We start from the raw sequence: 57,047 nt of genomic DNA on the forward strand, positions 1-57,047 counted from the left end.
CGCCCCCCGCGATGTGTTCCGCCCACGTCCGGGTAGGCGGATCACGCCCGGCGCTGCCAGGATTGGTCCGTGGTCATCCGACGGGTACTGGCACCCCGCATCGACTTCGGCGCGCTCCGGCGCGAACTGGGGCTGCCCGAGGAGTTTCCGTCCGCCGCGCAACGGGAGGCCGACGAGGCCGCCGCCGCGCCGCTGCCCACCGGGATCGACGACCGGACCGACGTACCGTTCGTCACCCTCGACCCGGTCGGGTCCCGCGACCTCGACCAGGCGATGCACCTCAGCCGCCGGCCCGGCGGCGGCTACCGGGTGCGGTACGCGATCGCCGACGTGGCCGCCCACGTCCGGCCCGGCGGCGCGCTGGAGGAGGAGACCTGGCGGCGGGGGCAGACCGTGTACCTGCCGGACGGGAACGTACCGCTGCACCCGCACACCCTCAGCGAGGGCGCGGCGAGCCTGCTGCCCGACGTCGACCGGGCCGCCGTGGTGTGGACAATCGACCTCGACGCCGACGGCGGCACCGTCGCGGTCGAGCTGGCCCGCGCCCGGGTCCGCAGCCGCGCCCAACTCGACTACCCCGGGGTGCAGGCCGCCGCCGACGCCGGTCGGCTGCCCGAGCCGATCGCCCTCCTACCGGAGCTGGGCACCCTGCTGACCGCCCGTGGCCTGCGCCGGGGCGCGATCAACCTGCCCCTGCCCGAGCAGGACGTCGAGCCCGACGGGGACGGCTGGCGGCTGGTCCTGCGGGCACCGGTGCCGATGGAGGAGCACAACGCGCAGATCTCCCTGCTCACCGGGATGGCCGCCGCCGAGGTGATGCTCGCCGGCCGGATCGGGCTGGTGCGGACGATGCCCCCGCCCAGGCCCGAGGCGGTGCAGCGGCTCCGCGCCGCCGCCGCCCCGCTGGGCGTGGCCTGGCCGGAGGGCACGGCGGTGGGGGAGGTGCTGGCCGGGCTGGACCCCGCCCAGCCCCGGGCCGCCGCCTTCATCGACCAGGCGGCCGAGCTGATGCGCGGCGCCGCGTACACCGCCTTCGACGGGGAACGGCCGGAGCAGCCCGAACACGGCGGGGTGGCCGCCGCGTACGCCCACGTCACCGCGCCGCTGCGGCGGCTGGCCGACCGGTACGCCACCGAGGTCTGCCTGGCCCTGCACGCCGGCCGCCCGGTGCCCGACCACGTCCGGGCGGCCCTGCCCCGGCTGCCCGAGGTGATGGCGTCGACCGACCGCGCCGCCGGCGCCGCCAGCCGGGGCGCGATCGAGCTGGCCGAGGCGGTCCTGCTCGAACACCGGGTGGGGGAAACCTTCGACGCGGCGGTCCTGGACGTCACCGCCCCGTCGAACGGGCGACCCGGTCGCCGCCCCGGCGGCACCGTGGCGCTGGACGACCCGCCGGTCCGCGCCCGCTGCACCGGTGAGCTGCCGCTCGGCGACCGCATCCGGGTACGCCTGGTCACCGCCGACCCCACCACCCGCACCACCCTCTTCACCCACCCCTGACCCGCCCCACTGCCCCGCCCGCCCCCGGTACCCCGCGCCCCGGTGCCCCGGTGCCCCGGTGCCCCGGTGCCCCCGCGATCTTGCAGTTGCCGCCCAGGCAAAGGGGGCATAACGGAATTGTCGTGGATCCAAAGTGCAAGATCGCGAGGGCGAGGGCGAGGGCGGGGGACGCGGGAAGCGGGGGCAGGGATCGCGCGGGGGCGGGCGGGGTGGGTGCCGGGGTGGGGTGGGTTTTGCGAGGATGTCCGGATGGCATATGACGCGAGCACGCTGCCCGACGTGTCCGGGCTGACCGTCGGCATCATCGGCGGGACCGGCGACCAGGGGCGGGGGCTGGCCTACCGGTTCGCCCGCGCGGGGCAGACCGTCCTGATCGGGTCCCGGTCCGCCGAGCGGGCCGTCGAGGCGGCGCGGGAGATCGCCGCCCTGCCCGGGGTGCCGGCCGGTGCCGGGGTCGACGGCGGCGACAACGTCGAGGTGGCCCGGCGCAGCGACGTCGTGATCGTCGCGGTGCCGTGGGACGGGCACGCCGCCACCGTGGCCGCCCTGGCCGAGCCGCTCGCCGGCAAGATCGTCGTCGACTGCGTGAACCCGCTCGGCTTCGACAAGCAGGGCCCGTACGCGCTCACCGTCGCCGAGGGCAGCGCCGTGCAGCAGGCCGCCGCGCTGCTGCCCGACTCCCGGGTCTGCGCCGCGTTCAACCACGTCAGCGCGCCGCTGCTGGCCGACCCGACGATCGACCGGATCGAGCTGGACGTGCTCATCTGCACCGAGGAACGGGACCTGGTCGGGGTGGTCGGGGCGCTCGCCGCCCGGATTCCCGGCATGCGCGGGGTGTACGCGGGCCGGCTGCGCAACGCCCACCAGATCGAGGCGTTCACCGCCAACCTGATCGCCATCAACAAGCGGTACAAGACCCACGCCGGGATCCGGGTCACCGACCTCTGAGTCACCCGCGCCGGCGGGTGGTCCGGCCCGGCTGAGTCACCCGCGTCGGCGGGTGGTCCGGCCCGGCCGGGGCCGGGTGTGCACGTTGCGGCCCCGCCGGCATGCCGACGGGGCCGCGTCCGGTGGAACCGGTCGTCAGAGGCTGACGGTGACGCCGTGCTTCTTACAGGCGGCGTCGAGGTCCTTGCCGGCCTTCTCCGCGGCCGGGTCGTCGGCGACCGCCGCCGGGTCCGCCGCCTTGGCGGTCTTGCCGAGGTCGGCGGCGACCACCTTCAGGGCCGGGGCGACCTCGCTGTCCGCGCCGCCCGTGGGGACCAGGGCGGAGAGCTTCTGCTCCAGCTCGGTCATGATCTCCTTGGTCGCCGTCGTCAGCGCGCTCTCGTCGGTCGCGGCCTTGGTCACCGCCGCCGTCAGCTTGTCCCGCATCTCGGCGCTGGTCCGCTGCACGGCCTCGCAGAGCTCCTTGTCGCTCACGGTCTGCGCGGCCGGGGTCGCGGCGGCCGGGGCGGCCGAGGAGGAGGTGGCGGCCGGGGCGGCCGAGTCCGAGGTGTCCTCGCCGCCGCAGGCGGTGAGGGTCAGAAGGGTGGCGCAGGCAAGGGCGACGGGAAAAGCACGGAATCGAATCACGGGCGGGAACGATATCGGATTCCATGAAGGACGGTCGAAGGGCCCCTGAACGGGCGGCAAACCCGTCCCGCCCACGGTGCGGCCCCGCCGTCCGTCCTGTCCGGGGCCGCACCTGATGGGCCGGCCGTCAGAAGTTGACGGTGACGCCGACCTTCTTGCACGCGGCCGTGAAGTCCTTGCCCGCCTTCTCGTTGGTCGGGGTGTCCATGGCCGACAGGGGATCGCTGGCGGCCGCCGCCTTGTCGATCTGCGTGGTGACGGCCGTGAGGGCGGTGACCACCGCGCTGTCGGGCTTGCCACCGGCCATCGCCTCGGACAGCTTCTCCGACATGCCGGTCAGCAACTCCTTGACCTTCTCCGGGGCTGGCTCCGTACCGGCCATCGCGGTCTTGACGAGGGCCTCGGTGCTCTCGGTGGCGGCCTTCTGCGCCGCCTCGCAGACCTCCTTGTCGCTCTTCGAGTCGGCCGCCGGGGCCGAGGATGGAGCGGCGGCGGAAGTGGCCGGGGCGGCGGAGGTGGCCGGGGTGGTGGTGCCGGCTGCGGCCGGGGTCGCGTCCTCCTCGCCACCGCAGGCGGTGAGGGCCAGCAGGGAGACACAGGAAAACACCAGAACAAAACTGCGCATTCGTTTCACGGGTGCGGACCCTATCCGATGCGGCGCGGTCCGGTTGCCCCGTCCGCACGGCTGGCCGGCCGGCGGCCCCGGACGGCCGGGGCCGCCGGCCGGGCGGCTCAGAAGGTGTGTTCGGCCGCCGGGAACCCGCCGCCGCGTACCTCGTCGGCGAAGGTGCGCGCCGCCTGGGACAGGGCGCCCGCCAGGTCGGCGTAGCGCTTCACGAAGCGCGGGGCCTTCCCGGTACGCAGACCGGCCATGTCCTGCCAGACCAGCACCTGCGCGTCGGTGTCGGGGCCGGCGCCGATGCCGACGGTCGGGATCTCCAGCTCGGCGGTGACCCGCTTCGCCACCTCGCCCGGCACCATCTCCAGCACCACCGCGAACGCGCCCGCCTCGGCGACCGCCCGCGCGTCGGCGAGCACCTCCTCGGCGGCGTCGCCGCGCCCCTGCACCCGGTAGCCGCCGATGGTGTGCTCCCGTTGCGGGGTGAACCCGACGTGCGCCATCACCGGGATGCCGGCTCCGGTGATCGCGGCGACCTGCTCCACGTACCGGCGACCGCCCTCCAGCTTGACGGCGTGGCAGCCGCCCTCCTTCATGAACCGGACGGCGGTGCGCAGCGCCTGCGTCGGGCCCTCCTCGTACGAGCCGAACGGCAGGTCACCGACGACCAGCGCGTGCCGGGTGGCCCGGACCACCGCCCGGACCAGCGGCAACAGCTCGTCGGCGGTGACCGGCACCGTCGTGTCGTAGCCGAAGACGTTGTTCGCCGCCGAGTCGCCCACCAGCAGCACCGGCACCCCGGCCGAGTCGAAGATCGACGCCGTGTACTGGTCGTACGAGGTGAGCATGGGCCAGCGCTCGCCGCGCTCCTTGGCGGCGAGCAGGTCGCGGGTACGGACCCGGCGGGTGACCGGCCCCCCGTAGAGGGCGGTCACCTCCGCCGGGGCGGTCGACGCGGAACCGTCCGGCGTCAGGCCGGTCGGCGTGGACTCCACCATGACTGTCTCCTTCCTCGAGGCCGCTGGCGCGGTCCCCGGGCTCCGCCGTCATCGTCACACCGTCGGCGCGACGGTGACAGGCGGCAGTGGAGGATGTCACTCAGCCGCGTTCGCGCCACCGGTTGGTGATCGGCAGCCGCCGGTCCCGGCCGAAGGCCTTCATCGAGATCTTCGTGCCGGGGGCGGACTGGCGGCGCTTGTACTCGGCGGTGTCCACCATCCGCAGGACCTTGTCCACCACCGCCGGGTCGTGGCCGGACTCGACCAGCCCGTCCCGGCCCAGGTCGCCGTCGACGTACCCGATCAGGATCGGGTCGAGCACGTCGTAGTCGGGCAGGGTGTCGCTGTCGAGCTGCCCGGGGCTCAGCTCGGCGCTGGGCGGCTTGCCGATCGAGTTCTCCGGGATCGGCGGGGTGTCCCCGCGCCGGGTGGCCTCGGCGTTGCGCCACTTCGCCAGTCGCCAGACCAGCGTCTTCCACACGTCCTTGATCGGGTTGAACCCGCCGACGGAGTCGCCGTACAGGGTGGAGTAGCCCACCGCCAGCTCGCTCTTGTTGCCGGTGGTGAGGACCAGCGGGCTCTCCTGGTTCGACAGCGCCATCAGGATCACGCCCCGGACCCGGGCCTGGAGGTTCTCCACCGCCACCCCGGACAGCGACATGTTGGCCAGGAAGGTGTCCACCATCGGCTGGATCGGCTCCACCCGGAAGTCCAGCCCGGTGCGCTTGGCCAGCTCGGCCGCGTCCTCCCGGGAGTGCTCCGAGGAGTGCTGGCTGGGCATCGACACCCCGACCACCCGCTGCGGGCCGAGCGCGTCCACCGCCAGGGCGGCGACCACCGCCGAGTCGATGCCGCCGGAGAGGCCGAGCACCACCGAGGGGAAGCGGTTCTTGTCGACGTAGTCGCGCAGGCCCAGCACCAGGGCCTGCCACACCTCCGCCTCGTCGGCCACCGGCTCGATGATCTCGCCCCGGGCGGCCGGGCCGGTCGGGGCGGGCAGCTCCTCGCTGACCGTGACCCGGGTCACCCGCATCCCGTCGGGCAGCTCGCCGTCGGTGGTCGCCGGCCCGCTCGCCGCCGGCAGCTCCACGTCCTGCACGACCAGGTGCTCGACGAACTGCGGGGCCCGGGTGAGCAGGGTCCCGTCCGGCGTGACGATCATCGAGTCGCCCTCGAAGACCAGCTCGTCCTGGCCGCCGATCATGTTCACGTACGCGATGGTCGCCCCGGCCTCGGCGGCCCGGCGGCGCACCAGCGGCAGCCGGACGTCGTCCTTGTTCAGCTCGTACGGCGAGCCGTTGATGTTGACCACCAGCCCGACCCCGGCGGCGCGGGCCACCGCGAACGGGCCGCCGGCCTGCCACAGGTCCTCGCAGATGGTCAGGGCCACGTCCACCCCGCCGACCCGGGCCACGCTGAGGGTGTCCCCGGAGACGAAGTAGCGGTCCTCGTCGAAGACGCCGTAGTTGGGCAGGTGGTGCTTGAAGTAGGTGGTCGCCACCGTGCCGCCGTGCAGCAGCGCGGCGGCGTTGCGCGCCCCCCGCCCCGGCTCGGCGTCCCCGCTGACCTGCGGCGGGCCGTCGGCGTCCAGGTACCCGACGACGACCGCGACCTCGCCCAGGCCGTCCGCGGCGAGGTCGGTGGCGAGGCGGCGCAGGGCGGCCTGCGACGCCGCCACGAACGACCGGCGGAAGACCAGGTCCTCCACCGGGTACCCGGTCAGCACCATCTCCGGGAACGCGACGAGGTGCGCGCCGGCGTCGGCGGCGCGGCGGGTCCAGGAACGGATCAGGTCGGCGTTACCGGCAAGATCGCCAACGGCCGGGTTGACCTGGCAGAGTGCGAGACGCAGGGTGGGCATGACCTCATCTTGCCCCAGTAGGGTGGCCCCGACACGTCGGCCGGGCGGTACCGGTGGGCGTGGGACACCCCGGGACGCCGCGCCGAAGGGTCGCGTAACGTCTGCGTAACGGGGTCAATGGAGACTGGGCGGTCAGGTCGCCTCGACCAGGCCGGTGGCGGACAACAGTGTCGCGAGGAGTGGAAGTGGACCGTCAGCAGGAGTTCGTCCTCCGCACGCTGGAAGAGCGCGACATCCGGTTCGTCCGGCTGTGGTTCACGGACGTGCTGGGCACGCTCAAGAGCGTCTCGGTGGCTCCCGCCGAGCTGGAGGCGGCCTTCGACGAGGGGATCGGCTTCGACGGCTCGGCGATCGAGGGCTTCGCCCGGGTCTTCGAGTCGGACATGGTCGCCATGCCCGACCCGACCACCTTCCAGGTCTTCCCCTTCGAGGGCGGGGTCAGCGGCGAGAGCGCCCGGATGTTCTGCGACATCCTGCTCCCCGACGGCGGCCCGTCCTGGGCCGACCCCCGGCACGTGCTGCGCCGGATGCTCTCCAAGGCCGCCGACAAGGGGTTCACCTTCTACACCCACCCCGAGATCGAGTTCTTCCTGCTGGAGAACGGCCCGCTGGACGGCGCGGTGCCGGTCCCGGTGGACACCGGCGGCTACTTCGAGCACACCACCCACGCGGTGGCCCGCGACTTCCGCCGGCAGGCGGTGCTGGCGCTGGAGCGGATCGGCATCTCGGTGGAGTTCAGCCACCACGAGGTCGCCCCCGGCCAGCAGGAGATCGACCTGCGCTACGCCGACGCGCTGACCACCGCCGACAACATCATGACCTTCCGGCACGTGGTCAAGGAGGTAGCGCTCTCCACCGGCGTGCAGGCCACCTTCATGCCGAAGCCCTTCACCGACCAGCCCGGCAGCGGCATGCACACCCACCTGTCGCTGTTCGAGGGGGAACGCAACGCGTTCCACGACGCCGGTGACCCGATGAAGCTGTCGAAGGTGGCGAAGTCGTTCATCGCCGGGCTGCTCATGCACGCCCGGGAGTACACCGCCGTCACCAACCAGTGGGTCAACTCGTACAAGCGGCTCTTCCCGCAGGCGCTGCCGGACCGGATCACCGAGAGCCCGGCGTACGTCTGCTGGGGTCACCTCAACCGGTCCGCGCTGGTTCGGGTGCCGGCGTACGGCAAGCCGAACTCGGCCCGGGTGGAGGTCCGCTCGCTGGACTCGGCGACCAACCCGTACCTGGCCTTTGCGGTGCTGCTCGGGGCCGGCCTCAAGGGCATCGAGGAGGGCTACGAGCTGCCCCCGGGGGCCGAGGACGACGTCTGGTCGCTGACCGCCGCCGAGCGCAAGGCGATGGGGTACGAGGCGCTGCCGGAGAACCTCGCCGAGGCGATCGACGTGATGGCCGGCTCCGAACTGATCGCCGAGGTGCTCGGCGAGCACGTCTTCGACTTCTTCCTGCGCAACAAGCGCGCCGAGTGGGAGCAGTACCGCCGCGAGGTCACCCCGTACGAGCGGCAGCGGTACCTGTCCCTGTGACCCTCGGGGCTGCCGGGGCTGGCACGGTGGGGCTATCGTCTCGGTCACCCGTGCCGGCACCCCCGCCGGCCGTCGGTGGTCGGGAGGCAGTCGGTGCTGGAGGACCTGCTCAGCGGAGCCTGGCAGAGCGTGGTGTTCGGGGTCGTCGGGGTGGCGCTGATGGCCGCCGGTTTCGGCCTGGTCGACCTGCTCACCCCCGGCCGGCTGCGGGAGCTGATCTGGGTACGCCGTAACGGGAACGCGGCCCTGCTGCTCGCCGCCAACCAGCTCGGCATCGCCGGGATCGTCTTCACCGCGATCCTCACCAGCTACCACGACTTCGCCAAGGGGCTCGCCTCGACGGTCATCTTCGGGCTGATCGGGCTGGGCATCATGGCGCTGGCCTTCGTCGTGCTGGACCTGCTCACCCCGGGTCGGCTGGGGCAGATCATCGCCGCCGACGAGACCCACCCGGCGGCGAAGGTCAGCGCCGCCACCCACTTCGGGGCCGCCCTGATCGTCTGCGCCTGCATCGCCTAGACCTTCGGTGTCGCAGCCGTGGCGTAGCGTCCCCGGGGTGAACCGGACGGACCGTCTCTACGCCCTGGTGGAGGAGTTGCGGGCGGTGTCGCCCCGGCCGCGCAGCGCCCGGTGGCTCGCCGGGCGCTTCGAGGTCAGCTCCCGCACCATCGAGCGCGACATCGGCGCGTTGCAGCAGGCCGGGGTGCCGATCTGGGCCGAGCCGGGGCGCACCGGCGGGTACGTCGTCGACCGCGCGCACACCCTGCCGCCGGTCAACCTCACCGCCGCCGAGGCGGTGGCGATGGCCGTCGCGCTGCACCGGCTCGGCGGCGGCCCGTTCGCCGCCGCCGGGGCCACCGCGCTGCGCAAGCTGCTGGCGGTCATGCCGGCCACCGACGCGGCCGGGGCCCACCGGCTGGCCGCCCGGGTGCACCTGATCGGCGGCGGGCCGGCCGGGCCCGTCCCGGCCGTCGTCGCCGACGCGGTCACCGCCGGCCGGGTGCTGCGGATCGGGTACGCCGACCAGCACGGGACGGTCTCGGTCCGCGACGTCGAGCCCGTCGGCTACCTCGGCAACCCGATCCACTGGTACCTGGTCACCTGGTGCCGGCTGCGCTCCGCCCCGCGCTGTTTCCGCACCGACCGGATCCGCGAGGTGACGACGCTGGACGAGCCGGTGACCCGGGAGCTGCGCGGGGCGGACCTGGGCATCCCGCCGGGGCACCTGCGCTCGCTCAGCCTGGTCTGACCAGTCGGCGGGCCCGCTGCCGAATCGGGTGGCGTCGACGTGAGCCATCGGTGATCATGATGGGTCCACCGTTCTCCGGGGGAGGAATCCGGTGTCCGACACGCTCAGCTACGCCGACGCGGTCCGGTTGCTCGGCGGCGGGAGGAGCAGGTTCGTCGACTGGGCCGACCGGGTGACCGGCTGGACCCTGCTGGGCGCCTCGGCGGCCGGGGTCGGGGACGCGCTGGGCATCTTCGACGCCAAGGCCGAGCTGGTCCGGCTCGGTCACGACCTGGTACGCGGGGTCGCCGAGCAGCGCTCCGGGCTGTCCCGGTACGGGCGCACCCAGCGGTTGGCGGCGGCCCACGCGGTCCTCGTGGTGACCGCCTTCTTCGAGGCGCTGGACGGCATCGAGCTGCCCGTGGATGCGGCCCGCGCCCGGATCACCGCGGCGGAGAAGCTCTCCCTGGCCGGGGCGGGGCCGGTCGACCCGGCGGCGTTCACCGGGGCGCTGTTCGCCACGGCGGCCCCCACGCCCGGCCCGCACCTGCCGTACCCGCGGTTCCGGGCGGCGGTGACCGCCTTCCACACCGACCTGGCCGACCGGCTCGGCCGGTTCCTGCACGGCCTGAGCGTCTGGGACGAGGCCACCGACGGCGAGCGCCGCCGCACCGGGCAGGCGCTGGGCCAGCTTCCCGAACTGGCCGCCGAGCGGCACCGGGAGCTGCTGGCCCGGCTCGCCGTGGACTTCCCCGAGGTGGGCTTCTGGATCGGGCTGCACGAGCACGAGGCCACCCGGGCGCAGGTCCAGGCGCTGGGCACCGGGCTGGACGAGATGCGCCGGCTCCTGCGGGAGATCTCCACCGGGGCGCCGGCGGAGCACCTGCGCGCCGCGCTCGCCGCCGCGTACGGCGCGGAGCTGGGGCGGCCGATCATCGCCGCCGGGGACGACGTCCCGGCCGGGCTGCGGGTGCCGCCGCTCGGCGCGGCGTACGTACCGCCGCTGTGCCGCATCGTCGAGCTGACCCCGGGCGCGCGCCCCAGTGACGAGTCCTGGTGGGACGGGCAGCCGCTGCGCGACGACCTGTGGCAGTCGCTCGTCGTGCACCTCACCGCGCCCGGCGCGGTCCGGGCCCCGCTGCTGGTGCTCGGCCAGCCCGGCTCGGGCAAGTCGGTGCTGACCCGGGTGCTCGCCGCCCAGTTGCCGGCCGCCGACTTCCTGGTGGTGCGGGTGGTGCTGCGTGACGTGCCCGCCGAGGGTGAGGTGCAGGACCAGATCGAGCAGGCGGTCCGCCAGGACACCGGGGAGCGGGTCGACTGGCCGGCGCTGGTCCGGTCGGCCGGGGACGCGATGCCGGTCGTGCTGCTGGACGGCTTCGACGAGCTGCTCCAGGCGACCGGCGTGAGCCAGACCGACTACCTGCTGCGGGTGGCCGCCTTCCAGCGGCGCGAGGCCGCCCAGGGGCGGCCGGTCGCGGTGCTGGTCACCAGCCGGACCAGCGTCGCCGACCGGGCCCAGTCGCCACCGGGCACGGTGGCGGCCCGGATCGAGCCCTTCGACGAGGGACGGGTGCACGCCTGGGTGCACACCTGGAACCGGACCAACCGCGAGGCGTTCCAGCAGGTCGGGGTGGCGCCGCTGGAGCCGGCGGCGGTGCTGGCCCACCCGGAGCTGGCCGGGCAGCCGCTGCTGCTGCTGATGCTGGCCCTGTACGACGCCGAGGGCAACGCGCTGCGCACCGCCGGCCGGTTGCGCCGGGGCGAGTTGTACGAGCGGCTGCTGCGCCGGTTCGTCACCCGCGAGGTGACCAAGCGGCGGGTCGGGCTGCCGCAGCGGGAGCGGGACGACGCGGTCGAGGCGGAGCTGCGGCGGCTGGCGGTGGTGGCGTTCGCCATGTTCAACCGGCGGGCCCAACAGGTCACCGGGGCGGAGCTGGAGGCCGACCTGGCGGCGTTGCCAATCGGCGGCGGGCCCCCGGCCGACCGGGCCGGGCTGCGGCCCCCGCTGCGCGCGGCCGAGCTGCTGCTGGGCCGGTTCTTCTTCGTCCACCGGGCACGGGCCTCCGTCGGGGGCGACCAGCGGGAGACGTACGAGTTCCTGCACGCCACCTTCGGCGAGTACCTGGTCGCCCGGTTCACCGCCACGGTGGTCGACGACGTGGTGGCCCGGGAGACCGCCAGCAGTCTCGGCGGCTCCGAGGCCCCCGCCGACGACCTGGCGTACGCGCTGCTGTCGTACGCGGTGCTGACCACCCGCGCGCCGGTGCTCGGCTTCCTGGCCGAGTCGCTGGCCACCGGCGGCGACGCGCGGCGGGCCGCCTGGGCGCGGGTGCTCCTGCGCCTGTACCGGCAGGTCCCGGCGCTGACCGGCGGCCGGCGGTACGACGGGTACCGGCCCCGGGTCCTGCCGGTCACCGCCCGGCAGGCCGCGTACCGCGCCAACCTGCTGCTGCTCACCATCTGCGCGGCCGGCGAGGTCTCCGCCCGGAGCCTGTACCCGGACACCACGGAGGTGGTCGAGTCGTGGCGGGTGCAGGTGCGGTTCTGGCGCTCGCAGCTCGGCACGGAGGGCTGGCAGAGCCTCGTCGACTGGCTCGCCCTGGAGCGCTGCCGCGACGAGCGGGGGCGCTACGTGGTGGTCTCCCGCGACGACGGCTCCTTCACCGTCCCGCCGGTCGACCTGGCCTGGACGTACGACCGCCGCCCGCCCGCCGGGCCGGACCCGGGCCGGGAACCGCACCCGGTGGCCGTGGCCACCGTCCGCGACCTCGCTGCGCGGCTGGCCCGGGGCGTGCACCTGGAGTGCGGGGTGGCCGACGACACCGCCCGGCACGCGCTCGCCCCGCTGACCACCCACCTGCCGTCGGCGCTGGGGGACCTCGTCGACCCCGGCTCGGGCGGGCTGACCTCGGCCGCGCACACCCTGCTCGACCTCTGGCTCCTGCCGGTGCGCCACACCACCGCCGAGGACCGCGCGACGGTGTACCTGCGGTGCGCTGCGATCGCCGCGACGCTGCGGGCCACCGGGCGGGAGCACGTCGCGGCGCAGCACGTGACGTTGCTGCTCGACCGGCTGGCGGAGGACCAGGACGCCGATCCCGGGCTGGTGGTCGAGGTGCTGCACACCACCCGGTTCAGCCTGCTCACCCCGCAGGCCCGCCGGGGCGGGCTCCGGTGTCTCCTCACCGCCCTCGGCCGGGACAGCGTGTCCGACGTGGTCCTGGCCGACCTGGTCCACGAGGGGTACCTCCGGGAGGGTGGCGGGCCGGACTGGTTCGACGAGCTCGCCGCCGAGGTGGTGGTCCGGCTGCACGAGCAGGGGCTGCCGAGGGAGCGGGTCTCGCCCGCCGAGGCGGCGCGCTTCCGGGAGCGGTACGGGGACCGGCGGCCCGACCTCGTCGCGCGGCTGCGGTCGGTGGCGGACCGTTCGTCGTCCGCCGTCACGTCCTGAGGAAACACCGACAGGACGGTGTCGGGGCGGGGGTCGAGGCTGGGTGTCGACCACGCCGGCCACTGGGGCCGGTCGCGGAGGCGCGGGAGGCGGCACATGTCCACGGCACCGGTGACCTGGTTCGAGGTCGGCACCGACCGGCCGGACGAGGCGGAAGGCTTCTACGGCGGGCTGTTCGGCTGGTCCTTCGAGGAGCAGGGCACGGTCGACGGCGGCTCGTACCGGGTGACCGGTGCCGGCGGGCCGGCCGGGGTCGGCGGAGCGATCCGGGCCACCGACGACGGCGTCCCCGGCTACGCGGTCTTCTACGTCCAGGTCCCAAACGTGGCTGACGCCTGCCGACGGGCCGAGTCGGCCGGGGGCCGGGTGGTCCGGCCCCCGGTCACCGCGCCGAGCGGCCTGGTCCACGCCCGGCTGGCGGATCCGACCGGCAACGAGTTCGGCGTCTTCGCGTCCCCCGCCTGAGCGCCCACGGCGGGATGGCCGGGGGCCGGCCGGCGGCCCGACGAGAACGGGGGTGGGTCGCTGGTCGGCTGCCCCGGACGTCCGCTGACGAGCGTCAACTCTGCAAGACATTTCCGTGGCTGCCGGCCATTTCCGTGGGCTTCCGCAAGGTGCTCCCCTTCCTGATCGGATGAACCCCTGGTTTCGGCGTATCCAAGCTGGTAACTTCCTGGCACCGCGTCTGCAACTTCTTGCAGCGCCTTCAGTGTCTTGCGCCCGCTGCTGCGGGCGCGGCTGTCAGGAGAGCCACCATGAGACGGACCACCACCACCCTCCGTCGCCGGTGGGGAGCGCTCGCGCTCGTCACCGGCCTGGCCGCCGGCCTGCTGCCCCTCACCGCAGCGGTCGCGGCCAACACCGTCACCGTCTACTACCAACCCCCGGCGGCCTGGGGGAGTTCGGTCAACATCCACTACGGCGTCGACGGCGCGGCCTGGACGGCCGTGCCCGGCGTCGCCATGGAGAGCGCCTGCGCCGGCTGGCGGCGCCGGACCGTCGACCTCGGCACGGCCGGCGGGCTCCAGGTCGTCTTCACCAACGGCGCCGGCGTCTGGGACAACAACAACGGGGCCAACTACCGGCTCGGCACCGGCACGGTCACCGTCGCCGCCGGGCGGACCGGCACCGGGAACCCGTGCGCCACCGGCACGCCGTCCCCGACGCCCACCACCAGCCCGTCACCGCAGGGAGCCCGCGCGGAGGTGTACTACCGGCTCACCACCACCCGGGGCTGGTCCGCCGCGAACATCCACTACCGGCCGACCGGCGGCGCCTGGACCCCCGTCCCCGGGGTGGCCATGGAGGCAGCCTGCGCCGGCTGGGTCCGCCGGACCGTCGACCTGGGCAGCGCGACCGGCCTCACCGCCGCGTTCAACAACGCCGGGGCCTGGGACAACAACAACGGGGCCGACTACACCCTCGGTACCGGGCGCAGCACGGTCTCCGGCGGCACGGTCACCGCCAACGCCGCCGACCCGTGCGCGACGCAGGCACCGGACACCACCGCGCCCTCGGTGCCGGCCGGGCTCACCGCCACCGCCGCCGGGTTGTCGGTGACGCTGTCCTGGACCGCGTCGACCGACGACCGGGCGGTCACCGGGTACGAGGTGACCCGGACCGGCGGCAGCGGCGGCTCGGTCACCGTCACCAGCACCGCCACCCGGTACGTGGCGTACGACCTCGCCCCGGACACGGCGTACACCTGGCGGGTGCGGGCCCGCGACGCGGCCGGCAACTGGTCGGCGGCGAGCGCCCCCGCCACCGCGACCACCGGGACCCGGCCGGCGGTGGGCGGCTCCCCGCTCGGCGGCGACCCGCGCGAGGACAGCATCTACTTCGTGATGACCGCGCGCTTCGCCGACGGGGACGCGGGCAACAACCGGGGCGGCAGCCAGCACGTGAAATCCGGCAACGCGGCCAACGACGACCCGATGTTCCGGGGCGACTTCAAGGGCCTGATCGACAAGCTCGACTACGTCAAGGCGCTGGGCTTCTCCGCGCTCTGGATCACGCCGGTGGTGCTCAACCGCTCCGACTACGACTTCCACGGGTACCACGGCTGGGACTTCCACCGGGTCGACCCGCGCCTGGAGAGCCCCGGCGCCAGCTACCAGGACCTGATCAACGCCGCGCACGCCAAGGGCATCAAGATCTTCCAGGACGTGGTCTACAACCACAGCTCCCGCTGGGGGGCCAAGGGCCTGTTCACCCCCACCGTGTACGGCACCCGCGACGACCAGTGGAAGTGGTACTACGACCAGCCGCAGGCCGGCCGGGAGTACAACCCGTTGGAGGAGCACCAGGGCACCGACCCGAACCTCACCCCGGCGCAGAACGCCCAGGCCAAGGGGCGGCCGTACAACGGTGACCTGTGGTCGTCCACCCCGCCGGCCGGCAACCAGTGCCTGAACTGGGGCACCCCCACCGGCGGGCGCAGCCAGGAGGGCTACACCCTGTACCACTGCCAGTGGCCGGTCCCGACCAGCAAGCTCTTCCCCGCCGACCTGTACCACCAGTGCTGGATCGGCAACTGGGAGGGCGAGGACTCGCGCAGTTGCTGGCTGCACGAGGACCTGGCCGACTTCAACACCGAGAACGAGCGGGTGCAGCAGTACCTGATCGACGTGTACAACAAGTTCATCGACATGGGGGTGGACGGCTTCCGGGTCGACACCGCCGTGCACATCCCCCGGGTCACCTGGAACCGGCGCTTCCTGCCCGCCATCCAGCAGCACGCGGTGGCCCGGCACGGCGAGAAGGGCAAGGACTTCTACGTCTTCGGCGAGGTGGCCGCCTTCGTCAACGACAAGTGGAACCGGGGCTCGGTCAACCACTCCGCGCAGTTCTTCACCTGGAAGGAGCGCAAGGAGTACAGCGCCGACGACGTGCGCGCCGCCATCGAGCAGTACGACTACGAGCAACTGCTCGGCCCCAGCGGGCAGCCCACCAGCGACAACGCCTTCCTGCGTGGCAACAGCTACCACGCTCCCGACCACTCGAAGTTCTCCGGCATGAACGTCATCGACATGCGGATGCACATGAACTTCTCCGACGCCGGCAACGCCTACGGCAACGGCAGGGACTCCGACGACAGCTACAACGACGCCACGTACAACGTGGTGTACGTCGACAGCCACGACTACGGGCCGAACAAGTCCGGGACCCGGTACACCGGAGGCACCGACGCCTGGGCGGAGAACATGAGCCTGATGTGGACGTTCCGGGGCGTCCCGACGCTCTACTACGGCTCCGAGATCGAGTTCCAGAAGGGGGCGCGGATCGACTGCGGGCCGAGCTGCCCGCTGGCCACCACCGGCCGGGCGTACTACGGCGACCACCTCGCCGGCACCGTCACCGCCACCGACTTCGGGGTGGTCGGCCAGGCCACCGGGGAGGTGGCCCGCACCCTGGACAAGCCGCTGGTCAAGCACGTGCAGCGGCTCAACCGGATCCGCCGGGCGATCCCCGCCCTGCAGAAGGGGCAGTACTCCACCGAGGGGATCACCGGCGGCATGGCGTACAAGCGCCGGTACACCGCCGGCGGGGTGGACAGCTTCGCCCTGGTCACCGTCTCCGGTGGCGCGACGTTCAACGGCATCCCGAACGGCACGTACCGCGACGCGGTGACCGGTGACGTGCGGACCGTCACCAACGGCACCCTCACCGCCTCGGTCAGCGGCAAGGGCAACCTGCGGGTGTACGTCCTGGACCTGCCCGGCAACCCCGCGCCCGGCAAGATCGGCACGGACGGCCCGTACCTGAGGTGACCGCCGGCCCGGGTGCGGCCTGCTCGTCGGCTCGCACCCGGGGTGGCCGCCGATCCCTGGCCGGGGGTGAACCCCGCCACCGGCCGGCGTGACCGACGCGCCGTCCGTCCCGGATCTCACCGGGACGGACGGCACCGGTCGGTCGGGCCCCGCCGAGGGGACCGTCCGGTCGTCGCGCGCGGCGGCCGGACGGTACGGCGGGGCCCGGCCGGGTCACTTGCCGGTCGAACCCTCGCCGGCGCCGTGCGGGCCGCCGCGACCCGGGCCCCAGCCACCGCCCGGGAAGACCCCGGACTCGACGGCCTTGACGATCGCGTCCGCCTGCTCCTGGGTCAGCTTGCCGTCCTCGACCGCCTGGTCGAGCCGCTCGGTCAGCTTCGCCTGCCGGTCGGCGGCGTCCCCGCCCCGCCAGTCACCACGCTCGCCCCGCTCCGGGCGCTCGGGGCGGTCGGCCGCGCGCTGCTCGCGCAGCTTCTCCAGCGCCGAGGTCACCTTCTCGGTGTCCACCCCCAGCTCCGTGGCGAGGGACTCGGCGAACTCCGCCTGCCGCTCGGCGTGCCGCTGCTCACGATCGGTACCGGCGCTGGCGCTGGCGCTCGGGGACGGGGTGCCGGTGTCGTCCCCGGCGGCGGCCACCGCCGGGGCCGCGAGACCCACTCCGAGCACGCCGGCCGCGGCCAGGCCGGCGAGGAACTGCTTCTTCGACATGGTGCGGGACATGCGGTCCTCCAACTCATGGTGATGTTCGGACCGACCCACCGTGACCGGCCAGGCTGGGCGGGACCCGTGCCGACCCTGTCACCCAGCTGAAAGTTCCACCGGGGCCGAACCGGTGGGGCGGGTGCGCCGAGAGTGCCGTCAGCGAACGGCGGAGGCGACGGTGAGGGTGGCGGTGGTGGTGTCGAGGGTGGCGGGGGTGCCGAGGGGGACGGTGAGCTGCTTGGTGCCGTGGCCGACGGGCAGGCCGCCCAGGACCGGTACGCCCAGGTCGCCGAGGCGTTCGGTGAGCACGTCGGCGACCGTGGTGGCCCAGCCGTCGGCGCAGTGGGTGAACTGGCCGACGGCCACCCCGGCCAGGCCGGTCAGCGCGCCCGCGCGACGCAGGTGGGTGAGCATCCGGTCGACCTTGTACGGCGGCTCCTGCACGTCCTCGACCACCAGCACCGCCCCGGTCAGGTCCGGCATGTCCGGGGTGCCGACGGTGGCGGCGAGCAGGCAGAGGTTGCCGCCGAGCAGGGGGCCGGTGGCCCGACCGGGTACCCGTACCGTTCCGGTCTCGGCGTCGGGATCGGCGGTGAGGGTCACCGGTGCGGTGGTGGTCAGCGCGGCGTGCAGCGACTCCGCCGAGCGCAGCGGGGTCCGCTCGTCCAGCCAGGCCGCCCCGGGCCCGTGCACCGTCGCCAGCCGGGCGCCCCGCCACAGCGCCAGTTGCAGCGCGGTGATGTCGGAGAAACCGGCCACCACCTTCGGGTCCCGCCGGACGGCGGCCATGTCGATCGCGTCGACGATCCGCTGGGCGCCGTACCCGCCCCGGGTGCAGATCACCCCACGGATCCCGGGGTCGGCGAAGGCGGCGTTCAGGTCGGCGGCCCGCAGGTCGTCCGTACCGGCCAGGTATCCGTGCCGGGCGTAGACGTGCGGGGCGAGGACCGGGCGCAGCCCCCAACCGGTGAGCAGTTCGATGCCCCGGGCGACCCGTTCGGGGCGGGTGGGCCCGGAGGGGGAGACCAGCATCACCGCATCGCCGGGACGCAGCGCGGGCGGCCGTACCGCGACGTCGACGGGCCCGCCACCGGCGCCGGCCGGATGGTCGGCGGGGTCGGCGGCACCGTCGACGGGGTGGCCGGCGGCGACCGGGTCGTTCGCGGTCGTGGGGGCGTGGTCCGGGCTCACAGCGGCCGAGCCTAGTCCCGCCGATCAGCCGGGCCGACCGGATCCCGCCGCCCCAGCCGGGCGGGTGCGCCCAGCCCGGCGGGGTGAGAGGGGAACCCTTCTCTACCCCAGGCGTTAACAGGGGGCCCTTCCTTACCACCCAACGCGGGCCGAGGGGGTGGGGCGGGACCCGATAGCCTCGACGTCGTGGGAACCGCGCTGGTGATCGAGAACGATGCGTCCGACGACCTCCGTCGGCTGGGGGAGTGGCTGACCGAGGCCGGGCTCGAACTGCGGGTGCTGCGCCCGCACGCCGGGGACGACCTGCCGGCCGACCTGTCCGGGTACGTGGCCTTGGTGGTGCTCGGCGGGGACCAGCACGCGTACCCGGCCGCCGACGGCACCCCGGGGGCACCCTGGTTCCCGGCCGTCGAGGGGCTGCTGCGCAAGGCGGTGCGGCACCGGGTGCCGACCCTCGGCATCTGTCTGGGCGCGCAACTGCTGGCGACCGCCCACGCCGGGCTGGTCGAGCGCAGTCCCGCCGGCCCGGAGGTCGGCCCCGGGGTGGTCGGCAAGCGGGACGCGGCCGACGGTGACCCGCTGTTCCGGTACGTGCCGTTGATCCCCGACGTCTTCCAGTGGCACGTCGACGAGATCACCGAGCTGCCCCGGGCGGCGACCCTGCTGGCCGCCTCCACCCGCTACCCGCACCAGGCCTTCCGCCTCGGTGACCGGGCCTGGGGGCTCCAGTTCCACGTCGAGTGCGACCCGGCGATGATCGCGCAGTGGTGCGCCGCCGACGCCGCCCTGCTGGCCGACCTCGGGTACGACCCCGAGCTGGTGGTGGCCGCCTGCGAGGCGGTGATGGTCGACGTCGAGGAGGTGTGGCAGCCGTTCGCCGCCCGGTTCGCCGCGCTGGCCCTCGGCGAGCTGACCGACGCCACCGTCCGGCCCACCCTGCCGCTGCTCGGGCACTGAGCCGGCGATGAGCAGACCGACCAGCACCCGACTCGCCCGGTACGGCTTCGGCACCGCCGAGGGCGAGGACGTCACCCGCGCCGCCGACCTGCTCGGCCCGGACGGGCTGGGCCTCTGGCGGCCCGAGGGCCAGGAACCGGTCGACGAGGCGGCGGCGACCCTGCTGTCCGCCCTGTCCCGGGCCGCCGATCCCGACCTCGCCCTGCGCCAGCTCCACCGGATCGTCGAGTCCGAGCGCCGGACCGCTCCCGAGGCGCCGTCGGCGCTCCTCGCCGCGCTGCGCGAGGACGCCGGCTTGCGTCGCCGGGTCGTCGCGGTGCTCGGTGCCTCGTCGGCGCTCGGCGACCACCTGGTCGCCAACCCCGACCAGTGGCACACCCTGGCCACCGCCGCCGACGGGCTCGCCCCGCTGGCCGACGGCCGCCTCCACCTCCCTCCGGCCGGCGGGCCGGCGCTGGCCCCGAACCCGGCCGGCGGGCCGGCGACCGGCAACGGCGCAGGGGCGGGCGTCGGGCAGGAACGGCCCCGGGTGCGGGGGCACCGGCGGGGCGGCCCGACCGGCAGCGGCCCACGGATCGCCGCGCTGCGCACCGCGTACCGGCTGGCGCTGCTGCGGATCGCGGCGGCCGACCTGACCGGTGGGCGCGGACTGGAGCAGACCATGGCGGCGCTCTCCGCGCTCGCCGACGCGACCCTCGCCGCCGCCTACGAGATCGCGGTGGACGAGCTGCCCGAGGGGACGCCCCGGCCCCGGCTGGCCGTGGTGGCGATGGGCAAGTGCGGCGGGGACGAGCTGAACTACGTCTCCGACGTGGACGTCATCTTCGTCGCCGCCGACGACGCCGACCTGACCGCCGGCACCACCGTCGCCACCCGCCTGATCCACATCTGCGGGCTGGTGGCCTGGCCGGTCGACGCCGCGCTGCGCCCCGAGGGCAACCGGGGGCCGCTGGTCCGGACCCTCGCCAGCCACTTGGCGTACTACCAGCGCTGGGCGCGGACCTGGGAGTTCCAGGCCCTGCTCAAGGCCCGCCCGGCCGCCGGTGACCTGGCGCTGGCCCGGGAGTGGCTGGACGCGCTCGCCCCGCTGGTCTGGCGGGCCGCCGAACGGCCCGAGGCGGTCGAGGACGTCCGCTCGATGCGCAAGAAGATCATCGAGAACATCCCGCCCGGGGAGCAGGAACGCGAGATCAAGCGCGGGCCGGGCGGGCTGCGCGACATCGAGTTCGCCGTCCAACTGCTGCAACTGGTGCACGGCCGGGGCGACGAGAAGCTGCGGGTGACCGGGACCGTCCCGGCGCTGCGCGCGCTGGTCGGCGGCGGCTACGTCGGTCGCGCCGACGGCGAGGGGCTGCTGCGCGGGTACCGCTTCCTGCGCACGGTGGAGCACCGGCTCCAGTTGCAGGGGCTGCGCCGGACGCACACCGTGCCGACCGACCCGGCGGGGCTGCGCTGGCTGGCCGCCGCGCTCGACTACACCGCCACCGGCGGGCGCAGCGCCGTCGAGGCGTTCCGCGCCGACTGGGTCGCGCACGCCACCGAGGTACGCCGGCTGCACGCCAAACTGCTGTACCGGCCGCTGCTGGAGGCGGTGGCCCGGGTACCCGCCGACGGGCTGCGGCTGACCCCGGAGGCGGCCCGTACCCGGTTGGAGGTCCTCGGGTTCGCCGACCCGGCCGGCGCGCTGCGCCACCTGGAGCGGCTGACCGGCGGGGTGAGCCGGACCGCCGCCATCCAACGGACCCTGCTGCCGGTGCTGCTCGGCGAGTTCGCCGACGCCCCCGAGCCGGACCGGGGCCTGCTCAACTACCGGCAGGTCTCCGACAAGCTCGGCAGCACCCCCTGGTACCTGCGCCTGCTGCGCGACTCCGGGCCGGTGGCCCGGCGGCTGGCCCGGGTGCTGTCGCTGTCCCGGTACGCCACCGACCTGCTCTCCCGCGAGCCGGAGGCGCTGCGGCTGCTCGCCGAGGAGAGCGAACTGGCCCCGCGTACCCGGGAGGCGCTCTGCGACGGCTTCGTCGCCGCCGCCGCCCGGCACACCGACCCGGTCCAGGCCACCCACGCGGTCCGCGCCCTGCGCCGGCGGGAACTGGTCCGGCTGGCCTGCGCCGACGTGCTCAGCCGGGCCGACGGGATCGCCCCCCGGCCGCCGCGCAGCGAGGGGGCCGCGCGCCGACCGGCCGCGCTCGCCGACATCGTCACCGCCGGCAGCGCCCTCGCCGCGGTCACCGACGCCACCCTCACGGCCGCGCTGCGGATCGCCCGCGCCGCCCAGCCGGGCCCGCCCGGCCTGCGTTTCGCGGTGATCGGCATGGGCCGGCTCGGCGGGTACGAGTCGAACTACCTCTCCGACGCCGACGTGCTCTTCGTCTACGACCCGCCGGAGGGGGTGGCGGAGAGCACGGCCAGCGCCGCCGCCCACGCCATCGCCGAGGAACTGCGCCGGCTGCTCAGCATGCCCGCCCCCGATCCGGCGCTCGGCGTCGACGCCGACCTGCGCCCCGAGGGCCGGCAGGGCCCGCTGGTACGCAGCCTCGCCGCGTACTCGTCCTACTACTCCCGCTGGTCGAAGACGTGGGAGGCGCAGGCGCTGCTGCGCGCCCGGTTCGTCTGCGGCGACGCCGACCTGGGCACCGAGTTCGAGCAGATGGTCGACCCGGTGCGCTACCCGGACCGGGGGCTGACCCGCGAGCAGGTGACCGAGATCCGGCGGATCAAGGCGCGGGTGGAGCACGAGCGGCTGCCCCGGGGCGCCGACCCGGCCACCCACACCAAGCTGGGCCGGGGCGGGCTCGCCGACGTCGAGTGGGCGGTGCAGTTGCTCCAACTGCGGCACGCCGGGGCGGACCCGGCGCTGCGCGGCACCCGTACCCTCGACGCGCTCGGCGCGGCCCGGGACGCCGGCCTGGTCGACGAGGCCGACGCCGAGGCGATGGCCGCCGGCTGGACCATGGCCGCCCAGGTCCGCAACGCGCTGATGCTGGTCCGGGGCCGGGCCGGTGACCAGCTTCCCCGGCACGGCGTGGAGTTGGCCGGGGTGACCCGTGTCCTCGGCCGCGACGACCCCGGCGAGTTCCTCGACGAGTACCTGCGCACCGCCCGCCGCTGCCGCACCGCCATGCAGCGCGTCATGGAGGCCTGACGTGCAAGGAAGGGCCCCTTCTTATCGCTTTCCGGATAGCAGGGGCCCCTTCCTCACCCCGGGGGCGCTCACCGTGGGCGCGGCGGTCGCGGCGGCGGTGCTGCTCGGGGTGGCGTTCCTGCTCGCCCCGCCGATGGGCACCGACCTGGCCGCCCAGGAGGCGCGGGCCGGGTTCGTCGAGCGGTACGGCCTCACCCCGGTCGACCTGGGCTGGTACGGCGGGGTGCACCAGCACGGCTACAGCCTCTTCACCGCCTGGCTGGGCGCCCGGGTCGGCGTACCCCTGCTCGGGGTGCTCGCCGCGATCGGCGGCGCGGCGGCGTTCGGCTGGCTGCTGGTGCGGCACCGGGCCCGCCGGTCGCTGCTCGGCGGGGTCCTGGGCGCGGTGGTCCTGGTCGGCAACCTGGTCAGCGGCCGGGTGACCTTCGCCGTCGGGCTGACCCTCGGTCTGCTGGCGCTCTGCGCGGTCTCGCTGGACCGTCCGGGTCGGGAGTTCCGGCTGGCCCTGGCGGCGCTGCTGGCCGCCGCCGCCACCTGGGCCAGCCCGGTCGCCGGGCTGTTCACCGGGCTCGCCGGGGGCGCGCTGCTGCTGGCGGGGCTGCGCCGGGAGCAGGGCGGGCCGGGCCGGCGGCTGCCGGGCGGCTGGTGGGTCGACCGGCCGGTGGGCGAGAGCCTGGTGCTCTGCCTGGCGCCCGCCCTCGCGCTGGTCCCGATGGCGCTGCTGTTCGGCAACGGCGGCACCCAGCCGTACTCGCCGGAGTCCATGAAGATCAACGTGGCGCTGGCGGCGGTGACCTTCCTCGTGCTGCCCCGCCGCCGTCGGGCGCTGCGCGTCGGTGCCGTGCTCACCGCGCTGCTGCTGGTCGGCGCGTACTACCTGCCCAGCCCGATCGGCTCCAACGCGCTGCGGCTGTCGATGCTCTTCGCCGTCCCGCTGGTCGCCGCGTTCGCCGCGCTGCCCCGCGCCGCCCTGGCCGGACTGCTGGCCGCCCTGGTCTGGTGGCAGCCCCCGGTGATGCTCGACGACCTGGGCCGGGCCGGCTCGGCGGCGTCCACCGCCGCCTTCTACCGGCCGCTGGTCGAGGAACTGGCCCGCCGGCAGCCGGTCGGCCGGGTCGAGGTGGTGCCGCTGCGCGACCACTGGGAGTCGGCGTACGTGCCGCCGGAGGTCCCGCTCGCCCGGGGCTGGGAGCGGCAGGTCGACACCGCCCGCAACGCGCTGTTCTACGAGGGCACGCTCACCGCCGACCGGTACGCCGACTGGCTGCGCCGGGAGGCGGTCAGCCACGTGGCGCTCGCCCCGGACAGCCCGCCGGACCGGTGGGGCCGGGCCGAGGCGGCGCTCATCGAGGCCGGGCTGCCGTACCTGCGTGAGGTGTGGCGGGACGACACCTGGCGGCTGTACGTCGTCACGGACCCCACACCGCTGGTCGCCGCGCCCGCCCGGCTGGTCGCCGCCGACCAGGCGGCGGTGCGGTTCAGCGTCCCCGCTCCCGGCGAGGTGACCGTCCGGGTGCGCTGGTCCCGGTGGCTCACCCTGACCGGCCCGCAGGGCTGCGTGACGGCCGGCGACGAGGGGACGGTCACCGTCCGGGTCACCGCCGCCGGGGAGTACCGGCTGGGCAGTTCGCTGCGCCCCGCCGGGCACTGCTGACCGCTCCGCCGGGTACCACTGACCGGCCTGCCGGGCGCTGCTGACCGACCCGCCGGCCCGGGGCGTGGCGGTGACGCCGCCGCTGCGTCGCCCGGACCGGGCTGGCAGCATGGCGGACGTGCCTCACCACCTCGTCCGCTGGGCCGGCTTCGCCGGGTCCGTCCTGCTCGCCGTCTCGGCGTACCTCGGCGGCGCCCTGCCGTCGTCACCGCTGCGCAGCTCACCGGTGGCCATCTGGCAGAGCCGGCACGGGCCGGTGGTGCTCGCCGCCTGGCTGGTCGGTACAAGCCTGCTGGCCTGGGCCTGGTGGTCCCTGCGCAACCGGGACCCGCACCCGCGCTGGGTGCTGGTCACCGCCGGGCTGTGGCTGCTGCCGATGCTGGTGGCCCCACCCTTCGGCAGCCGCGACGTGTACGCGTACGCCTGCCAGGGGGCGAGCTTCATCAACGGGATCAGCCCGTACGAGCAGGGCGTCTCGACGCTGCCCTGCCCCTGGCTGGACACCGTCTCCCCGATCTGGCGGGACACCCCGGCACCGTACGGGCCGCTGTTCGTGCTGATGGCCGGGGCGGTGGTCGGGATCACCGACTCGCTGACGGCCAGCATCGTGGCGTTCCGGGTGATCTGCCTGCTCGGCGTGGTGGCCACCGCGTACGCCGTGCCGCCGCTGGCCCGGCGCTGCGGCGTACCCGTCGGTCGGGCGCTCTGGCTGGCGCTGGCCTGCCCGCTGGTCGCCGTCCACCTGGTCGGCGGACCACACAACGACTCGTTGATGATCGCTCCCCTGGTCGGTGGCCTGGCGGTGGTGGCCAGCCGGCCGGGGCGGCGCTGGCCGCTGCTGGGCGGCGGCGCGCTGCTCGGCCTCGCGGTGGCGGTGAAGGTCACCGCCGTGGTGGTGGTGCCGTTCGCCGTCCTCGCGGCGGTCGTCGGCCCGGTCACCCTCCGGTCGGTGATCCGCCACGGCGGCTGGGTGCTCGCCGGAGCCGTCGCCACGATGGTCGGCATCACCTTCGGCGGCGGGCTGGACTTCGGCTGGGTCGGCGGGCTCACCACCGGCGGCGCGGCCGTCGCCTGGACCTCCCCGCCGACCGCCGTGGGGCAGACGGTCAACTCGGTGGCCCAACTCTTCGGAAGCGGGATCGACGCCATCCCGGCGGCGCGTGCCGTCGGAGTGGTCGTGCTCGCCGGCACGCTGGTGTGGATGTGGTTCCGGGCCTGGCACCAGGACCCGCTGCGCTACGCCGGGCTGGCGCTGGCCGTCACGGTGGCGCTCGCCTCGGTGGTGCACCCGTGGTACTGGACCTGGCCACTCGCCGTGATCGCGGCGACCACCGTCCGGTCGACCTGGGCCGCCCTGGTGGCGCTGGTCAGCATCTTCCTGATCCTGCCCGACGGGGTGGGGCTGGCCCGGTACACCAAGATCCCCGGGGCGCCCCTGATGACGCTGTTGCTGATCCTCGGCGCGGTCGCGTTGGTACGGTCGTTCCGGGCCGAGGACCGGCTCCGCGCGGCCGACCGCGCGGGACGAACCGGGTGACCGCGCACGCCGGGCCGCTGACGTACGCCGGGCCGGTGGCGGCCCGGGTCGTCCGGTGGGCCGGGTTCGCCGGGGCGGTGCTGCTGACCGTGACCGGCTGGTCCGGCGGGGCGCTGCCGGACGTCCCGGCGAACCGCTGGGACGGGGTGCCGGTGCTCGCCGGCTGGCTGGTCGGCACGCTGCTGATGACCGGGGCGTGGTGGGCGCTGCGCCGGGGCGCGCCGTCGACCCGGTGGGCGTACCTGACCGCCGGGCTGTGGCTGCTGCCGCTGCTGGTCAGCGCCCCGCTGGGCAGCCGGGACGTCTACTCGTACGCCTGCCAGGGCTGGGTGTACGCCGACGGCGGCGACCCGTACGCCACCGGGGTCGCCGAGGCCGGCTGCCCGTGGACCGAGGCGGTCTCCCCGCTGTGGCGGGACACCCCCGCCCCGTACGGGCCGTTCTTCCTGCTCCTCGCCGCGCTGGCGGCCACCCTCGGCGGCGGCCTGACCGGCACGGTGCTGTTGCTGCGGCTGGTCGCCCTGGTCGGGGTGCTGCTGGCCGCGCTCTGCCTGCCCGGCCTGGCCCGGGCCGCCGGGGTGCCCACCCGCCGGGCGGCCTGGCTGGCGCTGGCCAGCCCGCTGGTCGGGGTGCACCTGGTGGCCGGCGCGCACAACGACGCGCTGCTGGTGGGGCTACTGCTGCTCGGCCTGCTGGTGCTGGTCCGCAGTCCCGGCAAGCCCCGCCCCCTGCTGGTCGCCGGGGTGTTGCTCGGGCTGGCCGTGGCGGTGAAGGCGACCGCGCTGGTGGTGCTCCCGTTCGCCGCGCTCGCCGCCGTGCTCGGCCGCTACACGGTACGCGCGCTGCTGCGCGACGCCGGCTGGCTGGCCGGCGGGGTACTCGCCGCGCTGGCCGCGACCTCGCTGCTGTCCGGGCTCGGCCTCGGCTGGGTGGCCGCCCTGGCCCGTACCGGCGACTCCGAGCAGTGGACCTCCCCGCCCACCGCAGTCGGCTTCGTGCTCGACTACGCCCTGGAGCTGACCGGCCGGCGGCCCGGGGCGGTACCGGTGACCCGGTTCGTGGCGGTGCTGCTGCTCGCCGGCTTCCTGGCCGGCCTCTGGTGGTGGTCGTGGCGGTCGGTGCGGCGGCTGAGCGGGGCCCGGCAACGGGTGCACCGGCTGACCGCCGCCCGGGTCCGGGTCTCGCTGCTCGGGGCGGGCCTGGCGCTGGCCGCCACGGTCGTCCTGGCCCCCGTCTTCTACCCCTGGTACGCCACCTGGCCCCTGCTGGTGCTCGCGGTGGTGACGACCCGGACCACCTGGTTCGTGCTGCCGTGCGCGCTGGCCAGCTTCCTGACCCTGCCGGACGGCACCTCGCTGGCCCGGTTCGCCAAGGCCCCCGGCGCCCTCGCGATGACGGGGTTGGTGCTGGTCGCAGCGATCTGGGCAGCCCGCCGGGCGAGTGCAAGGAAGGGCCCCTTCTTAACGCCTACGGTATAGAAGGGTTCCCCTCTCACACTCGCCCCGCCCGACGCGGCGCGCGGACCGCCCGACGGGGACTCCGGCCGGCGGGGCGTGGACCGGCCGGTCAGTCCGGCCTGCCGCAGGTGGGGCAGCGCGAGTCGGACTGGGACGTCGGGGCGGACTGGGAGGTTGGGCCGGGCTGGGACGTCGGGCCGAATTGGAGGGTCGAGCCGGGCTGGAGGGTCGAGCGGAACCAGGATGGTGGGGCGAGGCGTCGCCGGGCGGCCACCGCGAGGGGCAGCAGGAGCGGGCCGGCCAGGGCGACCACCACGGAGGAGCCGACCAGGGTGGGGTAGGTGGGACGCGGCGCGCCGGCCAGCCCGTCGACCGCGCCGGCCAGCAGGTGGACGGTCAGCAGGCCGATCGGGGTGAGCAGCACCAGGAGGGCCCAGCCGCCCCGGTGGTCCTGCCGCATGGCCAGCCCCACCCCGAGCAGCACGGTCACCGCGAGCAGCAGCCCGCCGGCGGGCGGCAGCACCGCCTCGGCCGTCCAGCCGTAGTAGCCCCAGTACCTCCCGGCCCCCATCATGCTCTGCATGGTGGCGGCGGCGAGCGCCGCGCCGGCCAGCGGAGCGTACCGGGCCAGGGGTGCCGGGCGGGTCGGCAGCGCGAGCGCCAGCGCGCCCAGGGCCGCCTGCGGGACCAGCACCAGCAGCGGCGGGCGGGGCAGGCCGGTCGCGGCGGCGACCGGTACCACGGCGACGGTGAGCAGCAGCGCGCCGCCGATCGTGAGCCGCGCGGCCCGGCCGGGCGCGACGGCCAGCACGAGCGCGGCGAGCAGCCAACCGGCCCAGACGACGACCCCGAGCGAGACGAACGGCCCGAATCCGGGCACACCGAACACGGTCGGCGCGCGCAGCTCGCCGACGGCCCAGATCCCGGCGAGGGTGGTCGCGGTGAGCAGCGCGAGGGCTGCCGCGAGGCGTACCCCGGGGGTCAGGTCGTCGGCTCCGGCGGCCCGCAGCCGCTGGCGGACGCCGCCGCGCAGCAGGTCCGTGGCGTCCGCCGGGGAGGGCCAGCGTCGGCCCGGTCCGGCCAGGTCGAGGTACGTGCCGACGAGTTCCGCGCCGCGTTCACGGCGGTAGTCGGCCGGGTACGCGCGCAGCAGCCACCGGTAGCGGCGTTCCAGGTCGGTCATGCCAACCCTCCGGCGGCGCGCAGGGTGCCGGGGCGGGTGGCACCGCCGGCCCGGTGTGGGGGTGGAGCGGCGGCCCGGTCGCGTAGCCGGCTGCGGGCGACCTCGACGTTGCGGCGCAGCCGCTCGGTCTCGGCGTCCAGCGTGGCGTGACCGGTGTCGGTGAGCCGGTAGTAGCGGCGCAACCGGCCGTCGACCACCTCCTCGCGGTCGGCGTCGATCAGGCCGGCGTCGGTGAGCCGGTCCAGCGCGCCGTAGAGGGTGCCGGGGCGCAGGGCGAGCCGCCCCTCGGAGAGGGCGGCGACCTCGCCGATGATGCCGTAGCCGTGCATCGGCTCCCGGGCCAGGGCGGTGAGGATCAGGAAGGTCGGTTCCTGGATGGTGGCCATGCCGAGAATATACCGCTGACGAAGGTATAACGTCAGCGAATCTGTCGGTCGTGGCTGAACGCTGGCGGTTTTCCGACGCTTTCCCGGCGTGTCGCGGCGGAAGACCGCCAGCGCTCTGGGGGCTCTGGCCAGTAGCCAGGCCACCGATCGGCGAGTGGGTCGATCTTGCGCCCTGGCCGAGGGGAGTAGCGCGACTGTGCGAAGTCGGCGGGGTCGGCGGGGCGGGCCGGGGGACCTGCCCGCGGTCGATGCCGGCTAGAGTGACGGGAGCGTCGCGTGCCGGTGGCAGGCTGTGCCAGGCATGGAGGCGCCGGATCACGAAGGAGCACGACGATGACGACGTCGTTCCCTTCGCCCTCGTGTGTCTGAGGGCGAGCGGACCAGGCTGATCGCCTGGAGTCAGGAGATGCGCGCCGTCCACGGACGACTGCGCGACGCCCTACAGGTCACCCGCGACGCGGTGCACGGCGGCGCGGGGGCCGAGCCGGCCACCCGCGATCTGCTGCTGTTCTGTCACGGGTTCTGTGCCGCGCTGGCCGGGCACCACGAGGGTGAGGACCACCACCTGTTCCCCGCGATCGCGGCGGCGCACCCGGAACTACGCGACACCCTGCGGTACCTGAAGCAGGACCACTCGATGATCGCGCATCTCCTCTCCGGCCTGCAGGCTGCCGTGGAACGGGCCGCGACACCGGTGGAGATCGACCGGCACCTGGAGGGGATCGCCGCCATCATGGAAAGCCATTTCCGGTACGAGGAACGTCAGCTCCTGTCGGTGCTCGACACCCTCGCCCTGGAAGCGGAACCGCGCGAGGTCCTGGGGCCGCTGTAGGGTTCACCGCGCCCGGCCGGGGACGCGAGAAGGCCCCCAGGACGTCCTGGGGGCCTTCTCACCGGTACGACGGACTGCTCAGCAGTCGAAGTACATCGCGAACTCTCTTCACACGTTTGCGCATGTTGGCTGCCGTTGATAGCCGCGCTTGACCTCGGCGAACAGCCCTCCATCAGTTGGTCAGCGTTGGGTGTCTGCGGACTTCCTGCGGACCAGATGCGGACCCTGACCCCGCAAACGTAGGCGGACCCGGACGCGGTGACTCCAACACCGGCCGGGCCCTTGATCGACCCCAGGAGGTCGACCCATGAGCACCGTACCGTTCACCGCGCCCGACCCCGATCGGGTGGCCAGCAACCGGGCGTTCCTCGCCCGGTACGGCAACAGCCCGACCGTCGCCCTCGGCTACATCGGGCGGTCCCTGATCGACGCGGCGGCGGCCGGGCCCCTCGCCCCGGACGTCGCCGACGCCCTCGCCATGTACACGGCGTGGTCCGCGAACCTGGGCGGCACCCGGTGAGCGCCCGCCACCCCCGCGCGAAGCGGTGGGAGCAGTGGAACCGCCGGCCCGGCAACCGGTCCATGTCCAGCCTGCCCCGCCGCCAGCGGTACACGGCCGACCAGCTCGACGCCACCGCCGACATCGCGATGAAGGCCGGCGAGTCGATGGGCCGCCGGTGGGCGGAGCGGGACCTGTACGAGGCCCTGGCGCAGGACTTCGTGCTCCGTGAGGACGCGACCCCGCAGGACTTCGTCGAGCTGGCCGCGTGGGTCGGCGGGAAGGCGCTCGCTGGCGAGGCGTCCGACCCCGGGCTGTTCACCCGGCTCCGCCGGCTCGACGACGACGGGGACAGCGACAGCGAGATGTTGGCGGCGCTGCGGGCGGCCGACCCGGAGTTGGTGCGTCGGATGGCCGACATCTTCCGCGACCCCACCCTGACCGGGGAGCAGGTGAAGGAAGCCCTGGAGGCGTTCGCCCGGGAGATCGGCGTGTTCCCGGAGGGTGTCACTACTGATGACACCCCGGCGGATGACCTGCTGGACGTGGCCGAGGTGGCCGGGGTGGCTGCCGACCGGGCGGCCGAGGAAGCCGGATGGTGGTCCGGGCCGGTCACCGTCGGCCGTCCGGCGCCGCTGGTGTGCCCGCTGTGGTGCACCACCGACCACGACGCCCCGGGCGACGTCCGGGCGGGGATGCGGCTGCACGTGCGCCGGGTGGCCACGGTCGACCGGGACGGGGAGCGCGTCGCCCGGGTCGAGATCGTGTCCTGCGACGACCTGGCCGGCGGCGAGCACGGCCCGGCGGAGATCGTCGTCGAGGCCCGGGACGCGTACGGGCCGGACGAGGCGGAGAGCATCGCCGCCGGCCTGGTCGAGGCGGCCCGGGTCTTCCGGGGCGAGGTGCCGGCCGATGCGGCCGAGGAACTGGTCGCCGAGACGGAGCGGGCGCTGCGGCGGATCGCCGAGGGCCCGGCCGGGTGGACCCCGGGCGACGGGGATCAGGGCGAGGGGCGCGGCGCGTGACCGGCCCCGGGCCGGCAACCACCTCCGTGACGGAAGCGGTTGACCGGGCCCTGTGCCCGCCCTGGTGCGTGCGCGTCGACCACGAGCGGTACGCCTCCGAGCACCTGTCGACGCCGGTGCAGGTCCTCACCCCGACCGGCCGGACCGTCGTCCGCCTGGAGTCGACCGGGTACCGGGCGCCGATGGTGTCGGTGTCGCACTGGAGCAACCTGGTCGAGCCGGATGAGCCGGTGACGTCCGAACCGGACGACCTGCTGTTGCTGGACCTGTCCTCGGCGGCCGAGATGGCCGCCGCGGTGGTGTCGCTGATCGGCCGGGAGCTGGGCCAGCCCCGGTAGCGAGCAGGGCCGCCGGGCACACACCCGGCGGCCCTCCGCTCGACTCCGTCACCCTGACGGAGTCACCGCGTCCAGGCGAGCAGCCGGCGGAACAGGTCGTGATCACCCGGCACGTCGATCAGGTCCGCGACCGCGACGTTGAGCACCTCGGCCATCGTGATCGACAACAGGATCCGGTCCCCGCACGCGTCGGCGGTCAGCTTCACCCGGGCGTGCGGGCACGGCCACGGGTCCGGGCAGTCGGGCGCCGCGCACCGCCAGCTCGGCCGGTCGGGCAGGTGCCGGCCGATGCCGGCGATCCGGGCGAGGGTCCGCATGACGGCCGGTGCGTCCGGCGTCGGGCCGTGTTCGTCGACCATGAGGGGTGACCTTCCGGGTTGTGGACGCGCCGCGCCGGCCCGGGTTCGGGTCACCGTGTCCGGCACAGCGCGTAGCCGCACCGTACCGATTCTGGTTCACCTACGTCTAGGTACGTAGAAGGTTGAGTTGGTTCATGCCGAGACTTCTAGCGTCGGAGGCATGGACTTCGACCCGGACGGCAGCATCGACCACGCCGGGCCGGTGCCGCCCTACCGGCAGTTGGCCGGCATCCTGGCCGCGCGGGTCGGGCGCGGGGACTGGCAGCCGAACCGGGCGATCCCGTCGGAGGCTCACCTGGTGCAGGAGTACGGGGTGGCCCGGGCCACGGTGCGCCGGTCCATCGCTGTCCTCGTCGACCAGGGCGTGCTGTTCGTGGTCCCGCAGCGCGGCACGTACGTCAAGGGACCTGCACTGCCGTAACAGAGGTACAGGCCGTCACTCTGCCGCTGCTTGCGGGGTCCTCGGGGGACCTGGCAACCGTGGGCACGGTGCCCACGGTTGAGAGTGACGGCCTGTCACTCTCAACGCCAGTCGTGGGGCTCTGCCCCACACCTGATCAGTTCCTGCCGTAACAGCGGTGACCGAGGGGGTGCCTACAAGACACCCCCTCGGCAACCACTGGCGTGACACCAGTGGTTTACCGGGCCAGTCGTGGCCGTCACGGCAACAACTGTCCGCTGCCCTCACTGCTGATGAGGGCAACCGAGGTGCTCACCACCGTGGTCGTCGGGGCGTACACAGTCTGGACACCCTTGATGACCTGCGTCTGCCGCAGGTCACCCGTCACTCCTGCTGACGGGTGCTGCCCAGGGTGAACGGATCGTTCACCCTGGCATCGCACATTGGCCTTGACCTGCTCGGATGCCGTAAGGGGAGCGAATCGCTCCCCTTCCTGCCGTCACTACCGCCGCGGTGGTGCCGGGGGTCGGGGCCCGGCCGGCCCGGTCGGCCTGGTGGTCCGGACCGGGCTCGGCGCGGGCGGCGGCGTCGGGCGAGGGTTGCTCACCGGGCCTGCTCGGCCGGCGCGTTGGGCACAGCCCAGATCGCGCCGAGCGCGCCCAGCGTGGCGATGGCCACGCCCACCCACTCGGCCGGGGTGACCTGCCCGTCGGTCAGCGCGGTGCCCAGGGCGGTCAGCCCCGCCACGGCCGCGCCGGTGATCGCCTTCGCGTACGTCTTCACAGTGCGTCCCTTCAGTTCGTGATCTTCGGCAGCAGGGCCAGGGCCAGGGCGGTCATGGACAGCAGGACGGCGGCGGCCGGCAACGGCCACAGACGGGCCTCCACCGCCCGGACCCTGTCCTCCAAGTCCTTGATGCGGGGTGACGGCCGGACCTCTTCCACGGCCCGCAAGCGGGTCTCGTGGTCGCGGATGTCCTCGCCGTGTCCCTCGGTCTGGCTGGCGATCCGGTCCACCGAGGCGGTGAGCCGGATCAGGGCGTCGTAGATGTCCCGCGAGGTGATCATCACGGGGCCGAGCGGGTCGGTCACGGTGCTGCCCCGGTGGCGGTGACCTCGCCGGTGATGGTCAGGCGGGCGGGCAGGGTGCCGGGCGGACCGGCGGGACCGGCGGGGCCCCGGGCGCCGGCCGGACCGGCAGGGCCCGCCGGGCCGCGCGCACCGCCCGCCTTCATCGCGGCCGTGAACGCCGACTGCGTACGCGGGCCCCACCGGTCGTCGATCGGTCCCGGGTCGAAGCCCGCGCTCTTGAGCGACTCCTGGATGCCCTTGACCAATCCGGTCATGTCTCCTCCGATTCCCCACGAGCTGGTGTTGTCGTATGGCCCGCCGGACTTGCCGTCCGGGCCGGTGCCGACGCTGATGTGCACGTGCGTCGTGTGGGGGTTGGAGCCGGTGTACGGCCGCCATCCCTCACTGGCCCTGGCCACGCTCCAGATCCGCCGGTTGAAGATCACGTACTTGAGCGCCGGGTGGCGCGGCGCGGCCACCAGGTCGGCGGCAAAGTCGGCGAGCCGGAGACCCTTGTCGCCGAGCACGTCGATCGCGCACACCACGTTCTGCCCGTTGGGGTTGTGGTCGGAGGGCCGTCCCCGGTGGGCGGCGTCCCCGATCGTCCACACCGTGGTCCCCGGGTGCAGGGCCCGGATCTCGGCGGTCAAGGTCTCCAGGCTGCGCGCCAGCCTCCACGACGCCATGGTCATGCTCTCCCGTCTCTCGTCACGGCTCGATCGCCTGCCAGTGGAGCTGCACGGTGACCGTCGCCGACGACACCAGGTCGACCCGCACCGTCATCGCCGTGGTGCTGACCGAGGTGACCACCGCCGACGACCGGGCGGCCGACGCTGCGGAACTGACCACCTGGCACAGCACGCGCGGCGCAGCCGAGAACGGCGTCGGGAAGGTCACCGTCACGCTGCTGGTGGTGCTGGCGGTGAACGACACCGACGCGACATCGGCCTGGTAACCCCGGGACCGGAACGGCGTAATCACCTGGCCGGGCAACAAGTTCCCCACGCTCTACCTCCTGCTCACAGGGCCACCACGGCCGGGGTCCACACGGTGACCGGCGTCCCCGCGCCCCACCCGCGCTGGACGCCGTTGACGCCCCGGGCGGACAGGGTCACGAGCTGCGGGCTGACGACCGACACGTTGTCGATCTGCACGGTCAGGGTGCCGTTCGTGTTGCCGGTCATCCGACGGGCGACGATGCCGGCCCGGGTCGCCCCGGGCAGCGGCGCCGGGTCGGTGGTCTGGACGTCCCACGCCGTCGGCTCGGCCGCGTTGGACGCCCACACGCGCGCCCTGATCAGGTTGCCGGCGACCTCGGCCCGGATCGCCCGGGGCACGGTGCTGGAGTGCGTCACGGCGGCGGTGGCGCTGCCCAGCACGGTGACCGCGCCGGCCTCCCGTCGGATGATCCGGACCGCGATCGACCCGTCGGTGGCGACCTGGGCATCAATCCAGTAGTTCGTGCCCTGATCCGTGTAGCGCAGCAGCAACCCCAGGTTGATCGGTCCGCCGGCCGGGGTGGCAGGGGCGAGCACCCAGGCGCGGATGTCCTGCGTCTGCGCGCCCACGTCGAGCGTCGCCTGGTGCTCATCGTTGACCGTGGGCAGGGCGATCAGCCCGACACCGCCGGCCACCGAGTAGTTGGACGCCGAGCCTCGCGCCACGGTCCACGGGCTGCCCCACCCGCCGGCCGCCACGGTGCGCCCGAACACGTCGACCATCGACCGTTCGATGCTGCTGGCCGTCACCTGCTCGCCGCCCACCCGCATCGGCAGCGGGAAGTCCTGCGGGTCCTCCGTCCAGGGGCCATCGGCCGCCGAGGTGGTCACCAGCATGGACATGCCGCTCGCCGTCAACCCGGTGGTGAAGCTGGCGTCCGGTGCCACCCGCTGCGGCCCGCCAACGGTGGCCACCGTGTACGGTCCCGCCGGCGTGAGCGTCCAGTCCAGGGTGCGGGTGTGCTGGTCGATGCGCTCGACGGTGGCCCGGACCATCTGCGACGTCGGACCCGGCGGCAGCCACGCGGGCAGCCCACCCAGGGCGAGAACCCGGCCGGCGTCCAGGGCGACGACCTCGGAAGCCAGCAGCGGATCGGTCGACCACGCCGGGTCGCCCAGCTCGACGCGGGCACGCGGGTACCGGGCCTCATCCCACGTGCCCAGGTGCAACCGCCACCGGGCATGGTCGGCGACCTGCTCGTCCGACGCCAGGTTGAGCGTGTACGACGTGGTGTAGGTACCAACCCCGTCCGGCGGTCGCTGGACGGACAGCGGGCCGGTGGGCATCACGTACCGCTGCCGGCCGCCGCCAGTCCGCTCAACGGTGACGTCGTTGCGGACGTGGTCGACGTCGTCCGTCGGTTCGAGCGGCGGGGCCAGCCTGGCGTAGTCGATGGCCAGGGGCGGCTGGTTGTAGAGGCTGCTCAGCGCCCGGTACGTCAGGGCCTGCTGCTCGCGGGCCTCGCCGAGGATGCCGCCATCGGCCTCGGCACACTCCCGGATCAGCGAGAGGTAGTCCGAGGGCCCCTGCGCGCCCATCGGGCACGACGGGTCCGGACCCCGGGTAATCAGCATGGGTACGCCGACCTCGGCCGACAGCCGGGCGATCCGGTCGGTGGCCAGCTCGCCCGCGAACCCGCTGCTGGCGTCGCGGTACTGCCACGAGTCGAGGGGGATGGGCCGCGTGTCGACGGCCCAGTGCGACAACCGGGCGCCGGAGAACTGGCTGCCAGCGGCCACCTCGCCCCAGATCATCTGCCCGACGGTGCCAGCGAACGAGTCGCCGGCCCAGCCGTTGCCGGTGTACCAGACGTCCGACCCGACCTGGTGGTGCACCCATCCCCAGGTGGTGAGCGTGCCGACCTGCTGGACCTGGAGGCAGATGGCCACCCAGCCGAGGGGGTCGACGCCTGCGCCGTAGAGGCTCACCCGGCTCGACAACTCGGTGCCGGCCGAGTTGTACGCCGCCCACCGCAACCCGTTCTGACCGAGCTGAAGCTCCCACCGGTCGACGTTGCTGCCGGCCATCCGCAGGGACATGAACGGCCAGTCCTGGCCGGCGGCGGGCAGCGACTGGAGCCGGAACATCACGAACACCGACCAGTGAGAACTGCTGCGGCCGGCGACGCCGATCGTGAGCCGTGACGAGCTGCCGGTCAGCCGCGCGCACGAGCTGGCGCCCGGAGGGCACTCCCGATCGGCGAACGCCACCGCCGTCGCGGACGCGCGGACGGCGTCCCGGGCGACGTTGGACGGGTTGCGGGTCTTCTCACCGTCTTCGAGGGGCAGGTAGCCGGCGGGGTCGCGGGCGATCAGGGTCTGGTACATCGGCGAGGTCAGCGCCTTGGTGCCCTGGCCCAGGCGCTCCAGGATGCCGGCGGCCTGCACCTCCACCCAGGTGTCGCCCCGGTCGGTGCCGTTGGCCTCCGGCGTCCACCGGGGCGGCCACGCCGACACCTCCATCAGGGCACGCCGGTCGATGACCTCCAGGTCGTCGTAGCGGAACTCGATCGGCTTGCTGTTGGAGTTGCCGGCGCCGACGCCGGACCGGATGCCGACCCAGCCGGCGGCGGCCAGCCGGCCGTCCACCGCGGTGATCTGCCAGTCGCGTGGCTCCCCGCCGGCGGCCGGGTCCCAGACGGACATGGCCAACCGGTCGGCCACCACGCTGGCGGCGACCCGCAGCGGCTGGCCAGTCCACCGCAGCCCCGGCACGGTGACCGGGCCGGCGATCTGCCCGGCCGGGCCGTGCAGCGTCAGGGTCACCACCTCGGCCGTCGACACCTCCAACCGGGCCATGTAGTAGGTGTTGATGTCCTGCCCGCGCAACAGCAGGTTGGCCGGCTCGATGTTGCCGCCGGTGACGTCGGCGATCGGGCTGCTGACCGTGACCCGCAGCTCGGCATCCCGCCACCGTCGCGCGGTGTAGTAGGTGGCCCGGAACCCGGCGACGAAGGGCACACGGTGGATGCCGGTCCCGCCGGTCACCGGCATGTCCGTGCCGACGACCGGGCTCCCGGCGCCGAACCACGACCAACCCGGACCCCACCCGCTGACCACGGTGCGGTCGAACTGGTCGGCCAGCTCGACCAGGCCGATCCGGACCGGGGTGTTGCGGCCCAAGACGCCGTAGTACGGGGAGCGCGGGTTGCGCGGGGAGTACCGGCCGTCGTTGGTGAAGACCAGGTCCATCGTGCCGGGGTCGCCCTCCGGCCGGGTGATCGTGATGCCGCCGCCGGAGTCCGCGACGGCCTGGCGGACGTCCTCGGTGACGTCCACCCAGCCCAGCGTCCCGCCGAGATACAGCTCGGCCCGCAGGTCGTTACGCATTCCGGGGCCCCAACACGCGCTGGACGTCGCCGCCCATGCGCCCAATCTCCGGGCGCAGCAGCTCGACCAGCAGCGCGCCGACGCGCCGGTCGTTGGCGTCGACCCGCAGCACCACCACACCGTCGCCCCGGGACGCGGACGGCGACGACACCCGCTCACCAGCTTGAAGGACGGCCAGGACGTTCTCGCCGGGGCGGCCGGGTATCGTGCCGCCGGAGTGGAAGGTGGGCAGTTGCGGGGCGCTGACCGTCTTGCCGGAGAGGAACGGCACCCAGCCGGGCACCGTCCACGACAGGCGACCGACCGTGTTGTTCCACGCGGTCGAGACGGCGTTGAACCCGGCACGGAACGGTGCGGACACGTACCCGCCGATCTTCTTGAAGGCACCCCAGATCCGGCCCGGCATCGACAGGTAGTAGTCGAGCGCGGTGCCGCCGACGCGCTTGATCCAGTCCCACGCGGCCTTCACCGGCTCGCCGATCTTGGACCAGATCCACCGCCATGAATCCTGGAACCAGGTCGTTTTCGTCGCGACCCACACGATCGCTCCGACCAGGGCGCCGATCGCCAGCACGATCAGGCCGATCGGGTTGGCGCTCATCGCGAGGTTCCACGCCCACTGCGCGGCCGTCGCGACGCCGGTGGCCACCGCCCCGGCCACGGCGGCGATCCGGCTGGCGGTCGTCGCCGCCGCAGCCCGCATCGCCGAGATGCTGACGGCCTGGTTGGCCATCGCCAGGAGGTTGACGGTGCCGACCAGGCCCATCGCCGCCGTGGACACCAACTCGATCTCGCTGCCCCACCGGGTCAGGGTCGACGGGTCGGCGGCCTTCTGCGCGTCGTTCAGGTTGAGCTGCGCGTCCTTGGCGTCCCGGTTGGCCTGTGCCATGTCCCGGCCGGCCTGCGCGGCGTCCTCGTTGGCCTGCGACAGATCGGCCTGCGCCTGCTCTGCGTCGAGGCCGGCTTGCTTCAGATCCTGTTGGGCCTGCGACAGGTCCAGGGCGGCCTGCTTCGCCTCGTCGGAGTCCTTCCCGTGCTTCTTGACGGCGTCGTTGTACGCCTCCTGAGCGGCGGCAGCGTCCAGGCCTGCCTGCTTCTGGTCGATCAGCGCCTGCTCCGCGTCGAGGCCGGCTTGCTTCGCGTCGAGCTGGGCCTGGTTGAGGTCGAGCTGCGCCTGACGGAGGTCGCCCAGGGCCTGCTCGGCGTCCAGGCCGGCCTGCTCGACGTCGGCCAGGGCGCGGGCCTGCGCCTGCGCCCGGTCCGCGCCCCGGTTCTGGAGAGCCGCCAGCGCCGACACGGTGCCCCCGGCGTCGCCGATGGCGGTGGACATGCCGGTGGCGGCCGACCCGAGCCGGCTCATCCGGTCGGTGTAGTCGCGGGCCGCGCCGCCGGCCTTGGTGATGTCCGCGCCGGCCCTGGCTGCCGCGTCCCCGACGCCGGTGGTGGCCTGCTGCGCCCGCTGGCTGGCCTTCTCCAGCGCGCTCGCGTCACCGGCGAAGGTGAGCGTGACTGCGTTGCCGGCCATCAGTCGGCGTCCAGACCGGCCGCCGCCACCGCGCCGAGCAGCGACCGCTCCAACACCCGCGCGAACTCGTCCCGCTTGGCGTGGAACGCCGGGTACACGTACCGGCCGCCCTTCCGGAACTCGCGCGGCGCCGGCCGGCCCTTGATCCGGCCCTCACCGCCGTAGTCCAGCCACGGCATGTACGGGGCCCGGTTCGATCCGGCGGACACCCGCGATGCGGTCCGCGTCGACCGGGCCTTGACCGACGCCTGTGCCCGGCCGGTCCGGCGCGGGATCATCGGCCGGGCGGTGTCCACCACGATCTGCGCCGCCGTGTTGTGCGCCAGCCGCAGCCCCTTCGGCAGCTCCGCGTCGAGCTTGCGCAGCGACCGGTTGAACGCCGCCAGGCCCTCGATCCGGATCGGCTCGAACACCACGCCCCGCTCACCTCCCCGCCATCAACGCGGCCAGCTCCTGCCGCTGCGCCTTGCGCGCGTAGTAGATCCACCAGTGCGTGTACTCATCGCCGGACACCTCGGCGCGCATCCGGGCCACGGTCATCCCCAGCCGCTCGGCCAGGAAGTGGTCGAACTCCAGCCCCGGATCAGCCTGGAAGGCTTTTGTACGCCTCCTTGTCGGCGCGGCCGGCGATCCCCGACAGCCGGTTGATCGTGTTCGAGATCGCCTCGATCTCCCCGAACGGCGCGACCTGAATCAACTCCCGGGCCTCGTCCTCGGTCAGCTCCGGGTCGACCAGCGCCCAGGACAGCGACCGCGGCTCCATGTCCCGGCCCTCGTTCATGCCCTTGCTGATCTCCACGATCTGCCCACGGGTCAGCCCCCGCACCCGCACCGTGCCCACCCCGGGCAGCTCCACGTCTTCCTCGGGGCAACGCGGCCGGAACAGCGCGGCCTTGTCGACAGCCACCGTCGTCTCTCCTTACGTCTGGGTCGTCTCGGCGACGTCGCCGCTGATGGTGAACTGCGCCGACCAGGTGACGTTGTCGGCGACCGGACTGGTTTCCACGTACTGCGTGCACAGGGCCTGGAAGGTCTGCTCGGGCTTGCCCGTGCCGCTGCCCTCCGGCCGGCGGATGATCTCCACCACCTGCCCGACCAGCGGGTTCAACACCGCGTGCGGGCCGGTCACCGCCGTGTTCTCGTACACGCCGCCGCAGGTGAACTGCCCGCTCAGCAGGCCACCGGTGTGCACCTCGGCGTTCTTGCCGTAGGAGGTCACGTTGTGCGAGGCCGCGCCCCGGGTCATCTCGCTGGTGTTCGTCCAGGTGCTGATGTCGTCCCCGGCGACCTCGATCTCCGTGAATCTGCCGTGCTGCCAGCCCATTCAGGCCCCCTGTCCCGTGATGTCGAGGTGGAACATGGCCGCCAGGTACTCGTTGCCCGCGTAGCTGACGACGTCGAAATCGGCCGACGTGACCCGCGCCGAGCAGGTCGTGAAGACGTACGCCTCGAACGCTGCCTTGACGCTCTTCGGCCCGGACCCGTCGGCGTACTCGGCGATCTCCCGCCGCGCCTCCGGCGACGTCGGCCGGGCCACCAGCACCAGCACCGGCCAGTCCTCGATCCGGTCCGACCCCCGCCCGTACGTCGCGTCGAACGTGATGGCCTCGGGCAGCGGCACCAGGGCGGCCGGCGGATGAACCCGCTGCACACCCCAGTCCGCCACGTTCAGGCCCTCGATCGTGCCGAGCGCCGCCCGCAGCTCTTCCGCGACCGCGTCCAGGTTCATCAGCCCACCCTTCGCCGGCGGGACAGCCCCGCCAGGGTCGTCGCCACGTCCGGATCGAGGCGGGCCAGCAGCCGCAACTCGCTGCCGTCGGACGGCGACCCGGCCACCCCGTACGGGGAGTCCCGCCGAGCCGACCACCGCGACACCTGCAACTTGGCCGCGCCGACCACCCCGGCCGGCACGGCCGACCAGCCCCACCGGGCCGACACGACCACCGGGCTATCCGGCCAGTCCGGGAAGCCGATCCGCTCGTACGGCCGGCCACGCTCCGGCGCCTCGTCGGGCAGCAGCACCGCCCCGCTGGTGGCCAGCGGCACCCCGCCGACGGTCAGGCCGGTCGGGTCCTGGACGTCGTCGACCTCCAGCAGCCACAGCCCCGACACCACGTCGAACGCTGCCGGCCGCCGGTACGTCCGCGCGGTCGCCGTGTCGACCTGGCCGAACTGCCGGTTCGTCTTCTTGTCGATCGCGCGGGACGCGGCCGTGCACCAGGTCTCCAGGTCCGCCTCGTCCGGCGTGGACGACGTCGACGACATGCGGATGTACTCCGCCGCGTCCTCGGCGGACAGGTAGTCAGGTGCCCAGGGCACGGCCGCTCCCTCAGCGCTTCCGGCCGGCGGCCGGCTTCTCGGCCGGCTTGGCCTTCGAGAACTCGTCCGGCGTGGCCTCGCGGGGCCGGTCGCCGGGCCGGCCCGTGCCGACCTGACGCGCACCGGTGAACGGGCTGACGGTCCGGCCGGTCGCCTCCAGCTCCTGCCGCTGCCCCTCGGAGAACACGAACGACGGTTCCACCGGCCGGGCCGGGCCCGCCGGCCGTCCGCCGGCCTGCTCGGTCAGCCGGGCCACCTCGGCCCGCAGCCGGGTCACCTCGGCCTCCAGCTCCGCCACCCGGCCGCCGCCGGCCGGAGTCGGGTCGGTGCTCGTCTGGTCGGCCGGCGGGGTGCTCTGCGCCCCGGCCGCCCGCGATCCTGCCTGCGCCATCGTCTGCGCCTCCTGGTCCTCGTGTCGATCAGTGCCGGCCGGGTCAGGCCGTCGGGTCGTAGATGACCTCGCGAACCCCGGACAGGTCGGTGATGGCCGCCGCCCGGTAGCCCCAGATCGCCAGGTCGACGTAGGCGACGCGGTACTCGAACTGCAAACGCTGCGGGGCGGTCGCCCAGCCGTGCACCGACTCCCGGTCGAACAGGTACGAGCTGGCGGCGACGGTGCCGCTGGCGGCCAGGGCCCACGCGGGCAGCGCGGTCACGCCGTTGATGTCCAGCGCCGCCCACCGGGACCGGGCGGTGCCGTTGGCGTTGGCCGGGCCCAGCGCCGGGAACAGCCGACGTCCGTCGTCGTCGACCGCCGCCACCAGGGCCTTGTACAGGTCCACCTGCGTGAACATGTCGGTCATCGAGAAACCGCCGCGGACGAACTGGAGCGACGCGAACGCGGAGGTGAGCGCCTGGTCGAGCGCGCCGTTGACGGCCCCGGCGGTGATCGTGATCGGGGTGGGGGTGGCCGCGTCGAGCACCGCCACGGCGGCGGCTTCGAGGGCCTCGAACCACGCGCGGACCATCTGCCGCCAGATGATGCCCGACAGCTGCGGGTTGCCGCCCTGGTCCCACGCCTCCCGGGTGATGTTCACGATGCCCGACACCGGGACCGGGGTGATGGTCTGCGACGTCGCGGTGTACGTGCCGGCGGTCGGCTCCGTGCCCTCGGTGTGGGTGCTGACCAGGCCGGAGGCGGTGTTGAACTTCGGCAGGACGAACGGCGTCGAGTCCGACAGGGTGCCCTTGTTGATGGCCTCCCAGATCGGGGAACGGAACTCCCGCTGGTCGACGTACAGGTCCGGCCTGTTCCGCGTCGGGTTGAGCGGGGCCACGTCGGCCCGGTCGGTGTCGAACTGCACCCGACGCATCGCCGCGTCGAACTGGTCGCGCATGAACGCCTGGGCCCGCTCCAGCGCGACGCCGTCGCCCTTGCTGCCGGCGATCAGGTCGGAGCTGAAGTCGTGGGTTCCCCGGGTCAGGTTGCCCTGCCGGTCGAACCGGTACGGCAGCGGGTCTTCCACGCTCGCGGTGATGGTGCGCCGGGTCGGGTCGACGGTGGGCCGCCGCTCCGCCTCCGGCCGGGGCGCCGGGGTGAGCTGCGGAACGCCCAGCAGCGCGCCGAGTTGCCCGCCGCGGATCAGGCCGTCGACCTGCTCGGCGGAGAGCACCAGCCCACCCTGCGGGGCGGCTGGCCGCTCCGGCTGCTGCGGCTGCTGGGCCTGTACGAGCGCCTGGATCGCGCCGGGGCGGGTCAGCAGCGCCGTCAACTGCCCCTGGTCGAGGTTGATGCCACCGGTGGCCGGCGGCGTGGTCTGAGTCTCGGGGGACTCCTGCTCGTCCGGCATCCCGGAACCTCCGTCTTCACGCTGTGCCCGCACCTTGCTGACGCGGGCGTCGTCGAACGCGGGGACCGCCGTGAGGCTGGTCTCCCGCAGGTCGGCCCGGCGCACCCGCACCGTGCCCTTCTGGTCCGGGTCCGGCACGGTGTCGGCCGCCAGGTCGAAGTCCACGCCGACGCTGAGGCCGTCGAGGGTGCCGTGGTCGGCCAGGGCCAGGGCCTCGTCACCGGCCGCCCCGGGCGCCACGGTGAACTTCACCTTCAGGCCACGCGGGGTGTCGGTCAGCTCCACCGCCCGGCCGAGGGGCTGGCGGTAGTCGTGGTCCCGCAGCAGCTTCACCCGGGTCGGGTCCGACCAGCGCAGCGACCCGGGCTCGAACAGGAACTTCGTCCCGTACTTGCTGGCCGTCTTCCCGTACGGCAGGGCCAGGCCCTCGATGGTGCGCCGCTCGGTGTCGACCCGGAAGCCGAGCACCTCGGCGTCGAGGGTCAGAGTCGACGGGCCGTCGAACGTCAGGGTGGCCGGGTCGTCGGCGTCGACCTGCCCCGGCTCCGCGTCCTGCGCCGGCTCGCCCTCGGCCGGGGCCGGCACCGGTTTCGGCTTCGACTTCGGGGCCGGGCCGGACAGGCCGGCCGCCGACCGGATCTCGTCAGCGTCCATCGCACCCATGTCCTTCAGGCCCTTCCAGTAGGCCACCTGCGCGCCCGGGTCCGGCTTCAGGTAGTTCGACAGGTCGAACGCCACCCGGTAGCCGCGCCGGGTCACGTCGCCCATCGACAGCCGCTGCGTGATCGCCTCCATGTACGGGGCGAAGTGCTCGTTGATCTTCGACATGCGCCGGTCAGCGGCGTTGAAGTACGTACGGCTGGTCGTCGACACGCCCAGGTCCTCGGGGTCGACGCCCAACCCGTTGGCGATCTCCAACGTCACCTGCCGTTGCAGCTCGACCAGTTGCAGCTCAGCCGGCGACGGCGATGAGACGTCGACCCGTTGCACGGCACCGGGGATCCACCCGGTCGCGCGGCGCTTCCGCTGGGCGGCCCAGTCGGCCAGGAACGCGTCGACCTCGTCATCGTTCATCGGGTCGACGGTCGGGTCGTCCCGATCGGTGAAGTAGTCGGTGGGGCGCGGGTTGTCGGCGTACGTGGCGGCGAGCCGGTCGAGCAGCAGCGCCCGCCGGATCGACCGGGCGTTGGCCCGCAACAGGCCCGGGTTCGGGGAGTCGAATCGGATCAACCGGTCGGCCGTGACGGGCTGGCCGTGCACCCACACGACCGGCACGCCCCGGCCGTCACGCCCCGACGGAAACGGGTTGAAGTCGCCCTTCGGCGGGTCGAGGCTCACCGCGCCGACGTCCAGGTGCCGGGCCGCCATCGGGTAGCCGTCCGAGTCCTGCGCGGTGATCAGCCACCACGAAATGCCCTCGAACGCGAGATCCTCGATCGTCTGAGCGAGGGTCACGACGTTCGGCACGTCCGGGTCGATCTGCTCCAGCCACGTCAGCCGCACGATCTCCAGGCCCTTGTACAGCACCAGAGGCAGCGTGGCGATGCTGCACAGGCTGTTGCGTCCCTTCTGCACGGCCGCGACGCTCAGCGCCTCGTCCCGGGTCACCCGCGCCGGGCCGGCGGCGGCCATCTCCAGGAACAGCCGGTCGATCGGGCGCGGCGGCGAGTCGAACTCGACGTGCCGCACCTCGTCCAGGGGCAAAGGCCGGGGCAGGGACAGCAGATTCCGCACCTGCTGCCCCACCGCCCCCAGCCACCCCACGGCGGAAGTGTAATACGCGAATCCCAATACCGGAACTTAGGTTCGTGTATCAGGCTCCCCGGGTCCGTCGCGACACCTGCCGCAACCTCGGCATCGTCCGCGCCAGGTGCACAGCGCCCGCCATGGCGTACACGGCGTCGACCTGGCCGCCGGCCCGGGTGAACACCCACCCGTCACCGCGGCGCAACCGCTCCGCCTTCGCTACCTGCGCGCCGGGCATCGCCTGACCGGAGTGCGCCACCGTGCGGGCCTTCACCTCCTTGGCGAAGCCCATGCACACCGCCGTCGTCTCGCCGCGGATCTCCGCCACCCGCACCCCGCGCGGCGGCCACCCCCGCACACCCTCCTTGCGCCGGTCGACCAGCTTCGCCGCCACGGCCGCCGCCGGCCCGCCCGGATACCAGCCGAGCACCGCCGGGCGGACCCGCTGCGCCCAGGCCGGCAGTTCCCGCTCCAACTGGGTGGCCGCGTCCGGGCCGGTCCACTCGTGCACCGCCTCCACCCGGGCGCGTCCGTCCTCGAGGATCACCGCGACCGCAAGGGTGGCGTGCAGCCCGTCCGGCGACAGGTCCACGCAGCCGGCCAGGCGTAGCCGCTGCTCGGTTTCCACCGGCGCCGGGTCGCAGCAGTCCCGCCAGTCCCCGGGGTCGATCGCCGGGTTGAGCACCTTCACCCGGATGCACATGTTCTCCGTCTTGAAGGTGGTCAGCGCCTCCCCGCCCAGCTCCACCGCCCGCCGCGCGGCAGCCAGCAGGGTGTCCGCGCTCAACCGGCGGCCCAGGTTCGGGTTCGCCTGCGCCAGGGCGTCCAGGTCGAGCGGGTCGGCGTCGTCATCGGCCGACCACTCGAACAGGCCGAGCCGGTCGTCAACCCCCGCCAGGGCGGCCTCCCGCAGGTCGTTGAGCACCACCGACGCATCCGACCCGGCGTTCGACAACAGCCACGCCTGCGCGTGCGGGCGGGCGTTCATCGTCGACTCCGCTGCCGCCCACGCCGTGTACGTGTGGTGCTGGCGCAGCTCATCGACGTACAGCCGGTCGATCGACAGCGACCGGCCCGCGTCGCCGTTCGCCGCCGCGATCTTCGCCCGCGCCCCACCCGAGATCGCGAACTCTTCCTGCCCGTTCGCGGTCCGCACGTTCAGGATCTCCGGCGCCAACTCCGGCGACGCCTTCGCCAGATCGATCGACGCCAGCCACACCTCCCGCGCGTACTCCAGCTTCGACGACACCCCCAGGGTCATCGGCCACCGGTCCACGTACATCCAGTGCAGCGTCAGCAGCTTCGGCACCGTCGTCTTCCCGTTCTGCCGGGACACCAGCACCAGCACCACCCGGAACCGCGGCCGGCCGTCCGGCAACAACTCACCGGCGTGGACCACCAGCCACTCCTGCCACGGGTCCAACGGCATCCGGACCACGTCCCGGGCGAACTCGACCTGCTCGAACCCCACCGACGTCTCCGGCGTCAACGGCCGCAACGGCGGCGTCCACAGGCGCGGCTCAGTTCGACCCAGCACGCTGCTCACGTCGAGCACGGAGCTCGTCGAGCTTGCCAGCGACAACCCCACCCGGGGCACCTCCCTTCGCGCCACGGCCGGCCGGCGTCAGGCCCAGCGCGGTCAACGCGGCCAGCAACTTCGGACCCAGGTCGGCGAGCAGCTCCGGCGTCGGATCGGCGTCGATCGCCGCCGCGTACCGGCGCACCAGCGCCTTCCCCGCCGCGTCCTGCGGCAGCAGCGGGGCGTCCTTCAGGGCAGCCGCCACCGCCCGGGTCAGCGGTCCTTGAGCCATGGCCAGGGCCTCCTGGTCGACGTCGGGGAGAGAGAAAAAGGACAGGGCGGGGTGTCCCCCGGGGTCGCCCGTGGGGAAAACCGCAGGTCACAGCGTTGCTCACCACGCGGTCACCGGCCGGTTGGGTGGGTCGGCGGCCCGGCCCGGTTCACCGATGTGGAGGTTGCAGGCCGAACACGAGGCGACGATGTAGCGGGGGTCGTCTCCGGTGACGCTACGCCCGAGGGTGTGGTGTGCGACCTCACCGACGTCGGCGCACCGGTGCTGGCCGGGCACCCGCGCACACCACCCGTCGGCGTGGGCCCTGCATCCTCGGCCGGCGTCGCGGAGTAGCACCAGGGCGCGGGTCCGCCGCCACGCCCTGGTGCTGCCCTTGGCCCACGATCGGCTCATTCGCCGTCCGGGCGGCACTGGCCGCACACGCCGTACTGGTAGACCAGGGCGCCCACCTGGACCATGCCGGGGTAGATGCCGTCCCCGTGTTCGACCCCGGCGCATACCCGGCCGCACCGGTCGCAGGTGCGGTCCCGGTCGCTGTTCCGGGGCAGGCCGGTCATCGGGGCACACCGGGTGCACACGACCAGGCCCGGCTTCCAGGCGGCGGCGATGACGGGTTCCGGCCGGTCGGGGTGGGGCTGGTGTCGGCACGTTGCCGCCTGATCGGCGAACCAGGTGGTGAGGGTGTCGAGCAGGGGCAGCCGCAGCCATCCGGGCACGCCAGCGGCGTCGGTGGTGCGGGCGTTGCTCTCGCCGAGTGCGGCGTGTGCGGCCGTGGTCATGAACTGGTGGGCGTGGTCGGTGGCGGCGTCGAGCTGGTCGACGACGTGTACCGGGGTGGCAGCCCGGAGCTGGGCGACCAGTTCCCCGTAGCGGCGGTGCAGCATGAGGTGTTCCAGGACCAGGGCGCGGTTCATCGGTGGGGCTCCTGTTCGGCGTCGGGCCGGTTGTCGGGGGTGGTGCGGTAGGGGTCGAGTTCGTGGGCGGCGTCCCAGGCGGTGTCGTCGAGCACCTGGCGGGCCTCCCACGAGGCGACTTCGCCGACGACGTGCAGCACGAGGGCAGCGGCGGACGGGTGGTGACGGATCACGGTCGGTCCTTCCGGTCGAGCTTCCGGGCGTGGCGGGCGGTGAGGCCCGCGTCGCGGCGGGCGGCGAGGCTGTCGCGGTCTTGGCGGCGGCGGGCGCGGCGAGCAAGCGCGGCGGCGACCTGGGCGGCGATACGCGCGGCGATCTCGGCATCGAGCAGTGGCGGTGGGGTGGACGGGGTGGACATGTCCACCCCACCGTGCGGCTTGGTTTCACCCGGGGGTTGACACTCTGAATCGATGAAAATCTTTATTCCCTGTTCAGTGGGTGCTTCCGGTGGCGTCCGGTAGCCCTCCGTGGGGTGGACGTCCGGGGTAGTGGGGTGGACATGTCCACCCCGTCCACCCCACCTGCCCGGTCCGTACCCGCTGCTCATCGGGAGCCACCACCGGTCGCCCGGTATCGAGCGCCGTCGACCCGGCGGCCCTGCGAGTCGGTGTCGACCGCTTCGACTTCCACCTGGCCGGCACCGACCAGGCGTTCGATCGCGGCGTCGAAGTGTGCGCGGTCTGGTGAGCGCAGCGAGCAGCGGAGGTCTTTTCGGCCGATCCACCCGGGTTCCCGGCGCAGCTTCCTGGCGAGGGCGGCGGCTACCCGCTGCTCGGTGTGGTTGGCGGCGATCTCGTCGCGCTCGACGGCCTGGACGGCGCGGGCCACGTTCGCCCGGCGGGCGCTGTCGGCCAGCGCGGCGGCGCACACCGCGCGGGTCCGGTCGGACACGGCCATGACGACCTCGGAGAGCTGCCAGTCCTCTTCGGTGATCTCCGGCCGCCCGTCGTCGAACAGGGCGAGCAGGGCGGCCACCTTCAACCGCGTGAGCAGGGCGTGGCCGCTGAGGTCGTCGGCCTGGGCGAGCAGGCCGGCGGCGAGCCGGGCCCGGCGGTTGGCGACCACCGCCTCACGGGCGGTGTCGCACACCTTGATCTCGACGCGGGGCTTCGGGGTGATGCACAGCCCGTCCTCGACGTCCTTGTCGGTGAGTTCACCGGCCGAGGCGAGGTTGGGGTAGCGGCCCCACAGCCCGCCGACGGGGGCCGGCATGTGGAACTCGGCGGCCCGTTCGGACCAGGTGGCGGCCCCGGGGTCGTCGGTGGGCATCCACAGCCAGCGTTGCGGGGTGCCGCCGTCGGCGTCGCCGAGCAGCGTCGCCGACCGGGCCGGCTGGACTCCGGCGATCAGGGCGGCCCGGTAGTGGTGCGCCTTCACCGGCCGCCGCTTCTCCTTGTCGGCGTACCGGGCGCCCAGGGCGGACCCGCTGTACACCTTCCGCAGCGTGGCCATGACCGTTGACCCAGACATCTTCGAGTGCCCGGCGAGGGTGTCGATCTCAGAGACGGTGAACAGGGCGGCGTCGCAGAACTGGGCAGGACCGTCCTTTGTCTGGACGGTGTACGTGGAGTCGATGCCCTGCCCGGTGCCGACCTCGTGGGTGGGTACGAAGTCGTCGAGCCACAGCAGCTCCCGGGCAACCGCGGTGGCGGCGTCCTTCCCGCCGCCGGACGCCCCGACCATGGCCCAGAACGTGTTGAGGCTGGCGATGCTGCCGACGATGGGCGGCAGCACGACGTGGGGGCCGGTGCGGCTGCACACAACGGCCAGCACCCCGCCGAGGGTGGCCCAAGGGCTGACCATCCGGTCACGGGCCATGGAGCGGACGGCGGCGAGAGCGCGCCGGGCCTGCCAGAAGTCGTCCCGGTCGTCGTAGCCGGCCGGCTCAACCGCTGTGACCACCGGCGCGGGCGCGGGCGGCTGGTCGAGGTCGGCCAGCGTGAACGGCGGGGCGACGGTCACGCGCGTACTCCGTTTCTGCGTCGTGCTGAGGCGATGGTGGCGGCGGCGGCCCGCTCGGTCAGCCCGATGGACAGGGCGGCGGCGTGCAGCTCGGCGAACACGGCGTCGTCGGCACCACCGGCGGCGGCCCGGCACGCGGCCCAGAACAGGGCCCCGTTGCGGTTGCCCTCGCCCTGGCTGGCGACGTGCCGGATCAGCCCGTCGTGGTTGGCGGGCCGCCCGGAACTGGGCTGGTACTGGCGGGGCGGGGCCGGCGGGTCGAGCGCCCGGCGGATCCGGGCGAAGTCGACCCGGGTCACCCCGTCGGTGTACTGCGACCGCCGGTCGCCGAGCACGTACGCCTTCCCGTGGATGGTGCTGGGCGGGGCGAGCACGTACCCGCCGCGCGACCGGAAGTCGACGCCGTGCCGGACGATGCTGCCGTTGCCCTGCTCGCTGCCGAGGTAGTAGAGGTGCCACCCGCCCGACCAGGTGGTGACGATGGCGTGCGCTCCGGCGAGCAGGCCGGCGGCCCGTAGCCGGGCGAGGCTGGCCGCCCCGGGCGCCCCGTTCTTGACGTCGACGTCGAGCACGTCCGGCCCGGGGTGCCCGGTGGCGATGGCCACGTTCGCGTCCGGCCACCGCGTCCACCAGGTGGTGATGGTGTCGGGGTCGGTGGTGGCGTCGTGCAGGCCGCGCCGGGTGAGCGGGTGCTTCCCGGCGCTGCCGCAGTCGGTGTCTCCGCACGAGCAGCCGGTGTCGGTGGTCCAGTGGGTGGGGAAGACGGGCCAGCCGGCGGCGGCGTACCGCAGGGCGGCCCGGCGTCCGGCGTCGGTCACCGCGCGCCCCCGTTTGATGGGGACAGGGTGTCCCTCTCAACGTGGGCGAGCAGGTCGCGGAGTCGGGTGGGGTCGACGTCGACCCGGTGTTCGGGGCAGCGGGCGTCGGGCCGGCATCCGCCGTACCGCCGGCACCCGGTCAGGATGCGCCGGTTCACGTCAGGCCTTGGCCTGGGCCTGGTCGTCCTTGCCGGCCAGCCACGCGGCGACGGCGCTCTCGGCGTAGAGCACGCGCTTCCCGCGCTTGATCCCCCTCGGCCCGGTGCCCCGGTGCCGCCAGTAGCGGACCGTGCTGGGCACCGTGCGGGCGATCTGGGCGACCTCTTCGGTGGTGAGGTACTTCTCCACGTCGGACACTCCATGCGCCTTGCGCAACTCGGTAGCTGCGCGGTGCGCCGAGACTAGACACGTTCCGGGCTTGACCGCAAGCGCCCAACGCAACTAGCGTTATTCGCGTGACGCAAGAACGATCGGCCGAGGAAACCTTCGGCGCTCAGGTGCGCAAGGCCCGAGAGGTGCGCGGGTGGACCCAAGAGCGGCTGCGTACCTACCTGCGCGATGCATCGGGCATCGACCTGAGCTCCACCGCGATGGCCCGTCTGGAGCAGGGGAAGCGGCCGATTCGGCTCAACGAGGTGGCCGCGCTTACCGACCTGCTAGACCTCAGCCTCACGCAGTACGGCGGACGATCGGCGCAGGTCAGCGAGCAGGAATACGAGGAACTGCGGGCAAGGCTGACAACGATGGCGGACCAGGAATACCGGCTCGTCGACATGCTTCGACGGGTTGATGCCGAACGGGAAGCGCTTCACAGGCAGGTGGCCGAAGTGCGGCATGCGCGTAACCAGATCGCGGTGACCCTTGCTGAGTACGACCGAGCGCTCAGGGCACTCGCGGAAGCCCGAGAGGCAGCGGCCGATGGCCAGCATCAAGAAGCGCCCTGACGGGAAGTACCGCGCCCGGTACCGCGACGAGGCCGGCAAGGAACACGCGAGGCACTTCGTCCGGAAGGTCGACGCTCAGAACTGGCTCGACGAGCAGACCGCCGCACTGGTCACCGGCACCCACGTTGACCCGAAGACGGCCAAGACGACCGTGGCCGAGTGGTGCGTGACGTGGCTGGACGGCTATGGCACCCGCCGCGCGTCGACCGTCCGTCAGGCCAGGGTTCACGTGGCGCAGATCGTCGCCGAGTTCGGCAAGATGCGCCTGGGTGCTGTCCGACCGTCCCAGGTCAAGGCGTGGACCACCAAGCTGCGCGCGTCCGGGCTGTCGGTCTCGTACGTCTATGCCCTGCACAACCGGTTGGCGCAAATCTACTCCGACGCCGTGCACGACAAGATCGTGCCCCGGTCGCCGTGTTCCCGGCGCACGTCACCGGGTCGGGCCAAGCAGCGGCCGTACGTGGCCACCACCGGGCAGATCTGGGCGTTGCACGACGCCATGCCGGCCCGGATCCGGGCGGCGATCCTGCTGGGTGCGTTCGCCGGGCTGCGTACCGCTGAGGCGTGCGGGCTGCGGGTGTCGGATGTCGACTTCTTGCGTGGCGTCATCTCGCCGGCCGTCCAATACCCGGCACTGCCGCTGAAGACGGAGACCTCCAAGACTCCGATCCCCGTGCCGCGCAGTCTCACCGAGGAGCTGTCGGCGCACGTCGCGCAGTGGCGGGCCGAGACGATCCTGACCGGCGACGACGGGGCCCAGCTCGGCCCGTGGGCGCTGGAACGCGCGGTCCGCTCCGCCCGGCAGCAGGTTGACGGCCTGCCGGAGGGCTTCCGGTTCCAGGACTGCCGGCACTACTTCGCGTCGCTGCTGATCGCCTCCGGCGCGAACGTCAAGGTCGTCCAGGCGCGGCTCCGGCACGCCTCAGCGACGACGACGCTCGACACGTATAGCCACCTGTGGCCCGACACCGACGAGGCCACCAGGACCGCGGTGGATGCGGTCCTGGTGGCCCGTGCGGACTACCTGCGGACTAGGGAGGTGATCGCCTAGCTTGCCCCGCAGGTCAGCGGCTTGATCAGCTTCAGCAGTCGAAGTACATCGCGAACTCGTGCGGGGTCGGGCGCAGGCGGACCGGGTCCACCTCGTTGGCCCGCTTCCAGTCGATCCAGGTGGAGATCAGGTCCGGCGTGAAGACGCCGCCGTCGAGCAGGTAGTCGTGGTCGGCCTCGAGGGAGTCGAGCACGGCGGGCAGCGAGCCCGGCACCTGCTTGACGTCGCCCCACTCCTCCGGGGGCAGGTCGTACAGGTCCTTGTCGATCGGCGCCGGCGGCTCGATCTTGCTCTTGATGCCGTCCAGGCCGGCCATCATCATCGCCGAGAAGGCGAGGTAGACGTTCGCCGACGGGTCCGGCACGCGGAACTCGACCCGCTTGGCCTTCGGGTTGCTGCCGGTGACCGGGATCCGGGTGCAGGCGGACCGGTTGCGCTGCGAGTAGACCAGGTTGACCGGCGCCTCGAAGCCCGGCACCAGGCGACGGTACGAGTTGACCGTCGGGTTGGTGAAGGCCAGCAGCGACGGGGCGTGGTGCAGCAGACCACCGATGTACCAGCGGGCGGTGTCCGACAGGCCGGCGTAGCCGGTCTCGTCGTAGAACAGCGGCTCGCCGTTGAGCCAGAGGCTCTGGTGGGTGTGCATGCCCGACCCGTTGTCGCCGAAGAGCGGCTTCGGCATGAAGGTCGCGGTCTTGCCGTTCGCCCAGGCCTCGTTCTTCACGATGTACTTGAAGAGCTGGAGCTGGTCACCGGCGTGCAGCAGGGTGGAGAACTTGTAGTTGATCTCGGCCTGACCGGCGGTGCCCACCTCGTGGTGCGAGCGCTCCACGGTGAAGCCGGTGTCGATCAGCCGCCGCACGATGCTGTCCCGCAGGTCGGCGTAGTGGTCGACCGGCGGCACCGGGAAGTAGCCGCCCTTGTACGGGGTCTTGTAGCCGCGGTTGCCGCCCGCCTCTTCGCGGCCGCTGTTCCAGGCGCCCTCGATCGAGTCGATGTAGTAGAACGACTGGTGCGCCGAGGTCTCGTGGCGGATCGAGTCGAAGATGTAGAACTCGGCCTCGGCGCCGAAGTACGCAGTGTCGGCGATGCCGCTGGCGGCCAGGTACGCCTCGGCCTTCTTCGCCACGTTCCGCGGGTCCCGGGAGTAGGCCTCACGGGTGAACGGGTCGTGGATGAAGAAGTTCAGCGCGAGGGTCTTCTGGGCGCGGAACGGGTCGATGAAGGCGGTCGCGACGTCCGGGAGCAGGAGCATGTCCGACTCGTGGATCGCCTGGAAGCCGCGGATCGACGAGCCGTCGAACGCGAGGCCGTCGGTGAAGAAAGCGTCGTCCACGGATTCGACCGGCAGGTTGAAGTGCTGCATCACGCCGGGCAGGTCACAGAACCGTACGTCGACGAACTTCACGTCCTCGTTCTTGAGGTATCGCAGGAGTTCCTCGGGATTGGCGAACACACATCCTCCTGGCACATGCACGGGGCTAGGCTCCTGGCGACGCTATGACCGTGGGGTTGCCCGGCCATGTCTTGAGTGTTTCTGCCGTGTTACGTCGCTCGCGGAGGGTCATCTTCACCGCTCAGCCACCGTTGATTGTCCGTTCCGACGATACCGGTCGCCACCAGGGACCGCGCGGCGAAGGGGCGGAACCCCGCCCGGCCCGCCGTCGCAGCCCTCGGTAACCGGCCGTCGACCCGGCCTGTTCACCTTCGCATCGCCCCGCCGAGCCGGTCCGGGGAACGCCCCGGATACCCTTGGTCGCTGTGACCACGCCGCAGCCCCCGGCGCCGCCCGCCGCGGACCAGTCCTTCACCCCGCCCAGCCTGGGCCGCCGGTTCGGCGCCCTGATGATCGACTGGATCCTCTGCCTGCTGGTCTCCTTCCTCTTCGCCGATCCGACGCGCGACGCCTGGTCGACGGTCGCCGTGCTGATCGCCGAGTACACCTTCTTCCTCGGCCTCTTCGCCCAGACCCCCGGCATGTACCTCAACAAGATCGCCTGCGTCTCGTACACCGACGGCGGCCGGATCGGGGTGTTCCGGGCGCTGCTGCGCGGGGTGCTGCTGGCCCTGGTGGTGCCCGCGCTGGTGATGGACGGCGACCGCCGTGGCCTGCACGACCGGCTTGCCAACTCGGTGATCGTCTCCGCCCCCCGCCGGAAGGCCGCCCGCCCCTGACCGGCCCGGCCCACCGCCGGTCAGCCCAGGGGGACCTCCGTGTCGTCGACCCGGGCCCGGCTGGCACCGGGCGGGAGCAGGGCGGCGTGGCGGCCGGCCGGCTGCCAGCGGCCGTCGTCGTCCAGGTAGCTCAGCGCGGCGTCCTTGCGGGCCACCAGCCAGCCCCGGTCCCCGGGCAGCCGGACCCGCACCGGCAGGACGGCCGTCGGGTCCACCTCGTCGCCGTACACCTGGATCACCTCGCCGTCAGCGGGGTGCGTGGAGGCGTCCACCGGCTGGATGCAGACGACCGTGCGGACCGGGTCCCCGCCGACCTTCAGGTCGGTGGCGACGAAGAGTTCCCCGGCCGGGGTACGGCCGTACGCCATCCAGTCCGTCGCCGAGGCGAGGTTGAACGGCCGGTCGCCTCTGCCCAGGTTCCCGCAGGTGAGGTTGTGCGATTCCTGGTCGAGGCGCGCCCCGTGCGGCTCGACCGGGAACCGGGCGGGTTGGGAACCGGCACTCGGTGGAGTGCGCCAGTTCAGGCCGGGATCGTGCGGCACCACCTCGGGGTCGGTCAGGTTCCCGATCGTCAGGTACGTGCCGGAGCCGTCGCGGATGGCCACGGCGTACCGGTCGCGCTGCGGCGGCACCCGCACCACCCCCGCGCCGTCGGCGAAGCGCACCGGTCGCCAGTCGGTGCGGGTGTACCCGTCGGTGTGGTAGACCCGCTGCGGGGACCACTCCACCTCGTCGCCGACGTCCAGCACCACCAGCACGTCGCGGTCCGGGCCGGTCAGGAAGGCCCGGCTGGCCCAGCCGAAGGGCTCCTGGGGCGGGCCGAAGACGTCCGAACCGAGCGATTCGGGCTGCCCGGCGGCGTCGGTGCCGATGAACCGGATGAAGGCCGAGGGCCGGTCGTGCCTGCTCCACATCCGCTGCACCACCGCCGCAGCCGGACCGGCCGGGGTGGTACCCGCCCAGGTGACGTGCGGTTCCCCGGCGGGGCGGTCGGTCAGCCCCAGCCCGTGCACCGGGCTGTCGTCGCGGGTGCGCTCGTAGGTGGCGAGTACCTCGTCGAGCCAGTCACGGTCGTCGGCCAGATCACCCCGGGTCGGCTGGTCGAGCAGGAGGTCGGCGACTCCGGTGAGGGGGGCCACCGCTGGCGGCCGGTGCAGGTGGACGACACCGGTCGCTCCACCGGCGAGCAGCAGCGCCGCGAGGGCGCCGGCCAGGAGCCGGCGGCGGCGGACCCGGCGTCGGCCGCCGCGCCGGACCCGGTGCAGCAGGTCGGGTGTCGGGCGTACCTCCTGTGCGGCCACCGCCAGCGCCCGGCGGAGCGGATCGGGGTGCAGGTCGTCGGTCATGAGGTCCTCCGGACCGGGATGGGGGTGGATCCGCGCGGGCCCGACGGGTCGGCGGACTCGGTGTGGTGCAGACCGGTCTGCGCCCGGAGCCGGGCCAGGCCGCGCGCCGAGTGGCTCTTCACCGCACCGACCGAGCAGCGCATGACCTGGGCGGTCTCGGCTTCGGAGAGGTCGTCGAGGTACCGCAGCACCACGGCGGCCCGCTGCCGGGGCGGCAACGTGCGCAGCGCCCCGAGGACGGCCTGCCGGACGGCGACCTCGTCGGCGTGGTCCCCGCTCGACGGGACCACCACGTCGTGCAGCGGGGCCTCCGGACGTCGGCCCCGCCACCGCCAGCGGTCGGTGGCGCGGTTGACCATGATCTTCCGGGCGTAGGCGTCCGGCGCGCCGCGGGCCCGCCGCCACTTGGCGTACAACCGCTCCAGCACCTCCTGGAGCAGGTCCTCGGCGGCGTGCCGGTCGGTGGTCAGCAGGTACGCCGAGCGCAGCAGCGCGGGCGAGCGGCTCCGGACGAACTCCTCGAACGAGTCGCCGGATGTCGTCGCGTCATCGTCGGTGGTCATCGCCGGTACAAACGTCGGCGGTCGGCGGCAGGTTTACCCGGGTACGCGACAGCCGGGCCCGTCGAGGACGGACCCGGCTGTCGCGGTGTGCCGGCGGGACGGCCCGGTCAGCGGCCCCGGGACTGGCGGAAGGCGCCCTTGGGCGGGCGCATGTTCTTCGGGATCGCGCCCTTGGGGAGCTGCGGGCGGGCGGTGAGCGCCTTGAGCCGCTTGTCGAGGGCGTTGACGTCCTTGCCGCTGAGCGTGCGCGGCAGCCGCATCAGCGTCATCCGCAGCTTGCGGATCGGCAGCTCGCCCTCGTCCCGGCCGATCACGTAGTCGTGCAGCGGGGCGCTGCCGATCACCTTGGCCAGCCGGCGCTTCTCCTGCCCGAGCAGGCCACGCACCCGCTGCGGGTTCCCCTCGGCCAGCAGGATCACGCCCGGCCGCCCGATGACCAGGTGCACCATGTCCATCTGGGTGGTGGAGCTGACCGCCGGGGTGACC

The 57,047-nt window shown here is 73.6% G+C and carries 55 protein-coding genes (1 of these 55 running past the window's edge); 21 read left to right on the forward strand and 34 right to left on the reverse strand.

Annotated features, from left to right (window positions below; all coding sequences use genetic code 11):
• The first annotated feature begins 69 nt into the window (after positions 1-69).
• Both AWW66_RS10785 and npdG read left to right on the forward strand, forming a co-directional pair.
• The gene (locus tag AWW66_RS10785) at positions 70-1,500 is read left to right on the forward strand and encodes an RNB domain-containing ribonuclease (protein ID WP_067363620.1); all 1,431 of its coding nucleotides are present in this window, start codon (positions 70-72) and stop codon (positions 1,498-1,500) included.
• 249 nt (positions 1,501-1,749) lie between these two features.
• Positions 1,750-2,448, forward strand: a complete 699-nt coding sequence (gene npdG, locus AWW66_RS10790; protein WP_067363623.1) for an NADPH-dependent F420 reductase — start codon at positions 1,750-1,752, stop codon at positions 2,446-2,448.
• A gap of 135 nt (positions 2,449-2,583) precedes the next feature.
• Here the strand turns inward: npdG and AWW66_RS10795 are convergent, their stop codons facing one another.
• From AWW66_RS10795 to AWW66_RS10810, 4 genes are all read right to left on the reverse strand, one after another.
• Entirely contained in the window at positions 2,584-3,075 is a 492-nt protein-coding gene (locus AWW66_RS10795) for a hypothetical protein (RefSeq protein WP_067363626.1), read from the reverse strand.
• Between the two features lie 127 nt (positions 3,076-3,202).
• Positions 3,203-3,700 (reverse strand): hypothetical protein, encoded by a 498-nt coding sequence (locus tag AWW66_RS10800; protein WP_067363629.1) that lies wholly within the window; start codon positions 3,698-3,700, stop codon positions 3,203-3,205.
• 107 nt (positions 3,701-3,807) lie between these two features.
• Positions 3,808-4,692, reverse strand: coding sequence for a 3-methyl-2-oxobutanoate hydroxymethyltransferase (gene panB, locus AWW66_RS10805; protein WP_067363632.1), 885 nt, complete (start codon positions 4,690-4,692; stop codon positions 3,808-3,810).
• Positions 4,693-4,792: 100 nt separating this feature from the next.
• Complete coding sequence (locus AWW66_RS10810; RefSeq protein WP_067363635.1) at positions 4,793-6,553, reverse strand: NAD+ synthase; 1,761 nt, start codon at positions 6,551-6,553, stop codon at positions 4,793-4,795.
• A gap of 185 nt (positions 6,554-6,738) precedes the next feature.
• Here AWW66_RS10810 and glnA (AWW66_RS10815) point away from each other — a divergent pair, with 185 nt between their 5' ends.
• From glnA (AWW66_RS10815) to AWW66_RS10840, 6 genes are all read left to right on the forward strand, one after another.
• Entirely contained in the window at positions 6,739-8,088 is a 1,350-nt protein-coding gene (gene glnA / locus AWW66_RS10815) for a type I glutamate--ammonia ligase (protein ID WP_067363638.1), read from the forward strand.
• 93 nt (positions 8,089-8,181) lie between these two features.
• Complete coding sequence (locus AWW66_RS10820; protein ID WP_067363641.1) at positions 8,182-8,607, forward strand: DUF350 domain-containing protein; 426 nt, start codon at positions 8,182-8,184, stop codon at positions 8,605-8,607.
• Positions 8,608-8,644: 37 nt separating this feature from the next.
• On the forward strand, positions 8,645-9,337 hold the full coding sequence (locus tag AWW66_RS10825; protein ID WP_067363644.1) for a helix-turn-helix transcriptional regulator: 693 nt from the start codon (positions 8,645-8,647) through the stop codon (positions 9,335-9,337).
• Positions 9,338-9,428: 91 nt separating this feature from the next.
• Entirely contained in the window at positions 9,429-12,767 is a 3,339-nt protein-coding gene (locus AWW66_RS35960; protein ID WP_067363647.1) for an NACHT domain-containing protein, read from the forward strand.
• Between the two features lie 96 nt (positions 12,768-12,863).
• The gene (locus AWW66_RS10835) at positions 12,864-13,232 is read left to right on the forward strand and encodes a VOC family protein (RefSeq protein ID WP_067363650.1); all 369 of its coding nucleotides are present in this window, start codon (positions 12,864-12,866) and stop codon (positions 13,230-13,232) included.
• 290 nt (positions 13,233-13,522) lie between these two features.
• Positions 13,523-16,537: a carbohydrate binding domain-containing protein gene (locus AWW66_RS10840; RefSeq protein WP_067363653.1), complete on the forward strand. Its 3,015-nt coding sequence runs from the start codon at positions 13,523-13,525 to the stop codon at positions 16,535-16,537.
• 213 nt (positions 16,538-16,750) lie between these two features.
• On the opposite strand, the gene AWW66_RS10845 is transcribed toward AWW66_RS10840, so the two are convergent.
• Positions 16,751-17,257 (reverse strand): hypothetical protein, encoded by a 507-nt coding sequence (locus AWW66_RS10845; protein ID WP_067363656.1) that lies wholly within the window; start codon positions 17,255-17,257, stop codon positions 16,751-16,753.
• A 138-nt stretch (positions 17,258-17,395) separates the two neighbouring features.
• The gene (locus AWW66_RS10850; protein ID WP_067363761.1) at positions 17,396-18,271 is read right to left on the reverse strand and encodes a S66 peptidase family protein; all 876 of its coding nucleotides are present in this window, start codon (positions 18,269-18,271) and stop codon (positions 17,396-17,398) included.
• 345 nt (positions 18,272-18,616) lie between these two features.
• Between AWW66_RS10850 and AWW66_RS10855 the strand changes: the two genes are divergently transcribed.
• The 5 genes from AWW66_RS10855 to mptB (AWW66_RS10875) all read left to right on the forward strand — a co-directional run bounded on the left by AWW66_RS10855 (position 18,617) and on the right by mptB (AWW66_RS10875) (position 27,198).
• On the forward strand, positions 18,617-19,387 hold the full coding sequence (locus tag AWW66_RS10855) for a type 1 glutamine amidotransferase (protein WP_067363659.1): 771 nt from the start codon (positions 18,617-18,619) through the stop codon (positions 19,385-19,387).
• 7 nt (positions 19,388-19,394) lie between these two features.
• Entirely contained in the window at positions 19,395-22,529 is a 3,135-nt protein-coding gene (locus AWW66_RS10860; RefSeq protein ID WP_067363662.1) for a bifunctional [glutamine synthetase] adenylyltransferase/[glutamine synthetase]-adenylyl-L-tyrosine phosphorylase, read from the forward strand.
• Positions 22,530-22,602: 73 nt separating this feature from the next.
• Positions 22,603-24,183, forward strand: a complete 1,581-nt coding sequence (locus AWW66_RS10865; RefSeq protein ID WP_067363665.1) for a hypothetical protein — start codon at positions 22,603-22,605, stop codon at positions 24,181-24,183.
• Between the two features lie 109 nt (positions 24,184-24,292).
• The gene (gene mptB / locus AWW66_RS10870; RefSeq protein ID WP_067363764.1) at positions 24,293-25,720 is read left to right on the forward strand and encodes a polyprenol phosphomannose-dependent alpha 1,6 mannosyltransferase MptB; all 1,428 of its coding nucleotides are present in this window, start codon (positions 24,293-24,295) and stop codon (positions 25,718-25,720) included.
• The gene (mptB, locus tag AWW66_RS10875) at positions 25,717-27,198 is read left to right on the forward strand and encodes a polyprenol phosphomannose-dependent alpha 1,6 mannosyltransferase MptB (RefSeq protein ID WP_067363668.1); all 1,482 of its coding nucleotides are present in this window, start codon (positions 25,717-25,719) and stop codon (positions 27,196-27,198) included. The genes mptB (AWW66_RS10870) and mptB (AWW66_RS10875) overlap by 4 nt, the downstream gene beginning before the upstream one ends.
• Positions 27,199-27,286: 88 nt before the next feature.
• On the opposite strand, the gene AWW66_RS10880 is transcribed toward mptB (AWW66_RS10875), so the two are convergent.
• Complete coding sequence (locus AWW66_RS10880) at positions 27,287-28,360, reverse strand: hypothetical protein (RefSeq protein ID WP_067363671.1); 1,074 nt, start codon at positions 28,358-28,360, stop codon at positions 27,287-27,289.
• Positions 28,357-28,746: a PadR family transcriptional regulator gene (locus AWW66_RS10885; RefSeq protein ID WP_067363673.1), complete on the reverse strand. Its 390-nt coding sequence runs from the start codon at positions 28,744-28,746 to the stop codon at positions 28,357-28,359. Before AWW66_RS10885 ends, AWW66_RS10880 begins: the two co-directional genes overlap by 4 nt.
• Before the next feature lie 361 nt (positions 28,747-29,107).
• On the opposite strand from AWW66_RS10885, the gene AWW66_RS10890 reads away from it, so the two are divergent.
• The 4 genes from AWW66_RS10890 to AWW66_RS10905 all read left to right on the forward strand — a co-directional run bounded on the left by AWW66_RS10890 (position 29,108) and on the right by AWW66_RS10905 (position 31,440).
• Positions 29,108-29,578, forward strand: coding sequence for a hemerythrin domain-containing protein (locus AWW66_RS10890; RefSeq protein WP_067363676.1), 471 nt, complete (start codon positions 29,108-29,110; stop codon positions 29,576-29,578).
• 307 nt (positions 29,579-29,885) lie between these two features.
• On the forward strand, positions 29,886-30,098 hold the full coding sequence (locus AWW66_RS10895; protein WP_067363678.1) for a hypothetical protein: 213 nt from the start codon (positions 29,886-29,888) through the stop codon (positions 30,096-30,098).
• Positions 30,095-31,102, forward strand: a complete 1,008-nt coding sequence (locus AWW66_RS10900) for a DUF6907 domain-containing protein (protein ID WP_067363681.1) — start codon at positions 30,095-30,097, stop codon at positions 31,100-31,102. The genes AWW66_RS10895 and AWW66_RS10900 overlap by 4 nt, the downstream gene beginning before the upstream one ends.
• 26 nt (positions 31,103-31,128) lie before the next feature.
• A complete protein-coding gene (locus AWW66_RS10905) occupies positions 31,129-31,440 on the forward strand; it encodes a hypothetical protein (protein ID WP_157527365.1) in 312 nt (103 codons plus the stop codon).
• 62 nt (positions 31,441-31,502) lie between these two features.
• On the opposite strand, the gene AWW66_RS10910 is transcribed toward AWW66_RS10905, so the two are convergent.
• Positions 31,503-31,799, reverse strand: a complete 297-nt coding sequence (locus AWW66_RS10910) for a hypothetical protein (protein WP_083978394.1) — start codon at positions 31,797-31,799, stop codon at positions 31,503-31,505.
• Positions 31,800-31,959: 160 nt separating this feature from the next.
• Between AWW66_RS10910 and AWW66_RS10915 the strand changes: the two genes are divergently transcribed.
• Positions 31,960-32,220 (forward strand): GntR family transcriptional regulator, encoded by a 261-nt coding sequence (locus AWW66_RS10915; protein WP_067363687.1) that lies wholly within the window; start codon positions 31,960-31,962, stop codon positions 32,218-32,220.
• A 582-nt stretch (positions 32,221-32,802) separates the two neighbouring features.
• Here AWW66_RS10915 and AWW66_RS10920 read toward each other — a convergent pair.
• The 21 genes from AWW66_RS10920 to AWW66_RS11015 form a co-directional block, all read right to left on the reverse strand.
• The gene (locus AWW66_RS10920; protein ID WP_067363690.1) at positions 32,803-32,982 is read right to left on the reverse strand and encodes a hypothetical protein; all 180 of its coding nucleotides are present in this window, start codon (positions 32,980-32,982) and stop codon (positions 32,803-32,805) included.
• A gap of 11 nt (positions 32,983-32,993) precedes the next feature.
• Positions 32,994-33,290: a hypothetical protein gene (locus AWW66_RS10925; RefSeq protein ID WP_067363693.1), complete on the reverse strand. Its 297-nt coding sequence runs from the start codon at positions 33,288-33,290 to the stop codon at positions 32,994-32,996.
• Positions 33,287-33,955 carry a peptidoglycan-binding domain-containing protein gene (locus AWW66_RS10930; RefSeq protein ID WP_157527367.1) on the reverse strand — a complete coding sequence of 223 codons (669 nt, stop codon included), beginning with the start codon at positions 33,953-33,955 and terminating at the stop codon, positions 33,287-33,289. The genes AWW66_RS10925 and AWW66_RS10930 overlap by 4 nt, the downstream gene beginning before the upstream one ends.
• A gap of 22 nt (positions 33,956-33,977) precedes the next feature.
• A complete protein-coding gene (locus tag AWW66_RS36395) occupies positions 33,978-34,274 on the reverse strand; it encodes a gp53-like domain-containing protein (RefSeq protein ID WP_083978395.1) in 297 nt (98 codons plus the stop codon).
• Between the two features lie 14 nt (positions 34,275-34,288).
• Positions 34,289-37,597: a hypothetical protein gene (locus AWW66_RS10940; protein WP_067363700.1), complete on the reverse strand. Its 3,309-nt coding sequence runs from the start codon at positions 37,595-37,597 to the stop codon at positions 34,289-34,291.
• Positions 37,590-39,122 carry a hypothetical protein gene (locus tag AWW66_RS10945; RefSeq protein ID WP_067363703.1) on the reverse strand — a complete coding sequence of 511 codons (1,533 nt, stop codon included), beginning with the start codon at positions 39,120-39,122 and terminating at the stop codon, positions 37,590-37,592. The genes AWW66_RS10940 and AWW66_RS10945 overlap by 8 nt, the downstream gene beginning before the upstream one ends.
• Positions 39,122-39,538, reverse strand: coding sequence for an HK97 gp10 family phage protein (locus AWW66_RS10950; protein ID WP_245648156.1), 417 nt, complete (start codon positions 39,536-39,538; stop codon positions 39,122-39,124). The genes AWW66_RS10945 and AWW66_RS10950 overlap by 1 nt, the downstream gene beginning before the upstream one ends.
• A 167-nt stretch (positions 39,539-39,705) precedes the next feature.
• A complete protein-coding gene (locus AWW66_RS10955) occupies positions 39,706-40,029 on the reverse strand; it encodes a hypothetical protein (protein ID WP_067363706.1) in 324 nt (107 codons plus the stop codon).
• A gap of 12 nt (positions 40,030-40,041) precedes the next feature.
• Positions 40,042-40,446 (reverse strand): hypothetical protein, encoded by a 405-nt coding sequence (locus tag AWW66_RS10960; protein ID WP_067363709.1) that lies wholly within the window; start codon positions 40,444-40,446, stop codon positions 40,042-40,044.
• Positions 40,447-40,851 carry a hypothetical protein gene (locus AWW66_RS10965; protein ID WP_067363712.1) on the reverse strand — a complete coding sequence of 135 codons (405 nt, stop codon included), beginning with the start codon at positions 40,849-40,851 and terminating at the stop codon, positions 40,447-40,449. It abuts the gene before it with no gap.
• On the reverse strand, positions 40,851-41,441 hold the full coding sequence (locus tag AWW66_RS10970; protein WP_067363715.1) for a hypothetical protein: 591 nt from the start codon (positions 41,439-41,441) through the stop codon (positions 40,851-40,853). Before AWW66_RS10970 ends, AWW66_RS10965 begins: the two co-directional genes overlap by 1 nt.
• 10 nt (positions 41,442-41,451) lie before the next feature.
• Positions 41,452-41,832 (reverse strand): hypothetical protein, encoded by a 381-nt coding sequence (locus AWW66_RS10975; RefSeq protein WP_067363718.1) that lies wholly within the window; start codon positions 41,830-41,832, stop codon positions 41,452-41,454.
• Between the two features lie 43 nt (positions 41,833-41,875).
• On the reverse strand, positions 41,876-44,995 hold the full coding sequence (locus AWW66_RS10980; RefSeq protein WP_157527369.1) for an HK97 family phage prohead protease: 3,120 nt from the start codon (positions 44,993-44,995) through the stop codon (positions 41,876-41,878).
• 49 nt (positions 44,996-45,044) lie between these two features.
• Entirely contained in the window at positions 45,045-46,514 is a 1,470-nt protein-coding gene (locus AWW66_RS10985; RefSeq protein ID WP_067363777.1) for a terminase large subunit, read from the reverse strand.
• Complete coding sequence (locus AWW66_RS10990; protein WP_157527373.1) at positions 46,498-46,788, reverse strand: terminase small subunit; 291 nt, start codon at positions 46,786-46,788, stop codon at positions 46,498-46,500. The genes AWW66_RS10985 and AWW66_RS10990 overlap by 17 nt, the downstream gene beginning before the upstream one ends.
• Positions 46,789-47,177: 389 nt before the next feature.
• Complete coding sequence (locus AWW66_RS10995; protein ID WP_067363727.1) at positions 47,178-47,702, reverse strand: hypothetical protein; 525 nt, start codon at positions 47,700-47,702, stop codon at positions 47,178-47,180.
• A complete protein-coding gene (locus tag AWW66_RS33615) occupies positions 47,699-47,875 on the reverse strand; it encodes a hypothetical protein (RefSeq protein WP_157527375.1) in 177 nt (58 codons plus the stop codon). The genes AWW66_RS10995 and AWW66_RS33615 overlap by 4 nt, the downstream gene beginning before the upstream one ends.
• The gene (locus AWW66_RS11000; protein WP_067363730.1) at positions 47,872-48,060 is read right to left on the reverse strand and encodes a hypothetical protein; all 189 of its coding nucleotides are present in this window, start codon (positions 48,058-48,060) and stop codon (positions 47,872-47,874) included. Before AWW66_RS11000 ends, AWW66_RS33615 begins: the two co-directional genes overlap by 4 nt.
• Positions 48,061-48,245: 185 nt before the next feature.
• Entirely contained in the window at positions 48,246-49,664 is a 1,419-nt protein-coding gene (locus AWW66_RS11005) for a hypothetical protein (RefSeq protein WP_067363733.1), read from the reverse strand.
• Positions 49,661-50,482: a bifunctional DNA primase/polymerase gene (locus AWW66_RS11010; protein ID WP_067363735.1), complete on the reverse strand. Its 822-nt coding sequence runs from the start codon at positions 50,480-50,482 to the stop codon at positions 49,661-49,663. The genes AWW66_RS11005 and AWW66_RS11010 overlap by 4 nt, the downstream gene beginning before the upstream one ends.
• A gap of 159 nt (positions 50,483-50,641) precedes the next feature.
• Positions 50,642-50,830 carry a helix-turn-helix transcriptional regulator gene (locus AWW66_RS11015; RefSeq protein WP_067363780.1) on the reverse strand — a complete coding sequence of 63 codons (189 nt, stop codon included), beginning with the start codon at positions 50,828-50,830 and terminating at the stop codon, positions 50,642-50,644.
• 107 nt (positions 50,831-50,937) lie between these two features.
• Here AWW66_RS11015 and AWW66_RS11020 point away from each other — a divergent pair, with 107 nt between their 5' ends.
• Positions 50,938-51,426 (forward strand): helix-turn-helix domain-containing protein, encoded by a 489-nt coding sequence (locus AWW66_RS11020; protein WP_169807093.1) that lies wholly within the window; start codon positions 50,938-50,940, stop codon positions 51,424-51,426.
• Entirely contained in the window at positions 51,401-52,477 is a 1,077-nt protein-coding gene (locus tag AWW66_RS11025) for a site-specific integrase (RefSeq protein ID WP_067363741.1), read from the forward strand. Before AWW66_RS11020 ends, AWW66_RS11025 begins: the two co-directional genes overlap by 26 nt.
• 31 nt (positions 52,478-52,508) lie before the next feature.
• Here AWW66_RS11025 and glnA (AWW66_RS11030) read toward each other — a convergent pair whose 3' ends face one another.
• A complete protein-coding gene (gene glnA, locus AWW66_RS11030; RefSeq protein WP_067363743.1) occupies positions 52,509-53,933 on the reverse strand; it encodes a type I glutamate--ammonia ligase in 1,425 nt (474 codons plus the stop codon).
• A gap of 305 nt (positions 53,934-54,238) precedes the next feature.
• Between glnA (AWW66_RS11030) and AWW66_RS11035 the strand changes: the two genes are divergently transcribed.
• Entirely contained in the window at positions 54,239-54,652 is a 414-nt protein-coding gene (locus tag AWW66_RS11035; RefSeq protein WP_067363746.1) for an RDD family protein, read from the forward strand.
• 20 nt (positions 54,653-54,672) lie between these two features.
• Here the strand turns inward: AWW66_RS11035 and AWW66_RS11040 are convergent, their stop codons facing one another.
• The 3 genes from AWW66_RS11040 to AWW66_RS11050 form a co-directional block, all read right to left on the reverse strand.
• Complete coding sequence (locus AWW66_RS11040; protein WP_067363749.1) at positions 54,673-55,998, reverse strand: hypothetical protein; 1,326 nt, start codon at positions 55,996-55,998, stop codon at positions 54,673-54,675.
• Positions 55,995-56,561, reverse strand: coding sequence for a SigE family RNA polymerase sigma factor (locus AWW66_RS11045; protein ID WP_067363752.1), 567 nt, complete (start codon positions 56,559-56,561; stop codon positions 55,995-55,997). Before AWW66_RS11045 ends, AWW66_RS11040 begins: the two co-directional genes overlap by 4 nt.
• Before the next feature lie 107 nt (positions 56,562-56,668).
• A protein-coding gene (locus AWW66_RS11050; RefSeq protein WP_067363755.1) for a DUF4191 domain-containing protein crosses the window boundary here: on the reverse strand, positions 56,669-57,047 show its 3' portion. Its footprint extends 311 nt past the window's final position; only the last 379 of its 690 coding nucleotides appear in the window; the start codon falls outside the window, past its right edge; the stop codon is at positions 56,669-56,671.

Source organism: Micromonospora rosaria (assembly GCF_001567585.1).
Lineage (GTDB): Bacteria > Actinomycetota > Actinomycetes > Mycobacteriales > Micromonosporaceae > Micromonospora > Micromonospora rosaria.

Coding starts and splice junctions, on each gene's coding strand:
- AWW66_RS10930 (WP_157527367.1), bottom strand. CDS start 33,955: ATGGCGTCGTGGAGGCTGGCGCGCAGCCTGGAGACCTTGACCGCCGAG.
- AWW66_RS10965 (WP_067363712.1), bottom strand. CDS start 40,851: ATGAACCTGGACGCGGTCGCGGAAGAGCTGCGGGCGGCGCTCGGCACG.
- AWW66_RS10940 (WP_067363700.1), bottom strand. CDS start 37,597: ATGCGTAACGACCTGCGGGCCGAGCTGTATCTCGGCGGGACGCTGGGC.
- AWW66_RS10850 (WP_067363761.1), bottom strand. CDS start 18,271: ATGCTGGTCTCCCCCTCCGGGCCCACCCGCCCCGAACGGGTCGCCCGG.
- AWW66_RS10910 (WP_083978394.1), bottom strand. CDS start 31,799: ATGGTCGACGAACACGGCCCGACGCCGGACGCACCGGCCGTCATGCGG.
- AWW66_RS11025 (WP_067363741.1), top strand. CDS start 51,401: ATGGCCAGCATCAAGAAGCGCCCTGACGGGAAGTACCGCGCCCGGTAC.
- AWW66_RS10810 (WP_067363635.1), bottom strand. CDS start 6,553: ATGCCCACCCTGCGTCTCGCACTCTGCCAGGTCAACCCGGCCGTTGGC.
- AWW66_RS11045 (WP_067363752.1), bottom strand. CDS start 56,561: ATGACCACCGACGATGACGCGACGACATCCGGCGACTCGTTCGAGGAG.
- AWW66_RS10835 (WP_067363650.1), top strand. CDS start 12,864: ATGTCCACGGCACCGGTGACCTGGTTCGAGGTCGGCACCGACCGGCCG.
- AWW66_RS10840 (WP_067363653.1), top strand. CDS start 13,523: ATGAGACGGACCACCACCACCCTCCGTCGCCGGTGGGGAGCGCTCGCG.
- panB (WP_067363632.1), bottom strand. CDS start 4,692: ATGGTGGAGTCCACGCCGACCGGCCTGACGCCGGACGGTTCCGCGTCG.
- AWW66_RS11040 (WP_067363749.1), bottom strand. CDS start 55,998: ATGACCGACGACCTGCACCCCGATCCGCTCCGCCGGGCGCTGGCGGTG.
- npdG (WP_067363623.1), top strand. CDS start 1,750: ATGGCATATGACGCGAGCACGCTGCCCGACGTGTCCGGGCTGACCGTC.
- AWW66_RS10990 (WP_157527373.1), bottom strand. CDS start 46,788: ATGGCTCAAGGACCGCTGACCCGGGCGGTGGCGGCTGCCCTGAAGGAC.
- AWW66_RS10975 (WP_067363718.1), bottom strand. CDS start 41,832: ATGGCGCAGGCAGGATCGCGGGCGGCCGGGGCGCAGAGCACCCCGCCG.
- AWW66_RS10845 (WP_067363656.1), bottom strand. CDS start 17,257: ATGTCCCGCACCATGTCGAAGAAGCAGTTCCTCGCCGGCCTGGCCGCG.
- AWW66_RS11000 (WP_067363730.1), bottom strand. CDS start 48,060: ATGTCCACCCCGTCCACCCCACCGCCACTGCTCGATGCCGAGATCGCC.
- AWW66_RS10945 (WP_067363703.1), bottom strand. CDS start 39,122: ATGGCCGGCAACGCAGTCACGCTCACCTTCGCCGGTGACGCGAGCGCG.
- AWW66_RS10915 (WP_067363687.1), top strand. CDS start 31,960: ATGGACTTCGACCCGGACGGCAGCATCGACCACGCCGGGCCGGTGCCG.
- AWW66_RS10995 (WP_067363727.1), bottom strand. CDS start 47,702: ATGAACCGCGCCCTGGTCCTGGAACACCTCATGCTGCACCGCCGCTAC.
- AWW66_RS10885 (WP_067363673.1), bottom strand. CDS start 28,746: ATGGCCACCATCCAGGAACCGACCTTCCTGATCCTCACCGCCCTGGCC.
- AWW66_RS10860 (WP_067363662.1), top strand. CDS start 19,395: ATGAGCAGACCGACCAGCACCCGACTCGCCCGGTACGGCTTCGGCACC.
- AWW66_RS10895 (WP_067363678.1), top strand. CDS start 29,886: ATGAGCACCGTACCGTTCACCGCGCCCGACCCCGATCGGGTGGCCAGC.
- mptB (WP_067363764.1), top strand. CDS start 24,293: ATGGCGGACGTGCCTCACCACCTCGTCCGCTGGGCCGGCTTCGCCGGG.
- AWW66_RS10880 (WP_067363671.1), bottom strand. CDS start 28,360: ATGACCGACCTGGAACGCCGCTACCGGTGGCTGCTGCGCGCGTACCCG.
- AWW66_RS10800 (WP_067363629.1), bottom strand. CDS start 3,700: ATGCGCAGTTTTGTTCTGGTGTTTTCCTGTGTCTCCCTGCTGGCCCTC.
- AWW66_RS10960 (WP_067363709.1), bottom strand. CDS start 40,446: ATGGGCTGGCAGCACGGCAGATTCACGGAGATCGAGGTCGCCGGGGAC.